General features: G+C 71.8%; 52 protein-coding genes (2 of these 52 running past the window's edge). 39 read left to right on the forward strand and 13 right to left on the reverse strand.

Translation table 11 applies throughout. From position 1 onward, the window contains the following. Both ACFYPR_RS07470 and cofD read right to left on the reverse strand, forming a co-directional pair. Positions 1-869 carry the 5' portion of a coenzyme F420-0:L-glutamate ligase gene (locus ACFYPR_RS07470; RefSeq protein WP_354854236.1) on the reverse strand. Its footprint begins 220 nt before the window's first position, so the window shows 869 of its 1,089 coding nt (coding positions 1-869); its start codon is at positions 867-869; the stop codon falls past the left edge of the window. Continuing rightward, complete coding sequence (gene cofD, locus ACFYPR_RS07475; RefSeq protein WP_354854238.1) at positions 866-1,813, reverse strand: 2-phospho-L-lactate transferase; 948 nt, start codon at positions 1,811-1,813, stop codon at positions 866-868. The genes ACFYPR_RS07470 and cofD overlap by 4 nt, the downstream gene beginning before the upstream one ends. A 98-nt stretch (positions 1,814-1,911) precedes the next feature. Between cofD and ACFYPR_RS07480 the strand changes: the two genes are divergently transcribed. The 6 genes from ACFYPR_RS07480 to ACFYPR_RS07505 all read left to right on the forward strand — a co-directional run bounded on the left by ACFYPR_RS07480 (position 1,912) and on the right by ACFYPR_RS07505 (position 8,631). Beyond that, the gene (locus ACFYPR_RS07480; protein WP_387258963.1) at positions 1,912-2,904 is read left to right on the forward strand and encodes a hypothetical protein; all 993 of its coding nucleotides are present in this window, start codon (positions 1,912-1,914) and stop codon (positions 2,902-2,904) included. A 234-nt stretch (positions 2,905-3,138) separates the two neighbouring features. Beyond that, complete coding sequence (locus tag ACFYPR_RS07485; protein WP_387258964.1) at positions 3,139-5,679, forward strand: bifunctional FO biosynthesis protein CofGH; 2,541 nt, start codon at positions 3,139-3,141, stop codon at positions 5,677-5,679. A 163-nt stretch (positions 5,680-5,842) separates the two neighbouring features. Then, complete coding sequence (locus ACFYPR_RS07490; RefSeq protein ID WP_354854243.1) at positions 5,843-6,121, forward strand: hypothetical protein; 279 nt, start codon at positions 5,843-5,845, stop codon at positions 6,119-6,121. 50 nt (positions 6,122-6,171) lie between these two features. Further along, on the forward strand, positions 6,172-7,566 hold the full coding sequence (locus ACFYPR_RS07495) for a DUF4331 domain-containing protein (RefSeq protein WP_363941106.1): 1,395 nt from the start codon (positions 6,172-6,174) through the stop codon (positions 7,564-7,566). A gap of 21 nt (positions 7,567-7,587) precedes the next feature. Next, complete coding sequence (locus ACFYPR_RS07500) at positions 7,588-7,917, forward strand: phospholipase (protein WP_354854247.1); 330 nt, start codon at positions 7,588-7,590, stop codon at positions 7,915-7,917. 456 nt (positions 7,918-8,373) lie between these two features. Next, positions 8,374-8,631, forward strand: a complete 258-nt coding sequence (locus tag ACFYPR_RS07505) for a WhiB family transcriptional regulator (RefSeq protein WP_007455784.1) — start codon at positions 8,374-8,376, stop codon at positions 8,629-8,631. 61 nt (positions 8,632-8,692) lie between these two features. Here the strand turns inward: ACFYPR_RS07505 and ACFYPR_RS07510 are convergent, their stop codons facing one another. Continuing rightward, positions 8,693-9,142, reverse strand: coding sequence for a metallopeptidase family protein (locus tag ACFYPR_RS07510; RefSeq protein WP_007455785.1), 450 nt, complete (start codon positions 9,140-9,142; stop codon positions 8,693-8,695). Between the two features lie 152 nt (positions 9,143-9,294). Between ACFYPR_RS07510 and ACFYPR_RS07515 the strand changes: the two genes are divergently transcribed. Continuing rightward, positions 9,295-9,663, forward strand: a complete 369-nt coding sequence (locus tag ACFYPR_RS07515; protein WP_387258967.1) for a DUF3499 domain-containing protein — start codon at positions 9,295-9,297, stop codon at positions 9,661-9,663. Between the two features lie 26 nt (positions 9,664-9,689). Here the strand turns inward: ACFYPR_RS07515 and ACFYPR_RS07520 are convergent, their stop codons facing one another. Together ACFYPR_RS07520 and ACFYPR_RS07525 are read right to left on the reverse strand one after the other, a co-directional pair. After that, positions 9,690-11,066, reverse strand: coding sequence for an NAD(P)/FAD-dependent oxidoreductase (locus ACFYPR_RS07520; protein WP_387259360.1), 1,377 nt, complete (start codon positions 11,064-11,066; stop codon positions 9,690-9,692). A 2-nt stretch (positions 11,067-11,068) separates the two neighbouring features. Next, positions 11,069-12,415: an aspartate aminotransferase family protein gene (locus ACFYPR_RS07525; RefSeq protein ID WP_355132891.1), complete on the reverse strand. Its 1,347-nt coding sequence runs from the start codon at positions 12,413-12,415 to the stop codon at positions 11,069-11,071. 644 nt (positions 12,416-13,059) lie between these two features. On the opposite strand from ACFYPR_RS07525, the gene ACFYPR_RS07530 reads away from it, so the two are divergent. Both ACFYPR_RS07530 and ACFYPR_RS07535 read left to right on the forward strand, forming a co-directional pair. Then, complete coding sequence (locus tag ACFYPR_RS07530) at positions 13,060-13,803, forward strand: Scr1 family TA system antitoxin-like transcriptional regulator (RefSeq protein ID WP_387259363.1); 744 nt, start codon at positions 13,060-13,062, stop codon at positions 13,801-13,803. Next, on the forward strand, positions 13,794-13,988 hold the full coding sequence (locus tag ACFYPR_RS07535) for a DUF397 domain-containing protein (RefSeq protein WP_355063030.1): 195 nt from the start codon (positions 13,794-13,796) through the stop codon (positions 13,986-13,988). The genes ACFYPR_RS07530 and ACFYPR_RS07535 overlap by 10 nt, the downstream gene beginning before the upstream one ends. Positions 13,989-14,096: 108 nt before the next feature. Here ACFYPR_RS07535 and ACFYPR_RS07540 read toward each other — a convergent pair whose 3' ends face one another. Continuing rightward, the gene (locus ACFYPR_RS07540) at positions 14,097-14,609 is read right to left on the reverse strand and encodes an Lrp/AsnC family transcriptional regulator (protein ID WP_354854255.1); all 513 of its coding nucleotides are present in this window, start codon (positions 14,607-14,609) and stop codon (positions 14,097-14,099) included. Positions 14,610-14,825: 216 nt separating this feature from the next. Here ACFYPR_RS07540 and ACFYPR_RS07545 point away from each other — a divergent pair, with 216 nt between their 5' ends. The 9 genes from ACFYPR_RS07545 to ACFYPR_RS07585 all read left to right on the forward strand — a co-directional run bounded on the left by ACFYPR_RS07545 (position 14,826) and on the right by ACFYPR_RS07585 (position 24,671). Further along, complete coding sequence (locus ACFYPR_RS07545; protein ID WP_354854257.1) at positions 14,826-16,010, forward strand: spermidine/putrescine ABC transporter substrate-binding protein; 1,185 nt, start codon at positions 14,826-14,828, stop codon at positions 16,008-16,010. 5 nt (positions 16,011-16,015) lie between these two features. Beyond that, entirely contained in the window at positions 16,016-17,167 is a 1,152-nt protein-coding gene (locus tag ACFYPR_RS07550; protein WP_387178581.1) for an ABC transporter ATP-binding protein, read from the forward strand. Beyond that, entirely contained in the window at positions 17,164-18,069 is a 906-nt protein-coding gene (locus ACFYPR_RS07555) for an ABC transporter permease (RefSeq protein ID WP_354854261.1), read from the forward strand. The genes ACFYPR_RS07550 and ACFYPR_RS07555 overlap by 4 nt, the downstream gene beginning before the upstream one ends. After that, positions 18,069-18,905, forward strand: a complete 837-nt coding sequence (locus tag ACFYPR_RS07560) for an ABC transporter permease (RefSeq protein WP_355063034.1) — start codon at positions 18,069-18,071, stop codon at positions 18,903-18,905. The genes ACFYPR_RS07555 and ACFYPR_RS07560 overlap by 1 nt, the downstream gene beginning before the upstream one ends. A gap of 37 nt (positions 18,906-18,942) precedes the next feature. Then, the gene (locus ACFYPR_RS07565) at positions 18,943-20,364 is read left to right on the forward strand and encodes an FAD-dependent oxidoreductase (protein WP_355063036.1); all 1,422 of its coding nucleotides are present in this window, start codon (positions 18,943-18,945) and stop codon (positions 20,362-20,364) included. Next, positions 20,364-21,566: a saccharopine dehydrogenase family protein gene (locus ACFYPR_RS07570; protein ID WP_387258969.1), complete on the forward strand. Its 1,203-nt coding sequence runs from the start codon at positions 20,364-20,366 to the stop codon at positions 21,564-21,566. Before ACFYPR_RS07565 ends, ACFYPR_RS07570 begins: the two co-directional genes overlap by 1 nt. Further along, the gene (speB, locus tag ACFYPR_RS07575) at positions 21,563-22,576 is read left to right on the forward strand and encodes an agmatinase (RefSeq protein ID WP_354854269.1); all 1,014 of its coding nucleotides are present in this window, start codon (positions 21,563-21,565) and stop codon (positions 22,574-22,576) included. Before ACFYPR_RS07570 ends, speB begins: the two co-directional genes overlap by 4 nt. Before the next feature lie 234 nt (positions 22,577-22,810). Further along, positions 22,811-23,575, forward strand: a complete 765-nt coding sequence (locus ACFYPR_RS07580; protein ID WP_387259365.1) for a G5 domain-containing protein — start codon at positions 22,811-22,813, stop codon at positions 23,573-23,575. Between the two features lie 244 nt (positions 23,576-23,819). Then, positions 23,820-24,671, forward strand: a complete 852-nt coding sequence (locus ACFYPR_RS07585; RefSeq protein WP_387178589.1) for a DUF559 domain-containing protein — start codon at positions 23,820-23,822, stop codon at positions 24,669-24,671. Between the two features lie 140 nt (positions 24,672-24,811). On the opposite strand, the gene ACFYPR_RS07590 is transcribed toward ACFYPR_RS07585, so the two are convergent. From ACFYPR_RS07590 to ACFYPR_RS07600, 3 genes are read right to left on the reverse strand one after another with little or no spacing between them, the layout of a single operon-like run. After that, the gene (locus tag ACFYPR_RS07590) at positions 24,812-25,156 is read right to left on the reverse strand and encodes a DUF779 domain-containing protein (protein WP_387258971.1); all 345 of its coding nucleotides are present in this window, start codon (positions 25,154-25,156) and stop codon (positions 24,812-24,814) included. Beyond that, a complete protein-coding gene (adh, locus tag ACFYPR_RS07595; RefSeq protein ID WP_354854273.1) occupies positions 25,156-26,661 on the reverse strand; it encodes an aldehyde dehydrogenase in 1,506 nt (501 codons plus the stop codon). The genes ACFYPR_RS07590 and adh overlap by 1 nt, the downstream gene beginning before the upstream one ends. Before the next feature lie 39 nt (positions 26,662-26,700). Beyond that, a complete protein-coding gene (locus ACFYPR_RS07600; protein ID WP_387258973.1) occupies positions 26,701-27,984 on the reverse strand; it encodes a GAF domain-containing protein in 1,284 nt (427 codons plus the stop codon). A 175-nt stretch (positions 27,985-28,159) separates the two neighbouring features. Between ACFYPR_RS07600 and ACFYPR_RS07605 the strand changes: the two genes are divergently transcribed. Next, the gene (locus ACFYPR_RS07605; RefSeq protein WP_354854277.1) at positions 28,160-28,837 is read left to right on the forward strand and encodes a hypothetical protein; all 678 of its coding nucleotides are present in this window, start codon (positions 28,160-28,162) and stop codon (positions 28,835-28,837) included. 48 nt (positions 28,838-28,885) lie between these two features. On the opposite strand, the gene gabT is transcribed toward ACFYPR_RS07605, so the two are convergent. Continuing rightward, entirely contained in the window at positions 28,886-30,157 is a 1,272-nt protein-coding gene (gene gabT, locus ACFYPR_RS07610; protein ID WP_387258974.1) for a 4-aminobutyrate--2-oxoglutarate transaminase, read from the reverse strand. 4 nt (positions 30,158-30,161) lie between these two features. Continuing rightward, positions 30,162-31,598, reverse strand: a complete 1,437-nt coding sequence (locus tag ACFYPR_RS07615; protein WP_387258976.1) for a gamma-aminobutyraldehyde dehydrogenase — start codon at positions 31,596-31,598, stop codon at positions 30,162-30,164. Between the two features lie 143 nt (positions 31,599-31,741). On the opposite strand from ACFYPR_RS07615, the gene ACFYPR_RS07620 reads away from it, so the two are divergent. Then, positions 31,742-33,181, forward strand: a complete 1,440-nt coding sequence (locus tag ACFYPR_RS07620; protein WP_387258977.1) for an aldehyde dehydrogenase family protein — start codon at positions 31,742-31,744, stop codon at positions 33,179-33,181. On the opposite strand, the gene ACFYPR_RS07625 is transcribed toward ACFYPR_RS07620, so the two are convergent. Next, entirely contained in the window at positions 33,178-34,425 is a 1,248-nt protein-coding gene (locus ACFYPR_RS07625) for an SUKH-3 domain-containing protein (RefSeq protein ID WP_387258978.1), read from the reverse strand. The two genes, ACFYPR_RS07620 and ACFYPR_RS07625, sit on opposite strands and share 4 nt — an antisense overlap. A 78-nt stretch (positions 34,426-34,503) precedes the next feature. On the opposite strand from ACFYPR_RS07625, the gene ACFYPR_RS07630 reads away from it, so the two are divergent. The 14 genes from ACFYPR_RS07630 (at position 34,504) to ahcY (ending at position 50,542) form a co-directional block, all read left to right on the forward strand. After that, the gene (locus tag ACFYPR_RS07630; RefSeq protein ID WP_387258979.1) at positions 34,504-34,926 is read left to right on the forward strand and encodes a YbaB/EbfC family nucleoid-associated protein; all 423 of its coding nucleotides are present in this window, start codon (positions 34,504-34,506) and stop codon (positions 34,924-34,926) included. After that, a complete protein-coding gene (locus ACFYPR_RS07635) occupies positions 34,923-35,255 on the forward strand; it encodes a hypothetical protein (RefSeq protein ID WP_387258981.1) in 333 nt (110 codons plus the stop codon). Before ACFYPR_RS07630 ends, ACFYPR_RS07635 begins: the two co-directional genes overlap by 4 nt. A 16-nt stretch (positions 35,256-35,271) precedes the next feature. Then, positions 35,272-39,663 (forward strand): toxin glutamine deamidase domain-containing protein, encoded by a 4,392-nt coding sequence (locus ACFYPR_RS07640; RefSeq protein ID WP_387258983.1) that lies wholly within the window; start codon positions 35,272-35,274, stop codon positions 39,661-39,663. Continuing rightward, on the forward strand, positions 39,660-40,106 hold the full coding sequence (locus ACFYPR_RS07645; protein WP_354854292.1) for a hypothetical protein: 447 nt from the start codon (positions 39,660-39,662) through the stop codon (positions 40,104-40,106). The genes ACFYPR_RS07640 and ACFYPR_RS07645 overlap by 4 nt, the downstream gene beginning before the upstream one ends. Before the next feature lie 99 nt (positions 40,107-40,205). Then, positions 40,206-40,799 carry a DinB family protein gene (locus ACFYPR_RS07650; RefSeq protein WP_387178618.1) on the forward strand — a complete coding sequence of 198 codons (594 nt, stop codon included), beginning with the start codon at positions 40,206-40,208 and terminating at the stop codon, positions 40,797-40,799. Then, entirely contained in the window at positions 40,799-41,455 is a 657-nt protein-coding gene (locus ACFYPR_RS07655; RefSeq protein WP_387178621.1) for a tetratricopeptide repeat protein, read from the forward strand. The genes ACFYPR_RS07650 and ACFYPR_RS07655 overlap by 1 nt, the downstream gene beginning before the upstream one ends. A 176-nt stretch (positions 41,456-41,631) precedes the next feature. Further along, positions 41,632-42,384 carry a deoxyribonuclease V gene (gene nfi, locus ACFYPR_RS07660; RefSeq protein WP_387258985.1) on the forward strand — a complete coding sequence of 251 codons (753 nt, stop codon included), beginning with the start codon at positions 41,632-41,634 and terminating at the stop codon, positions 42,382-42,384. A 206-nt stretch (positions 42,385-42,590) separates the two neighbouring features. After that, positions 42,591-43,649: a hypothetical protein gene (locus tag ACFYPR_RS07665; protein WP_355063059.1), complete on the forward strand. Its 1,059-nt coding sequence runs from the start codon at positions 42,591-42,593 to the stop codon at positions 43,647-43,649. Positions 43,650-43,718: 69 nt separating this feature from the next. Further along, complete coding sequence (locus ACFYPR_RS07670; RefSeq protein WP_355063061.1) at positions 43,719-45,104, forward strand: phosphomannomutase/phosphoglucomutase; 1,386 nt, start codon at positions 43,719-43,721, stop codon at positions 45,102-45,104. Between the two features lie 61 nt (positions 45,105-45,165). Then, complete coding sequence (locus tag ACFYPR_RS07675) at positions 45,166-45,351, forward strand: Trm112 family protein (RefSeq protein WP_354859020.1); 186 nt, start codon at positions 45,166-45,168, stop codon at positions 45,349-45,351. Next, on the forward strand, positions 45,348-46,544 hold the full coding sequence (locus ACFYPR_RS07680; RefSeq protein ID WP_234587712.1) for an SIS domain-containing protein: 1,197 nt from the start codon (positions 45,348-45,350) through the stop codon (positions 46,542-46,544). Before ACFYPR_RS07675 ends, ACFYPR_RS07680 begins: the two co-directional genes overlap by 4 nt. A 58-nt stretch (positions 46,545-46,602) precedes the next feature. Then, on the forward strand, positions 46,603-47,610 hold the full coding sequence (locus tag ACFYPR_RS07685) for a cation diffusion facilitator family transporter (protein WP_354859023.1): 1,008 nt from the start codon (positions 46,603-46,605) through the stop codon (positions 47,608-47,610). Between the two features lie 4 nt (positions 47,611-47,614). After that, positions 47,615-48,778: a mannose-6-phosphate isomerase, class I gene (gene manA, locus ACFYPR_RS07690; protein ID WP_387258986.1), complete on the forward strand. Its 1,164-nt coding sequence runs from the start codon at positions 47,615-47,617 to the stop codon at positions 48,776-48,778. 264 nt (positions 48,779-49,042) lie between these two features. Continuing rightward, on the forward strand, positions 49,043-50,542 hold the full coding sequence (gene ahcY, locus ACFYPR_RS07695) for an adenosylhomocysteinase (protein WP_387258988.1): 1,500 nt from the start codon (positions 49,043-49,045) through the stop codon (positions 50,540-50,542). A gap of 75 nt (positions 50,543-50,617) precedes the next feature. On the opposite strand, the gene ACFYPR_RS07700 is transcribed toward ahcY, so the two are convergent. Beyond that, positions 50,618-50,776 (reverse strand): hypothetical protein, encoded by a 159-nt coding sequence (locus tag ACFYPR_RS07700; protein WP_354859030.1) that lies wholly within the window; start codon positions 50,774-50,776, stop codon positions 50,618-50,620. Positions 50,777-50,944: 168 nt separating this feature from the next. On the opposite strand from ACFYPR_RS07700, the gene efeU reads away from it, so the two are divergent. The 5 genes from efeU to mtrB all read left to right on the forward strand — a co-directional run. Further along, complete coding sequence (efeU, locus tag ACFYPR_RS07705) at positions 50,945-51,952, forward strand: iron uptake transporter permease EfeU (protein ID WP_354859033.1); 1,008 nt, start codon at positions 50,945-50,947, stop codon at positions 51,950-51,952. Between the two features lie 23 nt (positions 51,953-51,975). Further along, positions 51,976-53,109 (forward strand): iron uptake system protein EfeO, encoded by a 1,134-nt coding sequence (efeO, locus tag ACFYPR_RS07710; protein ID WP_387258991.1) that lies wholly within the window; start codon positions 51,976-51,978, stop codon positions 53,107-53,109. 25 nt (positions 53,110-53,134) lie between these two features. Next, positions 53,135-54,412, forward strand: coding sequence for an iron uptake transporter deferrochelatase/peroxidase subunit (gene efeB, locus ACFYPR_RS07715; protein WP_387258992.1), 1,278 nt, complete (start codon positions 53,135-53,137; stop codon positions 54,410-54,412). A 334-nt stretch (positions 54,413-54,746) separates the two neighbouring features. Then, positions 54,747-55,436, forward strand: coding sequence for an MtrAB system response regulator MtrA (mtrA, locus tag ACFYPR_RS07720; protein WP_007455837.1), 690 nt, complete (start codon positions 54,747-54,749; stop codon positions 55,434-55,436). Between the two features lie 12 nt (positions 55,437-55,448). After that, positions 55,449-56,450, forward strand: partial view of an MtrAB system histidine kinase MtrB gene (mtrB, locus tag ACFYPR_RS07725; RefSeq protein ID WP_355063071.1) — the 5' portion only. It continues 756 nt past the right edge of the window; 1,002 of the gene's 1,758 nt are visible here — the first part of the coding sequence; it begins with the start codon at positions 55,449-55,451; its stop codon lies beyond the right edge, outside the window.

Consider the following 56,450-nt stretch of genomic DNA (forward strand, 5'->3'; position numbering starts at 1 on the left):
GCCTCGTCGACCAGGGTGAAGACCGTGCCGGGGGTGACCACCTCGGCGACCGCGTCGAGCGCCCGTCGCACCGCGGCCGGGTCGGCCGGCTCGGGGCCGATCGCCTCGGCGAGGGTCGCGGCCTCGGCCAGCCCGGACGCCCGAGCCTCGGCGGTGCCCAGCGAGAACAGGTCCTGCGCGGCATCACGGATGAGCGCCCGCGCGCCGTCGGAGTCGTCCGCGCGGGTGGCCGCGAGGTAGCCGCGCACCACGGCCACGGGGACCTGGTCACACTTGCCCTTGATCAACTCACCGGCGCCCGCCAGCTCGTCCACCACCGCCATCTGGGTCAGTTGCAGCTCGTTGCCGTACGGGTCCACCTCGCCCCGATGGTCGCGGATGGCCGGCATCCCGGCCACCCCGAGCGCCACGTCGGTCAGCCCGTTGCGCCAGGGTCGGCCCATGGTGTCGCTGATGATCACGGCGACATCCAGGTCGTACCGTTCCCGGAGCGCGGCGCGCAGCTCCCGGGCCGACGCGTCCGGATCCACCGGCAACAGCACCAGCCGGGTCTTGTCGACGTTCGACGCGTCGATCCCGGCGGAGGCCATCACGAAGCCGTGGTGGGTCTGCACGATCCGGGTCGGCCCCCGGCTGGCCACCACCCGGGCGGTCTCACCGGCCAGCACCTCCTCGCGCGCGGCGAGCCGCTCCGGCCCGTCCGCCGGGACGTCGACCAGCCGCCCCTCCGCCTTCGAGACGATCTTGCTGGTCACCACCAGCACGTCGCCGTCGCGCAGCCATGGCGCGGCGGTGGCGATCAGCGCCGCCAGGTCGTCACCCTCGGTCACATGGCCGATGCCCAGCACCGGCAGGATCTCCAGCCTCACGTCAACTCCACCGCGGCGCGGACCATCGCCGCCGTCGCCGCCTCGTCGGTCATCCGCAGCGGCATCGCGCGGACCGTCACCTCCGGCACCAGCGTGTCGGCGTCCTCCTCGTCCACCAGCCAGCCGTCCAGCAGCCCACCCGCCGCCCGAGGGCCGTAGAGCCGGCCCACCCCGGCCGCGCTGCACTCGACCCCGAGCACGGCGAGACAGCGGTCGGCCATTCCCCGGACCGGGGCGCCGCCGATGATCGGCGAGACACCCACCACCGGCGCCGGGCCGTCGGTCACCGCCTCGCGCATCCCCGGTACGGCCAGCACCGGCGCGATGCTCACCACCGGGTTGCTTGGCGCGATCAACACCAGGTCGGCCGCGCCGATCGCCTCCCGCACCCCGGGTGCCGGCGTCGCCGTCTCCGCGCCGACGAAGACGAAACGGTGGGTGGGGATGTCGGCCCGGTACCGCACCCACCACTCCTGGAAGTGGATCGCCCGCTGGCCCTCGTCACCGTCGACGACCGCGTGGGTCTCCAGCCGGTCGTCGGTCGCCGGCAGCAGGCGTACGCCGGGCTGCCACCGGGTCGACAACGCCTCGGTGACCGCGCTCAGCGGGTAGCCGCCGTTGAGCATGGTGCTGCGCACCAGGTGGGTGGCGATGTCCTTGTCGCCAAGGCCGAACCAGGTCGGCTCCGCCCCGTACGCGGCCAGCTCCTCCTTGACCGTCCAGCTCTCGCCGACCCGGCCCCAGCCCCGCTCGGGGTCGGCGCCGCCGCCGAGGGTGTACATGACGCTGTCCAGGTCGGGACAGATCTTCAACCCGTGCAGCCACAGGTCGTCGCCGACGTTGACCACGGCCGTCACCTCGGCGCCGACCTCGCGGGCGTACGCCCGGACGCCGAGCAGGAACCGGGCGCCGCCGATGCCGCCGGCCAGAACCACGATGCGCATGTCGACCATCCTCGCGTACGCGACGCCTCCGGTCCGCCGGTGGCCGGGGAGACTAGGCTCACGTGCGCCCTGTCCGTCCATGCCCCGAGGGGGAGTTCGTGACCAGCCCCGCCGAGCCCGCGTCCGCCGACGCGACGCAGGCCCGCCAGCTGACCAAGCCACTGCGCGAACTGGGTGCGCTCGCCCTGCTCGGCGCCAACGCCGTGTTCCTCTTCGTGGGGCTGCTCCGGCTGCTCACCCCGAACGACTACCGCGGTTTCACCGACCGAGCTGGCGATCAGTTCTTCTCGTTCATCGGGGTGGAGTCGGTGGCGCTGCCGCTGCTGGCCGTCCTGCTGGCCACCCACGTCGCGCCGGTGCTGCCGAAGGCGAAGCTGATCACGCAGGTGGCGCTGGGTGAGTACGCGGTCAGCGCGGTGCTCGGCACCCTCACCATGCTGATCTGGACGGTGGGCCGCCTCGCCGAGGCCGAGATCCTCGACGCGTTGCTCGGCCTCCTCACCCGGTTCGCCTGGCTGGTGATCTTCGCGGTGGCCGCCTGGGTGGTCTTCACGATCTGGCGGGCGTTCTACTACGTGCCCAAGCCGAAGCCGCAGCCGGGCGTCTACGGCCAGCCGCAGCCGGGTTGGCCGCAGCAGCAGGGCGGTTGGCCGGCTCCGGGTCAGCCCGGTGGCCAGCCGCAGGGCGGATGGCCCGCTCCCGGCCAGCCGGGCGGTTACCCGCAGGCCGGCCAGCCGGGCGGTTACCCGCCGGCGCAGTTCCCCGGCCAGTACGGCCAGCCGTCGCCGCCGTTCCAGGCCCCGCAGTCCGCGCCGCCGCACCCGCAGTCCGCCCCGCCGTTCCAGGCCGCCCCGCAGTCCGCGCCGCCGTTCCCGCAGTCCGCGCCCCCGGCCAACCCGGCCCCGCAGTCGGCGCCGCCCGCGCCGCCGTTCGGGCAGCCGCCGTCGGCCGACCCGACCCAGACGATCCCGCGCCAGTCCGCCGAGCCGGCCTCCGCCGACCCCACCCAGGCCATCCCGCGCCCGGCCGACCCCGACGCCGACCGCACCCAACACATCAACCCGGGCGAGCACCCCGACCAGACCCGCTGAGCCGCCAGCCCTCCGGGCTGGTGATGTTCGGGTCCTCCTTTGCTCTGCTTCAACCGAGGCAACGCCCGGCGTCCGAATATCGGACGCGCGGTGTTGCGTAGGTTGAAGCAGAGCAAAGGACCCGCGGGGGGTGCCCGCCCCTCCACCGACGCATCAAGTGATCATGGGGTGCGGTTTCCCACGCTGCGGGCCGGGTCTGGTGGCTCGGGCTCGTGCTGCGCATAGGCTGAGTGGATGGTTGATCGCACCCACTCCGGTCCGAGCGAGGCGAGCGTGCGGCGGGCCCTGGGCCGGGCCGCGACCGGGCGCGCGCTGGACGTCGACGAGGCGACCGCGCTGCTCGCCGCCCGTGGCGACGCGCTCGACGAGCTGCTCCGGACCGCCGGTGGGATCCGCGACGCCGGGCTGCGTGACGCCGGGCGGCCGGGCGTGGTCACGTACTCGAAGAAGGTCTTCATTCCGCTGACCCGGCTCTGCCGGGACCGTTGCCACTACTGCACGTTCGCCACCGTGCCGCACCGGCTGCCGGCGCCCTTCCTGGACCGCGACGAGGTGCTGGCCATCGCCCGGGCCGGTGCCGCCCAGGGCTGCAAGGAGGCCCTGTTCACCCTCGGTGACCGGCCGGAGGAGCGCTGGCCGGCGGCCCGGAGCTGGCTCGACGAGCGCGGCTACGACTCCACTCTGGACTATCTGCGCGCCTGCGCGGTGGCCGTGCTGGAGGAGACGGGCCTGCTGCCGCACCTCAACCCGGGCGTGCTGTCCTGGTCGGAGCTGCAACGGCTCAAGCCGGTCGCCCCGAGCATGGGCATGATGCTGGAGACCACCGCGACCCGCCTGTGGTCCGAGCCGGGCGGCCCGCACTACGGCTCGCCGGACAAGGAGCCGGCGGTCCGGCTGCGGGTGCTCGACGACGCGGGACGGGTCGGGGTGCCGTTCACCACCGGCATCCTCATCGGCATCGGGGAGACCCCGGCCGAGCGGGTGGACGCGCTGTTCGCGATTCGCCGCGCGCACCGGGAGTACGGCCACCTCCAGGAGGTGATCGTGCAGAACTTCCGCGCCAAGCCGGACACGGCGATGCGCGGCATGCCCGACGCGGAACTGCACGACCTGGCCGCCACGGTGGCGGTGGCCCGACTGCTGCTCGGCCCGAAGGCCCGCATCCAGGCCCCGCCGAACCTCATCGCCGGCGAGTACGCCCTGCTGCTGCGCGCCGGCATCGACGACTGGGGCGGCGTCTCCCCGCTCACCCCGGACCACGTCAACCCGGAACGCCCGTGGCCGCAGATCGAGGAGTTGGCCCGGCACACCGAGCTGGCCGGGTTCACGCTGCGGGAGCGGTTGACCATCTACCCGGAGTACGTGCGCGCCGGTGACCCGTGGCTCGACCCGCGGCTGCTGCCCCACGTGAACGCCCTCGCCGACCCGGCGACCGGCATGGCGGTCGAGTCGGCCCTCCCGCAGGGGCGCCCCTGGCAGGAGCCGGAGGAGACGTTCGGCGGGCGCACCGACCTGCACGCCACCATCGACACCACCGGCCGCACCGACGACCGGCGCGGCGACTTCGACAGCGTCTACGGCGACTGGTCCGAGGTCGCCGGCAAGGTCACCCCCGAGGCGGCGGCGCGGCGAGCGGGCGTACCCGCGCCGGCCGGCAGCGGTGCGGACCGTGACCTGGCGGCCGGGCTGCGGCTGGCGGCCGACGACCCGGCGGCCCTGCTCGATCCCCGGCACACCGACGCGGCGCTGGCGCTGTTCGGCGCGGACGGGCCGGCGCTCGACGAGCTGTGCCGGCTCGCCGACGACGTACGCCGCGACGCGGTCGGCGACGACGTCACCTACGTGGTCAACCGCAACATCAACTTCAGCAACGTCTGCTACGTGGGCTGCCGGTTCTGCGCGTTCGCCCAGCGTGAGCGGGACGCCGACGCGTACCGGCTCTCCGTCGACCAGGTCGCCGACCGGGCCGAGCAGGCGTGGGCGGCCGGTGCCAGCGAGGTGTGCCTCCAGGGCGGCATCGACCCGAAGATGCCGGTCACCGGGTACGCCGACATCGTGCGCGCGATCAAGGCCCGCGTGCCGGAGATGCACGTGCACGCGTTCTCCCCGATGGAGATCGTCACCGCCGCCGCGAAGGCCGGTGTGCCGGTGCGCGAATGGCTGACCCAGCTGCGCGAGGCGGGGCTGGACACCATCCCGGGCACCGCCGCCGAGATCCTCGACGACGACGTGCGCTGGGTGCTCACCAAAGGCAAACTGCCGGCCGCCGCCTGGGTCGATGTCGTCAGCACGGCCCACGAGCTGGGCATCCGGTCCAGCTCCACCATGATGTACGGCCACGTCGACCACCCCGGGCAGTGGCTGGCGCACTTCCGGGTGCTGGCCGGCGTGCAGGACCGTACCCGCGGGTTCACCGAGTTCGTGGCGCTGCCGTTCGTGCACACCAACGCGCCGATCTACCTGGCCGGCATCGCCCGCCCGGGGCCGACCTGGCGGGAGAACCGCGTGGTGCACGCCATGTCGCGGCTGCTGCTGCACGGCCGCATCGACAACATCCAGTGTTCCTGGGTGAAGCTCGGCGACGAGGGCACCGTGGCGATGCTCCAGGGTGGCTGCAACGACCTGGGCGGCACGCTGATGGAGGAGACCATCTCCCGGATGGCCGGCTCCGGCAACGGGTCGGCGCGTACCGAGGAGCAGCTGCGGGCCATCGCGAAGGCCGCCGGTCGTCCGGCGCGCAAGCGATCGACTGCGTACGGTCACGCTCCGCGCTGAAGTCGAACCTTTTCCCGCCGTCGGCCGTACCAAGCGGTGCCGGCGGCGGTCGCGGCGAGGACCGCCGCCGGTGTTCCCTCAGGGGCCCGGCGGCGTCACCTCGACGGCACCGGACCCGTCCGTCACCGCGGGCGCGTACGCGCCGCCGCCGGAAAGGTTGCCCATGACCAGTGATCAGCGGAAGCGGCCCTGGCCGCGACTGACCCGCCGGCAGACGTTGACCGCCGCGGCCAGCGCCACCCTCGGCGCCGCCGCACTCACCGTGCCGGGTCTGTCGGCCGCGCAGAACGCGCCGGGCGCGGCAGGTCGGGACGACGAACCGATCGTCGTGCACCTGCGCGACGCCGCGTCCGGAACGATGGACGTCTTCGTCGGTGAATCCCGGATCGAGGTACGCGACCGCGGCCTGGCGGACCGACTGCGGCGCGCAGCCCGGCGCTGACCCGCACGCTCCGCCCGCCATCAGTCCCCGCCCAGTGAGGTTGGTCCGCCATGTCTTCCCACCGCGAGGCTCCGGAGATTGCCAAGGATCCGGTCGCCGACAGCTCCGACCTTTACGCGTTCGTCAGCCCCGACAAGCCCGACACGGTCACGTTGATCGCCAACTACGTGCCCTTGCAGCTCCCGTCCGGGGGGCCGAACTTCTTCGAGTTCGGCGACGACGTGCGCTACGAGATCCACATCGACAACGACGGTGACGGTCAGCCCGACGTCACCTACCGGTTCGAGTTCACCACCGAGATCACCAACCCGAACAGCTTCCTCTACAACACCGGGCCGATCGACTCGCTGGACAGCAAGAACTGGAACCGCCGGCAGTTCTACAGCCTGACCCGGGTGACCGACGGCCGGGAGCACCGGCTCGCGCACAAGCTGCCCTGCCCGCCGTGCAACGTCGGCCCGCTGTCCACCCCGAAGTACGCCGACCTCGTCCGGCAGGCCACCTACACGCTGTCGACCGGGGAGCGGGTCTTCGCCGGCCAGCGCGCGGACGGCTTCTTCGTCGACCTGGGGGCGATCTTCGACCTCGGCACGCTGCGGCCGTTCCAGCAGCTGCACGTCGCCGGGAAGAAGATCTTCAAGGCCGAGGGGGAGCCGGTCAACGCCACCGACCGGATGAACGTGCACAGCCTCGCCGTGCAGGTGCCGCTGAAGCAGGTGCGCCGCCGCGCCAGCCGGTACGGCGCGGCCGACCCGGCGTCGGTGCTCGGTGTGTGGACGTCGGCGTCGCGCCGGCAGGTCCGGGTGCTCGGTGACCGGGTCGCGCAGGACACCTCCACCGGCCCGTTCACCCAGGTCTCCCGGCTGGGCAATCCGCTGTTCAACGAGGTCATCGTGCCGATGTCCAAGAAGGACCTGTGGAACTCGCTGCCACCGTCGGAGGACAAGCGGTTCGCGCAGTTCGTCGAGCGGCCCGAGTTGGCCGCGCTGCTGCCGGCCCTCTACCCGGACGTCTTTCCCAACCTGGACAAGCTCAACAAGTCGAAGAAGGCCCGGGCCGACCTGGTGGCGATCCTGCTCACCGGCGTACCGGCCGGGCTGATCGACGGCTTCACCAACGCGACCGGCGACGTGCAGGCCGACATGCTGCGGCTGAACACGGCGATCCCGCCGACCCGTCGGCCGGACCGGTTCGGGGTGCTCGGCGGCGACCTGGCCGGCTTCCCCAACGGGCGGCGGGTCGGCGACGACGTGGTCAGCATCGCGCTGCGGGCGATCGCCGGGGTGACCGTCCCGCTGGTCGACAAGACGTTCCGCCCGGACGCGGCGGCCGCCGCGGTCACCCCCGGGTTGAGCGCCGCCGACGTGACGGCCCCGTTCCTCGCGAACTTCCCCTACCTCGGTACGCCGTACGACGGGTTCAACAACCCGCCGGCGTCGTCCTGACCTTCGGCGGGGGAGCAGCGGATGCACGAGCACACGTACGGGCCGTCGGAGACGGGGAGTGTCGTCCTCGAACTGGGTGGTGACACCGGTGCCCTGATCGTCTACACCGGTCGGGAGTTGCACGGCCGGGAGATCGAGATCAGCCGCGGCGATGATCGGCGGGTCCACTCGGCGGTACGGGAGCGTCGGGTGCGGGACGGGTCGTTCCACAGTGCGGTCTATCCCGATCTGCCCGCCGGTCTGTATACCGTCTGGTGGGACGAGGACACGTCCGCCGGCATCGTTTCTGTCCATGGTGGAGGGATAGCCGAGTTCGTGTGGCCCAGCAGCGGTTTTGGGGCCGCCGGCTGACCTCAAAGCGCCACTTTTCACTCGCACCCCGTCCACAATGTGGGCGGGGTGCGAGTGCTGTCCACGGCTCGACGGGCGGTCTGCGCCGCGCCGCGTTAACCTGTCCCCCACCAAGATCAGCTTTGCGAGAGGGGGCTGGTGCTCTCCCGGCGGTGGCCCGTCGGGGGGAGCGCCACGGCAGAAAAGTCGGGCAACTCGCCGGAGAGGGCGTTACTCGGCCGGGGTCTGAATCGATAGGGCAGGTTGCGAGGCTGGGACGGTCCTGGTGGCCGACCAGGGGTGTCGGGAGGGCGACTCCATTATCAAGTTTGGCTTGACGGCGCACGCATTACACGCGTGTAATTTGAATGGGGTTGTTCGCACGGAACGCAACAAAAGGGACCGGACGAACAAACACGCCTTTCGCGTGGGGGGTTGCAGCGGCGATGACGCCGGTGCGCGACAAGGAGGCATTTGATGGACGGCCAGCTTGAGGTGGCCGACCTGCTCGGAAACGCGCCGGAGTGGCAGGAGCGGGCCCTGTGCTCGCAGACCGACCCCGAGGCGTTCTTTCCCGAGAAGGGCGGCTCGACCCGCGAGGCGAAGCGAATCTGCTCGCGCTGCGAGGTCAAGACCGAATGCCTCGAATACGCTCTCGGCCACGACGAGCGGTTCGGCATCTGGGGTGGGCTCTCCGAGCGGGAGCGGCGCAAGTTGAAGCGGCGGGCCGCCTGAGCGGTGCAGGGTCGGGGCGGTGGGGGCCGCCCGGCTCAGCCGTCGTACGGGCGCGTACGGCTCAGGCCAGCTCGTCCGGGTCGACCCCGAGCAGGTTCGCCACCTGTTCGATGATCACGTCGTGGACGAGGTCGGCGAGATCCTCGCGGTCCATGGCGCGGAACTCCAGCGGTCGCCGGTACAACACGATGCGCGGCGGCACCTCCTGGCGGCCGGGGCGGCCGGGCAGCAGCCGGGCCAGCGGCACCTCGCCGTCCTCCAGCACGTCGGAGTCGTAGACGTTCAGATCCGGTGGGACGTCCTCGACGGCGAACTCGACACCGGCCAGCTCCTTGGCGAACCGCCGCTCCAACGTCTCGACGGTGTCCAGCACCAGATCGTCGAAGACCTCGGCCTTGGTCCGCGCCAACGGCACGGTCGCCGGCACCAGACGCCCGCGCAGGCCACGCCCGTGCCGGTCGCGGTGCGCCCGCCGGCCGGGGCCGGGGCGGCGGTGTTCCGGGCTCGTCATGACGCAAAGGGTAGTCCCCGTGCCGGGCCGGCCAGCGGCAGCGGCACTCCTCTGGCGCGGCGCGACCCGAACCGGGAATTGTGATCACCGCGACGGGCGTGTCGCAACGCGAAGCGATGCGCCGGACCCGGTAATGGAGATACCCTGCCGCCGTGAGGTCACCACGGCGCTGCTCCCGTAACGGCTGTCCCCGGCAAGCGGTCGCCACATTGACCTATGTCTACAACGAGTCGACCGCCGTGGTGGGCCCGTTGGCGGCGTTCGCCGAGCCGCACACGTACGACCTGTGTGAGCAGCACGCCCGCAGCCTCACCGCGCCGCGCGGCTGGGACGTGGTGCGGCACGAGGGTGAGTTCGAGCCGCCCCCGCCCACCACGGACGACCTGGTGGCGCTGGCCGAGGCGGTTCGCGAGGCCGCCCGCCCGGCCCCCCGCCCCCCGGAGCACGACCAGACCCACCCGGAAGGCCCCCACCAGACGGGCCGCCGAGGCCACCTCCGAGTAATCCCCCCAAACCACTAACCCCCCACCCGGCCCGCCCAGCGCGGTCAGTGCCCCAGGAGGCGGGAGAGGGTTTTGGCGCGGTGGGAGGGGCGGTTGGTTCGGATCTCCTTTGCGTCGGCGCTGGTCATGACGCGCAGCGCCGTGTTCATCGCCAGCCAGCGCAGGGGTTCCGGCTCCCACTTCGGCGAGCGGTGGTTGACCCAGGGCAGGCTGGTCAGCTCGCTGCGCTCGCCGCGGATCAGGTCGGCCAGGGTGCGGCCGGCGAGGTTGCTGGAACCCACCCCGTCCCCGACGTAGCCGCCCGCCCAGGCCAACCCACTGGCCCGGTCGAACCCGACCGAGGCTGCCCAGTCCCGGGCCACCCCGAGCGGGCCACCCCAGGTGTGGGTCACCGGAACGTCCGGCCCGAGCACCGGGAACAGTTCACCCAGCGTCCGCCGCAGCGCCGCGAAGACCCGTGGCTCCCGGTCCTGGCCGGGAGAGACCCGGGACCCGAAATGGTACGGAGCACCGCGCCCGCCGAAGGCCAGCCGACCGTCAGCCGTCCGCTGGCCGTAGATGATCACGTGTCGGTGGTCGGAGAACGTCTCCCGATCCGCCAGGCCGATCCGCTCCCAGGTCTGCGCCGGCAGCGGTTCGGTGGCCACCATCAGTGAGTACACCGGCGCCACCGTGCGTCGCAGGCCGGGCAGCATTGGCGTGTACCCCTCGGTGGCCCGCACCACCACCGACGCCCGCACCGTCCCCGACGCGGTGACCGCCGCGCCGGACCGGATCGCGGTCACCGTGGTCTGCTCGTGGATCCGCACCCCGAGTCGCTCCACCGCCCGCGCCAGACCACGCACCAGCTTCGCCGGGTGCACGACCGCGCAGTGCGGGGTGTACGTCCCCCCGCGTACCCCCTCGGCGCCGCACCGGGCCGCGGCCTCGTCGGCGTCGAGGAGCGCCAGGTGGTCCGCGCCGAAGCCGAACGCGCGAGCCTCGTCCACGGCGGCCCGGGCCCGGGCGAGCTGCGGGCCGGTGCGGGCGAGCGTGACGGTGCCGCCGTCGGCCCAGTCGCAGTCGATGCCCTCGGCCGCGACCACCCTGCCCACCGCACGGACGGTGTCGTGCATTGCCCGCTGCATGGCGACAGCCGCGTCGCGGCCGTGCCGGCGGGCCAGCCCGGTCAGTGACGTGGGAAAGAGCGCCGAGCACCAGCCGCCGTTGCGCCCCGACGCCCCGTACCCCGCGATCTCCCGCTCCAGGACGACGACCCGCAGCGTCGGATCGGCCTGGGCCAGGTGGTACGCCGTCCACAGTCCGGTGTAGCCGGCGCCCACGATCACCACGTCGGCGTCCGTGTCGCCGGGCAGCGCCGGCCGCGGCGTGAGCGGCTCGTCCAGGCTGGACAGCCAGTACGACAGATTCTCGTAGCCCATGGTCAGAGCCGCGACCACGCCTCGGTCAGCACCGTGCGGAGGATCTGCTCGATCTCGTCGAAGTGCTGCTGCTCGGCGATCAGCGGCGGGGCGAGCTGGATGACGGGGTCGCCCCGGTCGTCGGCCCGGCAGTAGAGACCGGCCTGGAACAGCGCGGTCGACAGGAAGCCGCGCAGCAGCCGCTCCGACTCGGCCTCGTCGAACGTCTCCCGGGTCGTCTTGTCCTTGACCAGCTCGATGCCGTAGAAGTAGCCGTCGCCCCGCACGTCGCCGACGATCGGCAGGTCGTGCAGCTTCTCCAGGGTGGCGCGGAACGCGTCCTCGTTGGCCCGTACGTGCCCGACGAGATCCTCGCGGGCGAAGACCTCCAGGTTGGCCAGGGCCACCGCGCAGGACACGGGGTGTCCGCCGAACGTCACCCCGTGGGCGAACATCCCGGTCTCGGTGAGGAACGGTTCCATCAGCCGGTCGCTGGCGATCATCGCGCCGAGCGGGGCGTACCCCGAGGTGATGCCCTTGGCGGTGGTGATGATGTCCGGCTGGTAGCCGTAGCGCACGGCGCCGAAGTACTCGCCGAGCCGACCCCAGGAACAGATCACCTCGTCGGAGACGAGCAGCACGTCGTACGCGTCGCAGATCTCCCGGACCCGCTCGAAGTAGCCGGGCGGGGGTGGGAAGCAGCCGCCGGAGTTCTGCACGGGCTCCAGGAAGACCGCGGCGACGGTGTCCGGCCCCTCGCGCTCGATGGCCCGGCCGATCTCGTCGGCGGCCCAGCGGCCGAACGCCTCGGCGTCGTCGCCGTGCTCGGGCGCCCGGTAGAAGTTGGTGTTCGGCACCTTGATCCCACCGGGCACCAGCGGCTCGAAGTCGCTCTTGATGCCGGGCAGGCCGGTGATCGACAACGCGCCCATCGAGGTGCCGTGGTAGGCGATGTAGCGGCTGACCACCTTGTGCTTGTTGGGCTGACCGGTGCGCTTGAAGTAGGCCCGGGCCAGCTTCCACGCCGCCTCGACGGCCTCCGAGCCGCCGGTGGTGAAGAAGACCCGGTTGAGGTCGCCCGGGGTGAGCGAGGCGATCTTTTCGGCCAGCTCGACGGCCTTCGGGTGCGCGTACGACCAGAGCGGGAAGTACGCCAGCTCACCGGCCTGCTTGGCGGCGGCCTCGGCCAGCTCGGTGCGGCCGTGACCGGCGTTGACGACGAACAGCCCGGCCAGCCCGTCGAGGTAGCGGCGGCCCTGCGCGTCCCACACGTACGCGCCCTCGCCGCGCACGATGGTCGGCACCTCGCCGGCGGAGTAGCTCGCCATCCGGGTGAAGTGCATCCAGAGGTGGTCGGTGGCGTTGGCCATGTCAGCCCCATCGGTCGTCGGGCCGGTCAAAGGGGTGAAGCCGGCCGCTCTGCCAACGGTTATCGCACAGCACGACCCGGGAAAGCAAGTGTGATCGGTAGTGCCTAAGCCTAAGGACGACGGATTCGGCGAGAAATTGCCCTAGCCGCGACGGAATCCGCACGGGCGTCGGCCCTGCTCGTCGTGCCCGGCGGGCGCGCCAGGCTGCCCGCTGACCCCTGGTCGGCCTCCTTTGCTCTGCTTCAACGGACGCAACAGTGCACGTCCGGTATCCGGACGCGGGGTGTTGCGCCGGTTGAAGCAGAGCAAAGGACGCGAGCGATGGCCTGCCGGCCCGGCCCGCCGGCCACGATCCACTCCGTATCGCCGATGTCGCGGTGTCGGGGCGGAGTTGATGCCGCGATATCGGGGATGTCGAGTGGATCAAGCGAGTCGATCACGGGAGTGGAGCAACGGGTCGAGCAGCCGGGACGGGGGTGGGGCGCCTTGGGGGCAGTTGCGGAGCGTTCTGAATGCGCGTCAACACGTTCACCGCAACACGCCGGTAGGCGGCGGACACCGACACGCAGCGTGGCTATCGTGCGCCGCAGTGTGCACCCGGCGGGCGGGAGGATCCGGTGGCGAACGAGGCGTTGCGGGTGGCGATGGCCGAGGCGGGGGAGACGGTCGAGTCGCTGGCCGAGAAGGTCCGCGTCGACCCCAAGACGGCGGCGAGGTGGCTTGCCGCGGGGCGCATACCGCACCCGCGTACCCGGATCGCGGTGGCCGAGGTCCTGCGCCGCGACGCCGCCGACCTCTGGCCGGAGCCGTTCCGCCGCCGCGATCTGCCCTGGTTCCGACCGTGGGCCGAGCTGGAACAGGACGCCACCTCGATCCGCTCCTACCAGCCGCTGCTCGTGCCGGGCCTGCTCCAGACCGAGGGGTACGCCCGCGCGATCCTGAACACCGGCGGACTGGTCCCGCCCTCCGAAGTGGACCAGATCGTGGCCAGCCGCATCGACCGCCAGGCGGTGCTTCGCCGCGACGCCCCACCCCAGCTCGTCGCGGTGCTCGACGAGGTGGTGCTCCGCCGGCCGGTCGGCGACGGCTCGGTGATGGCCGGGCAGCTCCGGCACCTCGCCTCGGCGGGGGAGTGGGAGCACGTGCAGGTCCGGGTCATTCCCGCCGAGAACCCATGGCACACCGGGTTGGCCGGCCCCTTCGTGCTGGGCAGGCTGCCCGACGGGACCGAATTGGCGTATCTCGACAACCAGCTCCGCGGTCAGATCGTGACCGATCCTCTCGACGTCGCTAACCTGGGACGCAGGTGGGAGAGCGTCACCGGTGAGGCGTTGCCCCAACGTCACTCGATCGAGCTGATCAGGGAAGTGGCTGCGACATGGACATGACCGACGCGCGCTGGCGCACCGCGACCCGTAGCAGCAACAACGGTGGCGACTGCGTCGAGGTGGCCGACAACTTGCCCGGTCGGGTGCTGGTGCGCGACAGCAAGGACCGCGACGGTGGCACCCTGACCTTCGCGCCGACCGCCTGGACGTCGTTCGTCGACGCAGTCCGGGCAACGGCACGCTGATCCACTCGGGTTCACGGAAACCGGGGTATCGGAGCGGCAGGGACACCCCGACTTCCTGAAAGCCGAGTCGATCAAGCCCCTAGTCGATCAAGCGCCATCAAAAGCGCGTCAGGCCGTACCCCAGGTGTAGGTCTGCTTGCGGAGTTTGAGGTACACGAACGCCTCGGTGGCGAGCACGCCGGGCACCGCGCGCAGCCGTTGCAGGATCTCCAGCAGGTGGTCGTCGTTGCGGCAGACCACCTCGGTGAGCAGGTCGAACGACCCGGCGGTGATGACCACGTAGTCGACCTCGTCCAGCTCGGCCAGCCGGTCGGCCACCGCCTCCAGGTCGCCGTCGGTACGCAGCCCGATCATCGCCTGGCGGGGGAAGCCGAGCTGGAGCGGATCGGTCACTGCGACGATCTGCATGACGCCCGAGTCGAGGAGCCGCTGGACCCGCTGGCGGACCGCCGCCTCGGAGAGGCCGACCGCCTTGCCGATCGTCGCGTACGGCCGTCGGCCATCCTCCTGGAGCTGTTCGATGATCTGCTTGGCCACGTCGTCCAGCAGAGCGTGACTGGCACCTTCACGTACGGCGACGCGTCGACCGCCGTTGCCGTTTTCGTGCTGCCGGTTCGTCATCGTGCGCTCCCCATGTCCCGAATCGTGATGTCGTGCGTGTGTCACCGCGCAGTCTGGCGTATTTCGTCGTGCATCGCTAACCCCGCAACGGAATCCCTTGTGAGAGAGGGTCTCTCATGTCAGGATCAGTCGTCCCTGGTACTTGAGCCTCCCGACATTCCCGCCGGCGCGCGCCTCCCCCGTCCCGCCCGCCGACGATGACCCCTAGGAGTCGTCATGCGTACTCCCCTCCGGCCCCTCTCCCGGCGTGGACTGCTCACCGGCACTCTCGGATCGGCCGCCCTGCTCGCTGCGGGCGGCAGCCTCGCCGGCTGCGGCACCAAGGGCGCCCAGCAGACCGAGGCCGGCTGCGTCAGCGAAGACCTGTCCGGCACCGAGAAGAAGCTTGCCTTCTCCAACTGGCCGCAGTACATGGACGTCGACGAGAAGGACGAGTCCAAGCGGCCGAGCCTGGACGAGTTCATCACAAAGACCGGCATCCAGGTCACCTACACCGAGGACATCAACGACAACAACGAGTTCTTCGGCAAGGTGCAGAACCAGCTGGCCGCCTGCCAGAGCACCGACCGGGACATCATCGTGCTGACCGACTGGATGGCCGCGCGAATGATCCGGCTCGGCTGGATCCAGAAGCTCGACGTGGCGAAGATCCCGAACGTCCAGGCGAACCTGTTGCCGTCGCTGCTCAACCGCTCGTTCGACACCGAGAACCGCATCTCGATCCCGTGGCAGTCCGGCCTGGCCGGGTTGGCGTACAACGGCAGCGTCACCAAGGAGCTGCGGACCGTCGACGAGCTGCTGACCCGCCCCGACCTCAAGGGCAAGGTGACGGCGCTCAGCGAGATGCGCGACACCATGGGCCTGCTGCTCGGCTCGAACGGGCACGACCCGTCGAACTTCACCGCCGCCCAGTTCGACGACGCGCTCAACAAGCTCAAGAAGGCCGTCGACTCCGGGCAGATCCGCAAGTTCACCGGCAACGACTACGCACCCGACCTGGCCAAGGGCGACATCGCCGCGTGCATCGGCTGGTCCGGGGACGTCATCCAGCTCTCCAGTGAGAACGAGAAGGTGCAGTTCGTCGCCCCGGACTCCGGCGTGATGCTGTTCAGCGACAACATGATGGTCCCGAACAAGGCCACCCACAAGGGCAACGCCGAAGCGCTGATCAACTACTACTACGAGCCGGCGGCCGCGGCGAAGCTCGCCGCGTACGTCAACTACATCTGTCCGGTCAAGGGCGCCCAGGCCGAGATGGAGAAGATCGACCCGGAGCTGGCCGCCAACCCGCTGATCTTCCCCGACGAAACGCTGCTGGCGAAGTCCAAGGTGTTCATGGCCCTGGACGAAAAGCAGGAGAAGGAGTACGAGGGCAAGTTCCAGCAGGTCATCGGGGCGTGACGGGGATGACACGCGAGACACCCGCTGGCGATCTGCGCCTGGCCGACCTCACCAAGCGGTTCGGCATCTTCACCGCCGTCGACGACCTCAGCCTGACGATCCCGCAGGGCTCGTTCTTCGCGCTGCTCGGCGCGTCCGGCTGCGGCAAGACCACCACCCTGCGGATGATCGCCGGGCTGGAGGAGCCGACCAGCGGCCAGGTGCTGCTCGGCGACACCGACATCGCCCGGCTGCGGCCGTACAAGCGGCCGGTCAACACGGTCTTCCAGAGCTACGCGCTGTTTCCGCACCTCACCATCTTCGAGAACGTGGCCTTCGGGCTGCGGCGGCGCGGCATCCGCTCGGTCGACGACCAGGTCCGGCGGATGCTGTCGCTGGTGCAGCTCGACGGCTTCGGCCCGCGCCGCCCGGCGCAGCTCTCCGGTGGCCAGCAGCAGCGGGTCGCGCTGGCCCGCGCTCTGATCAACCAGCCGCAGGTGCTGCTGCTCGACGAGCCGCTGGGCGCGCTCGACCTCAAGCTGCGCCGGCAGATGCAGATCGAGCTGAAGCGCATCCAGACCGAGGTCGGTATCACCTTCGTGCACGTCACACACGACCAGGAGGAGGCCATGACCATGGCCGACACCGTCGCGGTGATGAACGCCGGCCGGATCGAGCAGCAGGGCGCCCCGGCCGACCTCTACGAGTTCCCGGCCACCGCGTTCGTGGCGAACTTCCTCGGCCAGTCCAACCTGCTCGCCGGCGAGGCCGCCGGCACGAGCGGCGGCGAGGTGGCGGTGACGGCGCACGGCGCGCGCTTCTCGGTGCCCGCCGGCCGGTCGCGCGCCGACCGGGGTCCGGTCCACCTGGGGGTACGCCCGGAGAAGCTGCATCTGGTCGGCTCCGCCGACCAGGTCCCCCAAGGACACCAACACCTCACCGGGGTGGTCACCGACGCCTCCTACGTGGGGGTCAGCACGCAGTACCTGCTGCGCACCGGTTGGGGCACCGAGCTGTCGGTCTTCGTGGCGAACAACGGCGCGGAGGCGCGGGTGCCGGTGGGCAGCGAGGCCGTGGCGTACTGGGATCCGCGCCACGCGTTCCTGCTGGCCCGCGACGCCGCCGACACCGACCGGACCACGCCGGTGCTCGACGAGCCGGTGGGCGCGTCGTCATGACCCTCCTGGCCCCCACCAAACCGGGGCAGCTGCCGCCGCCACCGGCCGCCCGGTCCGGGCGGTTCCGGCTCCTGCCGTACCTGTTGCTGCTGCCCGGCGCGGTCTGGCTGCTGGTGTTCTTCGGCGTGCCGCTGCTGCAACTCGCCGCGGCGAGCCTCTACGACCCCAGCGGCTCGCTCTCCACCGGGTACGCGATGACGTGGGCGTTCGGCAACTATCCGGACGTCGTGCAGGCGTACTGGCCGCAGCTGCTGCGCTCGTTCGGCTACGCCGGGCTGGCCCTGGTGCTGGCGCTGCTGCTCGGCTACCCGTTGGCGTACGCCATCGCGCAGAAGGCCGGCCGGTGGAAGAACCTGCTGCTGGTGTGCGTGGTCGCGCCGATGTTCACCAGCTTCCTGGTCCGCACGCTGGCCTGGAAGACGATCCTGTCGGACAACGGCGCGCTGGTCGGCCTGCTGCGTGACGTGCACCTGCTCGCGCCGGACGGCCGGCTGCTGGCCACGCCGTTCGCGGTGGTGCTCGGCCTGACGTACAACTTCCTGCCGTTTCTGGTGCTGCCGCTGTACGCGAGCCTGGAGCGGCTGGACCCCCGGCTGTTGGAGGCGGCGAGCGACCTGTACGCGAGCGGCGTCCAGGCGTTCCGCCGGGTGACCCTGCCGTTGTCCATGCCCGGCCTGGTCGCCGGCACGCTGCTGTTCTTCATCCCGGCCAGCGGCGACTACATCAACGCCGAACTGCTCGGCACCCCGAACGAATACATGATCGGCAACGTCATCGACTCGGCGTTCCTGGTCCGGCTGGACTACCCGCAGGGCGCCGCGCTGTCGTTCCTGCTGATGGCGGCGATCCTCGCGGTGGTCTTCGGCTACCTGCGCAGGGCCGGCACGGAGGAGGTGCTCTGATGCGGGTCTCCCGTTGGCTGGCCGACCGCTGGGTGATGATCGTGGCGCTGCTGGTGCTCGGCTACCTGGCGCTGCCGATCCTGGTGGTGGCCGGGCTGTCGTTCAACCGCCCGTCGAGCCGCCTGTCGTACGACTTCAACGAGTTCACGCTGGACAACTGGCGGCAGCCCTGCGCCACCTCCGACATGTGCGACGCGGTCGTGCGCAGTGTGCAGATCGGCTTCATCGCCACGGTGGTCGCCACCGTGCTCGGCACCCTGATGGCGTTCGCGCTGGTCCGGCACCGCTTCCGCGGCCGGTCCGGCATCAACGTGCTGATCTTCCTGCCGATGGCCACCCCGGAGCTGGTGATGGGCACGTCGCTGCTGGCCCTGTTCGTCTCGGCCGGGGTGCCGCAGGGCTTCTGGACCATCGTCATCGCGCACGTGATGTTCTGCGTGTCGTTCGTGGTGGTGACGGTCAAGGCGCGGCTCGCCGGAATGGACCGGCGGCTGGAGGAGGCCGCCATGGACCTCTACGCCAACGAGTGGCAGACCTTCCGGCGGATCACCCTGCCGCTGGTGCTGCCCGGCATCGTGTCCGCCGCGCTGCTGGCGTTCTCGTTGAGCTTCGACGACTTCATCATCACGAACTTCAACGCCGGCACGACAGTCACGTTCCCGATGTACGTCTGGGGCGCCGCCCAGCGGGGCATCCCGCCGCAGGTCAACGTCATCGGCACCGCGATGTTCGCCATCGCGCTGCTGCTGGTCGGGCTCAGCTCGCTGCGCGGGCGGCGTGCTCGCCGCGCCGCGCTGCTGGCCGGCCCGGTACCGCAGGCGCGTCGCTCGTCATGACCGCCCTGGATGCGGGCCGTCCGACCGGGCCGCCGTCATGACCCTCCCGCATACCGGCCGGGCGCTTGCCGACGCGGCGCCCGTGCCGTACTGGCTGGACCGCCCGGAGCGCCCCGACCCGCTGCCGCCGCTCACCGGCGCGCAGACCGCCGACCTGCTGGTGATCGGCGGCGGGTACGGCGGGCTCTGGGCCGCCCTGGAGGCCAAGCGGGCCGAGCCGGACCGTGACGTGTTGCTCGTCGACGCCGGGACCTGCGGGTGGGCCGCCTCCGGGCGCAACGGCGGGTTCTGCGCCGCCTCGCTCACCCACGGCCTGGCCAACGGCGTCGACCGGTTCCCCGGCGAGATCGGCGAGCTGGAACGCCTCGGCCGCGCCAACCTGGACGCGATCGCCGCCACCGTCGCGGAGTTCGACATCGACTGCGACTTCGAGCGCACCGGCGAACTGGCCGTCGCCGTCGAGCCGTACCAGCTCGACGGGTTGGCCGCCGACGCCGAGCTGGCCCGCCGGTACGGCCACCGGGTGCGGCTGCTCGACACCGACGAGGTGCGTGCCGAGGTGAACTCGCCGACGTACCTGGGTGGCATGGTCGACGCCGACCGGGTCGCCATGGTGGACCCGGCGAAGCTGGCGTGGGGTCTGCGCCGCGCCTGCGTCGACCTCGGCGTACGCGTGCACGAGCACACCCGGGTCACCGGGCTGCGCGCCGACGGCCCGGCCCTGCGCGCGGCGACCGCCGGCGGGCTGGACAACGCGCCCGGCTCGGTACGCGCCCGCCGGGTCGTGCTGGCCACCAACGCGTTTCCGCCGCTGCTGCGCCGGCTGCGCGCGTACGTGGTGCCCGTCTACGACCACGTGCTGATGACCGAGCCGCTCAGCCCGGCGCAGCGCGACGCGATCGGCTGGCGCAACCGCCAGGGCCTGGCCGACACCGGCAACCAGTTCCACTACTACCGGATCACCCGCGACGGGCGGATCCTCTTCGGCGGCTACGACGCCGTCTACCACTACGGCAACCGGGTCGCCCCGAAGCTGGAGCAGCGCCCGGCCACCTTCACCGCTCTCGCCAATCACTTCTTCACCACGTTCCCGCAGCTCGCCGACGTGCGCTTCAGCCACCGCTGGGGCGGCGTCATCGACACCTGCACCCGGTTCTGCCCGTTCTACGGGACCGCGTTCGGCGGTCGACTGGCGTACGCGGCCGGCTACACCGGCCTCGGCGTCGGCGCCACCCGCTTCTCGGCCCGGGTGCTGCTCGACCTGCTGGCCGGCGGGGACACCCCGCTGACCCGGCTCGATCTGGTCCGCCGCAAGCCCCTGCCGTTCCCGCCGGAACCCGTCCGCGCGGTCGGCATCAATCTCACCCGCCGGTCGATGGCCCGCGCCGATGCGCGTGAGGGCCGTCGCGACCTGTGGCTCCGTACTCTCGATCGTCTTGGTTTGGGGTTTGATTCCTGATGCGTGTCCTGCTCGTCGGCGCCGGTGGCGTCGGCTCCGCCGCCGTAGCCATCGCCGCCCGACGCTCCTTCTTCGAGACGATGGTGGTCGCCGACCATGACCCGGACCGCGCCGCCCGCGCGGTGGCCGGGCACGGCGACCGTTTCGTCGCCGCCCAGGTGGACGCCTCCTCGGCCGACGCGGTCACCGCGCTGTGCCGGGAGCACCGGATCACCCACGTGCTCAACGCCGTCGACCCGCGCTTCGTCATGCCGATCTTCGACGGTGCGTTCGCGGCCGGCGCGGACTACCTCGACATGGCGATGTCGCTGTCCCACCCGCACCCGTCCCACCCCTACGCCGAGACCGGGGTGAAGCTCGGCGACGACCAGTTCGCCGTCGCCGACCGATGGGCGGCGGCCGGCCGGCTCGCGCTCGGCGGCATCGGCATCGAGCCCGGCCTGTCCGACATCTTCGCCCGGTACGCCGCCGACGAGCTGTTCAGTGAGATCGACGAGATCGGCGTCCGGGACGGGGCGAACCTGACCGTCGACGGCTACGACTTCGCACCCTCGTTCTCCATCTGGACCACGATCGAGGAGTGTCTCAACCCGCCCGTGGTCTGGGAGGCCGACCGGGGCTGGTACACCACCGAGCCGTTCAGCGAGCCGGAGGTCTTCGACTTCCCGGAGGGAATCGGCCCGGTCGAGTGCGTCAACGTGGAGCACGAGGAGGTGCTGCTGATCCCGCGCTGGGTGAAGGCGAAGCGGGTCACCTTCAAGTACGGCCTCGGCGACGAGTTCATCGACGTGCTGAAGACGCTGCACAAGCTCGGCCTGGACTCGACGACGCCGGTCAGCGTGCGCGGCGTGCAGGTGTCCCCGCGCGACGTGGTCGCGGCCTGCCTGCCCGACCCGGCCACCCTCGGCGACCGGATGCGCGGCAAGACCTGCGCCGGCACCTGGGTGCGTGGCCTGGGCCCGGACGGGCAGCCCCGGGAGGTGTACCTCTACCACGTGGTCGACAACGAGTGGTCGATGCGCGAGTACGGCCACCAGGCGGTCGTCTGGCAGACCGCGGTCAACCCGGTCGTCGCGCTGGAACTGCTCGCCACCGGCGCGTGGTCCGGCGTCGGTGTGCTCGGCCCGGAGGCCCTGCCCCCGGTGCCCTTCCTCGACCTGCTGACCAGCTACGGCTCGCGCTGGGGGATGGAGGAGCGATGAGCCGCTACGGTGCCATGTACGGGCCGGACATCACCTTCCTCGGCGTGGACCGGTGCGCACTCGACGATCCATCGTCGTACGCGGACGCCGACATCGTCATCGTCGGCGCACCCTTTGACGGCGGCACCTCGCACCGGCCCGGCACCCGGTTCGGGCCGTCGGCGATTCGCCAGGCGTGCTACCTGGCCCACGACGGCTCCCGCCCGTCCCTCGCGCTGCGCGTCGACGCGCTGCGCGACCTCCGGGTGTACGACGCCGGCGACGTCGAGATGTTCTCCGGCGACATCGAACGGTCACTGGCCGCTCTGGAGGCGGCCGTCTACGCCGTGTCGTCCTCCGGCGCCATCCCGATCGTGCTCGGCGGGGACCACTCCATCGCGCTGCCGGACGCGACCGGGGTGGCCCGCCAGCACGGGCACGGTCGGGTGTCGCTCGTGCACTTCGACGCCCACGCGGACACCGGCGAGATCGAGTTCGGCTCGCTGCACGGGCACGGCCAGCCGATGCGTCGCCTCATCGAGTCCGGCGCGGTACGCGGCGACCGGTTCCTCCAGATCGGGCTGCGCGGCTACTGGCCCGGCCCGGACATCCTGTCCTGGATGGCCGAGCAGCGGATGCGGTCGTACGAGATGACCGAGCTGGTCGCCCGCGGGCTGGACACGTGCCTCACCGAGGCGTTCACGATCGCGGTCGACGAGTGCGAGGGGGTCTTCCTCTCCGTCGACGTGGACGTCGTCGATCCCGGGATGGCCCCCGGCACCGGCACCCCCGAACCGGGCGGCCTGACCTCCCGGCAACTGCTCGACGCGGTCCGCCGGGTCTGCTACGAGCTGCCGGTGGTCGGGGTGGACGTGGTCGAGGTCGCGCCGCCGTACGACCACGCCGACATCACCGCCTACCTGGGCAACCGCGTGGTCCTGGAGGCACTGTCGGCGATCGCCCGACGCCGGCGCGACGCCGCGGGCGGGTCACCGTGGAACCCCCACCAACCCCTCCTGGACGCCCGCTGACCAGCGCATTGACGGCAACTCGACACGTCGACGCCGGACCCGGACCTCCTCTGTGGAGCGGTCGTTATCGTGGCCAATAATTGGTGATTCGCGGATTTGCTGCCTGAATGCGCGGCACGATCAGCCGTGCCCGGTCCGGCCAAGTGGTTGCCTGACCTGTCGTCCCGTCGCCGGTCACGAGCGCGATGGTGGATATTGCACGCAGTGTTTGCGACGACACTCATCGACGTGACGATGCAACCACCGCCGAATCCTGGCCCGCCGCACGTGCCGCCGTTCGGCCCTGGGCCCCGCCTGCCCGCCGCCCAGAGCTGGTTCCGCCGGGCCAGTCCCGCCAGCCGCGTCGCCGTCATCCTCGGCTCGGTGGCCCTGTCGTTCCTGCTGCTCTGCTGCGCCGGCACCGCGATTGTCAGCGCCCTGGCCGGCGAACCGGAGCCCACCCGCACCGGCACCGCGGCCGAGCAACCGCAGCAGCCCATCGTGGCGGCACCCGCCGAGCCGACCGAGGAGGCCCCCGCGCAGGAGGTGTCGCCGGTCGCCGCACCCTCCACCGCGTCGGTCTCGCCGAGCCCGTCCAGCGCCGCGCCGGTGGTGCAGGTGACGACCGTGACGGAGCGGGCCACGATCCGGTACGCCGAGCGGACCGTGAAGGACTCCTCCCTGGCCGAGGGCAAGCGGGTCGTCCGAACCAAGGGCGTCAACGGTACGAGAACACTGACGTACGAGGTGACCACCACGGACGGGGTGCGGACGGCCCGGAAGCTGGTGAAATCCGTTGTGACGAAGCAGCCGGTGACCCAGGTCGTCGCCGTCGGCACCAAGAAGGCCGCGCAGGCGAAGTGCGACCCGAACTACAGCCCCTGCGTCCCGATCGCCAGCGACGTCGACTGCCTGCCAGGCAGCGGCAACGGCCCCGCCTACGTTCGCGGCCCGGTCAAGGTCATCGGCACCGACATCTACGACCTCGACCGCGACAACGACGGCTACGGCTGCGACTAACCGCGCCGCGTCGGCCCTGCCCCGCGTGCCCTGAACCGAGTCGATCATGGAGTTGTGGTGCCCGGTAGACGATGGTTCAGGAGTTCTGTCCGGCACCACAACTCCTTGATCGACGCTGTGGTGGAGGTCGATGCGCATAGCACGGGTGGGCTTTGTTTGGGGGTTGTGCACAGGGCGCTCGGGTATCCACAGATTCCTGGGTCGGGGCGGAATGCCTGGGGCGGGGCGCGGCAGTCTCTGCCGCATGGCACAGGATCAGTATCGATACGCGGAGTTACTCGCCGCCGGCCTCAGTCGGGAGCAGGTGCGCAGGCTAGTTGGGCTGTCCCGCCTGCACCGGTTGACGCGGAGCGTCTACACGCCCTCGGCCGACCCAGCCGCGCGACTGCCGGCGATCTTTCGGCGGTTGCCTGAGACTGCCGTCGTCGGCTTCCATACCGGTGCACAGTTGCACGGCTTCGGCGACGTCCGCAGTTTCGACGTGCACATCATTGTGCCGGCCGGCGAGAACGTCCCGCAGATGCGGGGAGTCGTCGCCCACGAGGCGGTGCTGCCGGTACGCGATACGGTGCTGCTGGGCGGAGTGCCCTGTGCCCCGGCCGCCCGTTGCGCGGTCGACCTAGCCCGGTCACTGCGCCGAATGGACGCGATGCCGCTGCTGGACCTGTGCCTTCGCGTGGGTGCCTGCCGATCCGAGGAACTCAGGGCGGAGGTCGCTCGGCACAAACGCCTCCGTGGCGTCTGCCAGGCGCGTGAACTCGTGCCACGCGCCGACCCGCGGGCGGAGTGCCGGCAGGAGAGTCAGCTTCGCCTGGTGTTGATAGATGGCGGCCTGCCACCGCCGGAGCCACAGGTCTGGGTCCCGGACGGTCATGGAGTGCCGCTCTACCGCCTCGACCTCGGTTACCGGCGCCGCAAGGTCGGCGTCGAGTATGACGGATCGTCCCATTTGGACCGCGACCGTCTCCGGCATGATCGTTCTCGATCGAACTGGCTAGCCGCAAACGGCTGGAAAATCCGCCACTTCACGGACCTGGACCTCTACCGCCGCCCCAACCACATCATCAAAACCCTGATCCCCCTCCTCCACCCCTAACCCCCTCCCCGCCCCACGCTCCCCAGGGCCGATCATGGAGTTGTGGTGGCTGACGAAAGGTGTAAAGCATCCCTTGCTGCCCACCACAACTCCATGATCGACGGGGCGGGGGCGGCTCACACGCACCGGTCGCGAGTGACCTAGGCGGCGAGGCGGGAGCGGATGAGGAAGCGGAGACCGTCGGGGGCCTCCAGGGAGAAGCCGCTGCCTCGGCCCGGGACCACGTCGACGGTGAGCCTCGTGTGTTTCCACAACTCCCACTGGGCCGACGACATCCAGAACTCGACCGGCTCCGGCACACCGTCCACGGCGAGCGAGGCGAGCAGGACATCGGACGATCCGGTGCGGAACTCGCCTGCCGGGTAGCACATCGGGGCACTGCCGTCGCAGCAGCCGCCGGACTGGTGGAACATCAGCGGCCCGTGCCGCTCCCGCAGCGACCGGATCAGATCGGCCGCCGCGGGGGTCACGGAGACGACGGACATCAGAAGAAGCCGAGCTTCTGGGTCGAGTAGCTGACCAGCAGGTTCTTGGTCTGCTGGTAGTGCTCCAGCATCATCTTGTGGTTCTCCCGGCCGATGCCGGACTGCTTGTACCCGCCGAACGCGGCGTGCGCCGGGTACGCGTGGTAGCAGTTGGTCCACACCCGCCCGGCCTGGATCGCCCGCCCCGCCCGGTACGCGGTGTTCATGTCCCGGGTCCAGACGCCCGCGCCCAGCCCGTACAGGGTGTCGTTCGCGGTCTTCACGGCGTCGTCGAGGTCGGCGAAGGAGGTCACCGAGACCACCGGTCCGAAGATCTCCTCCTGAAAGACCCGCATCGAGTTGTCGCCCTCGAAGATCGTTGGCTGGACGTAGTACCCGCCCGACAACTCGCCGCCCAACTCCGCCCGGGATCCACCGGTGAGCACCTTCGCACCTTCCTGGCGGCCGATGTCCAGGTAGGACAGGATCTTTTCCAGCTGGTCGTTGGAGGCCTGCGCGCCGACCATCGTGTCGGTGTCCAGCGGGTGGCCCTGCACGATCCGGCCGGTCCGCTCCACCGCCGCGGCGAGGAAGTCCGAGTAGTGGCCCTGCTGGATCAGCGCCCGCGACGGGCAGGTGCAGACCTCGCCCTGGTTGAGGGCGAACATGGTGAAGCCCTCGAGCGCCTTGTCGAAGAAGTCATCACGGGACGCGCTGACGTCGTCGAAGAAGATGTTCGGGCTCTTGCCGCCCAGCTCCAGGGTGACCGGCTTGATGTTCTCACTGGCGTACTGCATGATCAGCCGCCCGGTGGTGGTCTCACCGGTGAACGCCACCTTGGCGACCCGTGGCGAGGACGCCAGCGGCTTGCCGGCCTCCACGCCGAAGCCGTTGACGATGTTGAGCACGCCCGGCGGCAGCAGGTCCGCCACCAGCGACAGCCAGTAGTGGATCGAGGCCGGGGTCTGCTCGGCCGGCTTGAGCACCACGGCGTTGCCGGCGGCCAGCGCGGGCGCCAGCTTCCAGGTGGCCATCAGGATCGGGAAGTTCCACGGGATGATCTGCCCGACCACGCCGAGCGGCTCGTGGAAGTGGTACGCGACGGTGTCGTCGTCGATCTCGCCGAGCGAGCCCTCCTGTGCCCGGATCGCCCCGGCGAAGTAGCGGAAGTGGTCGATCGCCAGCGGAATGTCGGCAGCCAGCGTTTCGCGGATCGGCTTGCCGTTCTCCCAGGTCTCGGCGATGGCCAGCGACTCCAGGTTGTCCTGCATCCGGTCCGCGATGCGATTGAGGATCAGTGCCCGCTCGGCCACCGAGGTGCGCCCCCAGGCGTCGGCGGCGCCGTGCGCGGCGTCCAGGGCCTTCTCCACGTCCGCGGCGGTGCCCCGGGCCACCTCGGTGAAGGTCTGCCCGGTGACCGGGGTCGGGTTCTCGAAGTAGCCACCGCCGTGCGGCTTGACGTACTCGCCGCCGATGAAGTGGTCGTAACGGGACTGCCAGTGGGTGGGCGCGTCGTAGCGCGTCATGGTTACCTCCGCCGTCGTGGTGCGGTGTCGGCGGCGAGGCTAGTTTCGGGGACGTTGCAGCAACGTTGCGCGTGGTAGGTCGTACTCCGTGGCGAGCTGGTGGATGCGGGCGAGCGCGAGCGGCCGGCGGGCCGCGCCCACCGGCAACGCCCGCGCCAGGGCCTGCCACGCGGTCAGGTCGTCGGCGCCGGCGGGCGTCGCGGTCCACGCCGCGAGCAGCGCCGGGTCCGCGGCGGCCAGCACGGCCGCGCGGAGCTGGCCGTCGATGAGCCGGCGCAGTCGCGTGACTCCCGGCGCGTCCGAGCCGGGCAGCAACGGCCCGGAGTACGCGTCGAGCGCGCCCGCCGGATCGCCCTGGTCCAACCGGTCGGCGACCGTGGTGAAGTCGGCGCGGACGGTGCCGTGCAGCCGGTACGGGCGGGAGTCGAGCAGCTCGGGGCCGAGCACCCGGCGCAACCGGGACAGCTCCGCGCGCAGGGTGACCGGCTGGAGCCGGTCGTCTCCGTACACGTCGAGGCCGAGCTGTTCGCCGGTGCGCCCCTCGGGATGGTGCAGCAGCAGCACCAGCAGCTCGCTGTGCCGGCGGCCCAGCCGGATGCGCCGCCCGTCGACCCGCAGTTCCGCCTCGTCGCGGCCGAGCGCGGTCACGGTGACGACGCCGGGCTCCACCGGTCGGTCGGTGGCGAGCTGCGCCTCGGCGGCCCGGGCGGTGGCGCGGACCAGCGCCAGGCTGTGCGGGTTGGCCAGGTGGTCGCCGCCGGTGATGTCGACCGCGCCGAGCAGTCGCCCGGTGGCCGGGTCGTGGATCGGCGCCGCCGCGCAGGTCCAGCGCTGCACCGGCCGGATGAAGTGCTCGGTGGCGAAGATCTGCACGCTGTGGTCGACGGCCAGTGCGGTGCCGGGGGCGTTGGTGCCGGCGTGCCTCTCGTCCCACAGGGCGCCGGGCACGAAGTTCATCCGCTCGGCGTGCCGGCGCACCCCCGGGTGGCCCTCCACCCAGAGCAGCCGCCCGTACGCGTCGCAGACCGCCATCAGGTGCGCGCCGTCCTGGGCGATGCCGCCGAGCAGGTCCCGGAAGAGCGGCAGCACCCGGGCCAGCGGGTGCGCGGCCCGGTAGCTCGCCAGCGCGTCGTCGGTCAGGTCGACCGGCGGAGTTGCCTCCGGGTCGAGTCGGGCGGACCGTTCCCACGACCGGCGTACCACCTCCCGCACCCGGCGCGGCGCGGCGCCGGCGGCGAGGAACGCCTCGTGGGCCGCGCCGACCTGCGCGATCCGCTCGGCCGGATCGACGCCGAATTTCAGGGCGAGCCACGGGTCAGCCATGGGGCGACCTCCTCGGTCCCCATCGTGACGCAGCTCACCCTCGATCGCCAACCACACCAGGTGCGGACCCGTCGAACTGGCCGCCACGGCGATCGGTGCCCGTGTCGGCTGAACGGTAGGTCCCTCCCGTCCGTACCACGCGGTGAAGAACACACCGAGGACGGGAGTGACGGCGATGAGGGTGCAGCGCAAGCACGTGCTGGCGGCGACCGTGGCGGTGCTCGCCGCGGCGGGAGTGGCGGTGGGGACCGGGTTCGGGTTCGCCGACACCGCACCCGCGCAGCAGTCCGTCTGCTCGGGCTCGGTCACCTTCTCGGCCGAGGGCGGGGCCCCGGCGGCGACCAGTGACCGGTTCCCGGTGGGCACGCGGCTGCGGGTGACCAATCTGGACAACAACCGGGCGGCCACGGTGACGGTGACCGGCCCGTCGGGCAGTTGTGTGCTGCTCAACGCCGCCGCGATGGAGCTGGTGCGGGAGCCGGGCAAGAACGTGATCCGCCGCAACGTGGTGCAACGGCTCGACGGCGAGGCCGTTCCGCCCGCCGCGCCGCCGGCCGCCGGCACGGTCCGACCCGGCGCAGCGTCTCCCGGAGCGCCCGGCCCGGCGCCCCGCTCGGCCTGCTCGGGGGCGATCACCTTCTTCGCCGAGAATGCCGCGCCGGCGGCGACCAGCGGGCAGTTTCCGGTGGGCACCCGGCTGCGGGTGACCAACCTGGACAACAACAAGGCCACCACGGTCACGGTGACCGGCCCGTCGGGCAGCTGCGTGCTGCTCAACACCGCCGCGATGGACCAGATCCGCGAGCCGGGCAAGAACCTGGTCCGCCGCAACACCGTCGAGGTGCTTCGCTGACCCTGCCGTGCGGAAGGGCCCCTTCTCGGGAAGGGGCCCTTCCCTCGGTCAGCCGAACGCGGCGTCGAGGATGTCGGCGCCTCTGGTCAGGTGCTCGTCGGAGATCACCAGCGGGGGCAGGAAGCGCAGCACGTTGCCGTACGTGCCGCAGGTCAGGGTGAGCAGGCCGGCGGCGTGGCACGCGGCCGAGATGGCCGCCGTGGCGGTCGGGTCGGGGACGAGGGTGCCGGGCTGCACCAGCTCCACGGCGAGCATCGCGCCGCGCCCGCGTACCTCGGCGATGCGGGGGTCCCGCTCGGCGATGGCGCGGAGCCGGGGGGCCAGCACGGACTCGATCCGACGGGCCGCGCCCGCCAGGTCCAGCTCGTGCATGGTCTCGATGGTGGCCAGCGCGGCGGCGCAGGCGATCGGGTTGCCGCCGTACGTGCCGCCGAGCCCGCCGACGTGCACCGCGTCCATCAGCTCGGCCCGACCGGTCACCGCCGCGAGGGGCAGGCCACCCGCGATGCTCTTGGCCAGGGCGACCAGGTCCGGTTCGACGCCCTCGTGCTGGCAGGCGAACCAGTCGCCGGTACGGCAGAAGCCGGTCTGGATCTCGTCGGCGACGAACACCACGCCAGCCGCTGTCGCCCAGGCTCGCAGCGCCGGCAGGAAACCGGGCGCGGGCACCACGAAGCCGCCCTCGCCCTGGATCGGCTCGATGAGCAGCGCGGCGACGTTCTCGGCGCCGACCTGCTTCTCGACCATCTCGATGGCCCGCGCGGCCGCCTCGGCGCCGGAGAGGCCGCCGTCGCGCAGCGGGTACGACATCGGCACCCGGTAGATCTCTCCGGCGAACGGCCCGAACCGGTGCTTGTACGGCATGTTCTTCGCGGTCAACGCCATGGTCAGGTTGGTCCGGCCGTGGTACGCGTGGTCGAACACCACCACCGCCGGTCGCCCGGTGGCGTGCCGGGCGATCTTGACGGCGTTCTCCACCGCCTCGGCCCCGGAGTTGAACAGGGCCGAGCGCTTCTCGAACCCGCCCGGTGTCAGCGCGTTGAGCTGCTCGCACACCGCCACGTACGACTCGTACGGCGCGACCATGAAGCAGGTGTGGGTGAACCGTTCCACCTGCGCGCGGACCGCCTCGACCACCTTCGGCGCGGAGTTGCCGACGCTGGTGACGGCGATGCCGGCGGCGAAGTCGATCCACTCCCGCCCGTCGACGTCGGTGAGCGTGCCGCCCGACGCGGAGTCCACGTAGGACGAAATGACACTGCCCACGCCCCGGGCGACGGCACCACCGCGCCGCTTGTGCAGTTCTTCGGAGGATGTCATCGCCTCAGCCCTCGATGTTGTGCATGACGTGCTTGATCCGGGTGTAGTCCTCCAGGCTGTAGACCGAGAGGTCCTTGCCGTGCCCGGAGTGCTTGAAGCCGCCGTGCGGCATCTCGGAGACGAACGGGATGTGCGTGTTCACCCAGACGCAGCCGAAGTCCAGCCGCCGGGTCATCCGCATCGCCCGGCCGTGGTCCCGCGTCCAGACCGACGCCGACAGGCCGTAGTCGACGCCGTTGGCCCAGCGCACCGCCTCGTCCTCGTCGGAGAAGCGCTGCACGGTGATGACCGGCCCGAACACCTCGTCCTGGATGATCTCGTCGGCCTGGCGCAGCCCGGACACCACCGTCGGCGCGTAGAAGTAGCCGCGCTCACCCTGCCGGGAGCCGCCGGTCTGGATCGCCGCGTGGTCGGGCAGCCGGTCCACGAAGCCGCTGACCCGGGCGAGCTGGTTGGCGTTGTTCAGCGGGCCGTAGAGCACGTCCGCGTCGTCCGGTGCGCCGGTCTTCGTGTTGCGGGCCTGCTCGGCCAGGGCCGCCACGAAGTCGTCGTAGATGCCGGGCCCGGCCAGCACGCGGGTCGCCGCCGTGCAGTCCTGACCGGCGTTGAAGTAGCCGCCCAGCGCGATGGCCTCGGCCGCCGCCGCCACGTCCGCGTCGTCGAAGATCACCACCGGGGCCTTGCCGCCCAGCTCCAGGTGGGTCCGCTTCAGGTCGGGGGCCGCCGCGGCGGCCACCTCCATGCCCGCGCGCGTCGAGCCGGTGATCGACACGAGCTGGGGGGTCGGGTGCGACACGAGGGTACGACCGGTGTTCCGGTCACCGCAGACCACGTTGAACACCCCCGGCGGGAAGAACTCGGCGGCGATCTCGGCGAGCAGCAGCGTCGACACCGGCGTGGTGTCCGACGGCTTCAGCACCACCGTGTTGCCGGCGGCGAGGGCCGGGGCGATCTTCCACACCGCCATCATCAGCGGGTAGTTCCACGGGGTCACCTGGGCGCAGACACCGATCGGCTCGCGCCGCACGTACGAGGTGTGCCCGGCCAGGTACTCGCCGGCGGACCGCCCCTCCAGCAGGCGGGCGGCCCCGGCGAAGAACCGGAACTGGTCCACCGCCGGCGGCAGCTCCTCCTCGGCGGTGAGCTGGCGCGGCTTGCCGGTGTTGCGGACCTCGGCGTCCACCAGTTCGGCCGCGCGGGCCTCCACGGCGTCGGCGAGCCTGAGCATCGCCCTCTGCCGCTCGGCCGGGGTGACCTCCCGCCAGCTCTCGAACGCGGTGGCGGCGGCGGTCATCGCCGCGTCGACGTCGGCGGCCCCGGAGACCGGCGCCTGGGCGAACACCTCGCCGGTGCAGGGGTCGACCAGATCGGCGTACCCGCCGTCGGCCGGTTCGACGTAGGAGCCGTTGACGAAGTTGCGCAGCTGCTGCTGGTCACTCATGACGGGATCACTCCGAGGGGGGCCGGGGATGCGGTGTGCGGAGGTTATCGCAATCTTCCTGCCATCTTCGCTACTGAATTCGCGGCAGACAAGGGATACGGCGACTGTTTCCGTCGGCGATTGTCTCGTCTACGCTGCACGGCGTGGAGCCCGCAGACTTCTTCGTCGCCTCCCGTCCCGCCTCCGGCGAGGGCGAGCTGACCGTTCACCATCCGTACGACGGCCGCACGGTGGGGCGTACCACCTTTGCCACCCGCGACCAGGTCGACGCCGCCGTCGCGGCGGCGGCCGGTGTGGCCGCGCAGGCCGCGGCCCTGCCCGCGCACGCCCGGGCGGCGGCCCTGGACCACGTGTCGCGGCGGCTCGCGGAGCGCGCCGACGAGGTCGCGGCGCTGATCACCGCCGAGAACGGCAAGCCGGTGAAGTGGGCGCGCGCCGAGGTCGGGCGGGCGGTGTCCACCTTCCGGTGGGCCGCCGAGGAGGCCCGGCGCTTCTCCGGTGAGCTGCAACGCCTCGACACCGACCCGGCCGCCAGCGGGCGGATCGCCCTGGTCCGGCGGGTGCCGAGAGGGCCGGTGCTCGGCATCGCGCCGTTCAACTTCCCGCTCAACCTGGTCGCGCACAAGGTCGCGCCGGCCATCGCGGTCGGTGCGCCGATCATCGTCAAGCCGGCCCCGGCCACGCCGCTGTCCGCGCTGCTGCTCGGCGAGCTGCTGGCCGAGACCGACCTGCCCGCCGGCATGTTCTCGGTGCTGCCGCTGCCCAACGACCGCGCCGCCGAACTGGTCGCCGACCCTCGGCTGCCGGTCGTGTCGTTCACCGGGTCGGGGCCGGTCGGCGCGGCCATCCGCCGGCAGGTCCCGGAGAAGCACGTGACGCTGGAGCTGGGCGGCAACGCGGCAGCGGTGATCTGCGCGGACTGGACGTCCGACGAGGACCTGGACTTCGCCGCGCAGCGCATCGCCACCTTCGCCAACTACCAGGCTGGCCAGTCGTGCATCGCCGTGCAACGCGTGTACGTGCACCACGCGCTGCATGCCGACTTCCTGCCCCGGCTGGTCGCGGCGGTCCGCGCCCTGCGCACCGGAGATCCCGCCTCGGAGCTGACCGACGTCGGGCCGATGGTGTCCGAGGAGGCGGCCCGCCGGGTCGAGACGTGGGTGGCCGAGGCTGTCGGGGCCGGCGCCACCGTCGAGGTGGGCGGCGTGCGGGACGGCGCTACGTACCCCCCGACCGTGCTTACCGGTGTGCCCGCCGATGCCAAGGTCGTCGCCGAGGAGGTGTTCGGGCCGGTGCTGGTGGTCACCCCGGTCGCCGACGACCAGGCCGCGTTCGCCGCGGTCAACGACTCGGCGTACGGGTTGCAGGCCGGCGTGTTCACCCGGCGCCTGGACGTGGCCTTCTCCGCCGCGCGGGTCCTGGAGGTGGGCGGCGTGATCGTCGGCGACGTGCCGTCGTACCGGGCCGACCAGATGCCGTACGGCGGGGTGAAGGGCAGCGGCGTCGGTCGGGAGGGGCTACGCAGCGCGATGGACGACTACACCGAGGTGCGGGTCATGGTGCTGACCGGGCTGGCGCTCTAGCTCGGGTCCGCCGGCCAGGTGCCGTCGTCGCCGACCCGGGCGGGGGCGCGGCCGAGCAGCAACGTGGTGAGCGCGGCGTCGATGGTGTCGCCGAGGAACCACTCGCCGGCCTGGTCGAGGGCGAATACCCGGCCGCGCTCGTCGACGGCGAGGATGCTGTCCTGCTGCTCGGTGCCGATCGGAAAGAGCCGCACGCCGAGCACCGCGCCGAAGTCCGCGAGGGTGTCGGCGGTGTGCGCGATGGTGTGCGGGCGGATGTCGAAGCGCGAGATCCACACCTGCGCGCCCGGGCCCCGCCGCGCGCCGACCAGGCTGGGGAACGCGGTCAGCGCCTCCACGGCGGCGGGAAAGACCTCGTGCTGGTGGACGGCCCCCGGCACGGCGGTGACGTCCCGCACGCCGGCCGCGGCCATGATCTGGTCACCGATGTGCGGTCGCCAGCCCGCCGCCACCAGCGCGTTGGCCACCTCGGGCGGAAAGCGGCCCGGGTCCGGGTCCGGCTCCGCCGGTGCGAGCCACGTCTCGGTGTAGGCCCGCGCCGACTCTGGCAGAACGTTGGCGCTCACCAGGAAAGAGATGCACGAGTCGCAGGGTCGCTCCGCGGCGCCACCGGCCGGGTCACCCGGCTCGCGGATCCGGAAGATCTCGAAGCGTGCCGCCTCCAGCAGGGCTGCCGCCTCGGCCCGCCCCATCGGCTCGATGCCCTCGGCGGCCCGGCGGTGGTCGTACTCGTGCAGCACGTCGGAGACCACGATCAGCTCGGCGTGACACTCGGCGCCGCGGACCAGCTCGCCCGGAGGCCGCTCGTCCAGGTAGCTTCGGACGAGCGGGTGGTGGTTCAGCGCGATGGCGCCCTTCGTGCCCTGGGCCGTCCAGATGCGACCGTCGAGGGTCAGGTGTGCCACCGTGTTCGGCGTCGGCGCGCGACGGATCTCCCGGATCAGCAGGCTCGACGCGTCGACGGTGCGGGGGGCCGTCGGCCCGCTGGGCTGACTGCGCCGGTACAGGTCCGCCACCACCTCGGTGGGCACGCGGGGCCAGGTGGTGACCTTTCCGGTCCGCCTGTCGATGACGGTCGTCGGCAGATCGCCGGGGATCGCCCGCACCTCGCTCGACACGATCGAGGTGACGACGAAGCCGAGGTCGAACTCGTCGACCACCGGGGTGCACTCGTGGCCGAGGCGCTGCGAATCCCGGCGCGCCCACGCGGACGCGAGCTGCTCGGCCTGCTGACGGTCGATCACACATCGAAACTACCGGACTACACGAATCGATGGCGGCCGGTATGGTCTTCCCTACCGACGGTGACGGGAGGAGCGGCGGTGAGCGAACGCGTGGACCGGGACGCCAATCGCGAGCTACGGGCCCGATTCGACGACGTGTACGGCCAGTATCAGCAGCTCAGGTCCGGTTTGGACACTCTGCAGGCGCGGCTCGCCCAACTGCGGGTGACCCGGCGCTCGCCGGACGGCCACGTCACGGCGACCGTCGGCGCGCAGGGTCAGCTGGTCGAGGTCGTCCTGGCCCCGGCGATCTACCGGGATCGCGACGCGGAGGCGCTGAGCCGGAAAGTCACCGAAACGGTCCACGCCGCCGTGGCCGCCGCCACCCAGGCCACCCAGGACCTGGTCGCCGAGACCATGCCGGCCGGCGCCGGCTCGACGGAGTTCCTGCGTACCGGCGATTTCGGCGCGTTGCTCGGCCGCGCGGACGCCGTGCTCGGCCGCGGCGAGGGGCCAGCATGACCGACGGTCAGCTCTGGCTCGACGCGTCCCGCGCCCGGCGCGGTGGCGCCGACCTGGCCCTGTCCGGCGAGGCGGTGACGGCCAGCCGGGCAGCGGAGGGCGGCGAGATCGAGGCCGCCAGCGGCGCCCGCCCGTGGGGGCGCGACGACACCGGCGCCGCGTTCGAGCGCAGCTACCGCGGCATCGAGCAGACCGTGCTGCGCGCCTGGGCGGGCGTCGGGCAGCGGCTCACCGAGCTGGGCGCCGACGTGGTCAGCGCCGTCGACGCGAGCGTGCAGACCGACCAGAGCAGCGCCGCCCGGCTCGACCGGGCCGCCGACCAGCGCTGACGGCGGGTCGATCCGGATGAGCGTGCTGCCCAGCCCGATCCCGCACCCGCTCGACTACGCGCCCTGGGACGTTCCCGGCTGGATCTACGAGGCCCTCGACTGGGCGGTCGGCGTGCAGTGGCCCGAGGGGAACGAACGGGCCGTCTGGGACGTCGCCGACCGGTGGTACGCGGTTGCCGGCGTCCTCGCCGGTCCACACGCCGACGCCGCAGCGGCCGCCACCGAGGTACGCAGCGGATACGGCGGTGTCGGAGCCGTCGACGCCGCGTTCGAGGCGGCCTGGCGTGGGATCGCCGAGGGTGCTGACGCGCCCCTGCCGGTGCTCCTCGCGGTCACCGCCGATCTGGGTCGCCTGGTCGAGGAGTGCGGCTGCGACATCGAGGGCGCCAAGCTCGAAGTCTGGATCGAGCTGGGCATCCTCGTCATCGAGCTGCTCTCGGTGGCGGTGGCGGCGCTGCTCACCGCGGGTGCCGCATCCCCGGCCGCCGGCGCGGCCATCACCGCCACCCGGCTGCTGATCCAGCAGATCTTCAAGCGTCTGATGGGCCAACTGGCGAGCAAGGCGCTGCGGCGGGGGCTCAAGGAGGCCGGCGAGCGCGCCGCCAAGGAGGTCGCCAAGGGTGGCGTGCGCGGCCTCGCCAAGCGAGCCACCCGGGAGGGGCTGGAGGAGGCGGCCGAGGAGTCCGGGATCAGCCTGGCCACCCAGGCGTACCAGAACTCCACGGGCCGGGCGCACGGCGTGGACCTGACCGACCTGGGCGCGTCGGCGGTCGGCGGGCTCGCCGGGGGAGCGGTCGCGCCACTGGCGGGCCTGGGCCGTCACGCGACCGGCCGCGCGGCGCGCATCGGCGAGCACCTGGGTCGGGAGATGACCGGCGAGATGTTCGCCGAGAGCGCCGCCAGCATCGCCACCGGGCAGGGCCTGACCTCGGTGGAGGACGCGGTACGCGCCGCCGCGTCCGGGGCCACCGGATCGGCGACCGGGCAGACCGACCACGCCCTGCAGGCCCGGCTGCACGCGCAGGCCAACGCCCTCGCCGGAGCGTCCTTCACCGGCCCGTCCCTTCCGATCCCCACCGCGCCTCCGCTGGATGCCTCGCCCCCGGAACTCGCGGCGTCCTCGCCTGCGTCTGCGTCGTCTTCAGCCCTGGGGCCGCTGTCTGGGGCTGCGTCCTCCCCGGGGTCTCCCGTGGCGGATGTCGCCCAGCAGGCGGGGGCGGACGTTGTCGGCTCGCCGGTGCCGGCGGCACCCGACGCGACGTCGTCGGGCGTTGGGCACGGCACGAGTCCGGCGCTCTCCGCTGTCGCGGCGGATCCCACGCTCTCTGCCGTCGCGGCCCCGGGGCTTCCTGCTGTCGCGGCGGATCCCCTGCTCTCGGCCGTCGCGGCCCCCGTGGCCGGCGCCGTTGACCCGAACGGCGGGCCGGTGGCGGGTGCTGGGCCGGTGGCGGGGGCTGGGCCGGCGGTCGGCGCGTCGCCGGGGATCGCCTCGGGTGCGGTCGCCCCGGGCACCAACGGCACGGTTGCCGTGCCCCCGTCGACCGGCCCGTCGCCGGCTTCCGTGCCCCCGTCGACCCTGCCGTCGGCCTCCGTGCCTCCGTCGATCCCGCCGTCGTCGGCTTCGGTGCCGCTGTCGACCGGCCCGTTAGCGGGGGGCCTTTCCCCGTCGGCGGCGGCGAGCACCGTGGGGCTGGCGACGCCGGTCGCGTCCGCCGGTCCCGCGTCGACCGTCGCCCCCGGAACGGCGTTTCCGTTCACGTCCACCGGCCCGGTGGCCGGTACGACGCCCGATGCCGCCGGCAGGCCCGGCGGTGGCGCGGTCACCGGTGCGGCGGTGGGCCGGCACGCCGTACCCACGCGGTTCTCGACGCGGGAGGCGCCCGCGCCGGCCCGCGTACCCCGGCAACGGGCTCGCGGCCGGGCCTCGGTTCCCGTCGACGTGCTCGCGTTCGGCGACCCGTCGGTGTCCGTGACCGAGAGCGACGGGTACGCCGCCCGGTGGGTGGCCGAGGCGGAGGCCGCCGAGCGGCGGCGCTACCAGGGCCACTACGAGTCGCAGCGGACCGGGTTCGAGAACAATCGCCGGCAGGCGGAGGCCGCCCGCCTGCGGACCCGCGCCGCGGAGCACGACCGCAGGGCTGTCGAGTACGCGAACTACGCCCGACAGTTGCACCAGGCGGGGCACCGGCAGTGGGCCGACGGCTGGCAGCGGGCGGCGAACGACGAGACACGCGCGTACGCCCAATGGCGTGACCTGGCCGACGACGTGCTGGCGGGCATCAGGGCGCCGGCGGTCGTGGACCTCGCCGACGGCGCTTTCGCGCACGCCAACAGCGACGTGGGCGCGCTCGCGCTCGGCGCGGTGGAGACCGCCGGCCCGTCCCGGCTCACCGGCGACGACGTACCCCCGTCGATCGACGACTCCCGGCCGTACGGGCAGCCGGGCGGGCTCCGGCCGCCGCTCGCCCTGCACCAGGTCGACGTCGAACGGCAGATGCCCCGTGACCTCGACGGCGCTGTCCTGCGTACCGCCGACCCCCGCCGGGGCGGCTGGTTCGGCCTCCTGAACGACGGCGGCCCCCAGGCCGACGCCACCCGGGGCATCAACTGCCTGGACTGCACCCTGTCGCTGTTCGAGACCTGGGTGCACGGGCGGCCGCGGGTGTCCGCGCCGCGCACCTTCGACGGCTACCTGGACGGCGACACCCGACGCCCGATCCGCGGTGAGGCGGGTGGCCCGGGCCGGGTGGAAGACGTGACCGGCGGCCGTTTCCAGCGCGTCCTCGCACCGCCATCCGACCAACGGGCTCACCCGGCGCAGGCGCGGCAGGCCGCCGACCGGGGGTACGCCAACCTGCACGACCAACTGCTGCTGGGCGGCCACGGCAGCTACGCGTTCCTGATCACCGAGTGGGCGGGCGGCGGCTCGCACGCCTGGGTGGCGCTCAACCAGAACGGCACGGTCCTCTACGTCGACCCGCAGACCGGCCTCGTGCGGGACCGGCCGCTCTACCCCGACGTGGTCGGCATCGACGCACTCGTGCTGGGCGGGGACGGCCGGCCGATGCCACTCGGCGGGCTGCCCCGAGGCCGGTTCAGTGAACGTCCCGACCTGCCGACCCACCCACCGGCGTACGACGACGGCGGCCATGGCGACCCGTACATCAACCGGATGTACCTGCTGCTCGACGGGCCGGGCTCGGTGGCGGGTGCCCCGAGTGGGTCGCCCGGTCCGGCTGCGGACAGGCCGACGGCGGGCCGCGACCCGGCTGAGGTGCTCGCGCTGGCCGACAGTCTGGACGAGGTCTTCTCGGCCGGGGTGAGCCCGGGTGAGTTCGCGAGGGCCCTGGATCCACCGACCCTGCGGCGGCTGGTGCCCAGCCTCGACGACGCGGCCGCGCAGGACGGGTCGCGGCTGCTCACGGATGCCCGGGTCCGCGACATGCTGGATACCGCCCTGCGAGAGCCACCCGCCAGCGAGCCGAAGCTGGCCGAGACGTTGGCCCGGCAACTGGCGCAGGCGCCGGACCTGGCGCGGATCATCCTGGCCAGCCCCGAATTGGCGACGTCACTGACGGCGCGGCCGTTGACGCTGCATCACCTGGCGAGCCACCAACAGGCCATCGATGCCCTCGCCGACGTGCTCGACGACATCGCCCAGCAGGAGACGGCAGGGCCGGAGGCAGCATTCGCCGAGGTGTTGCCTGAGCCAGAACCGACACCTCTCACTGCGGATCAGCTAAGGATCAGCGCTAGCCTTCGCGCACGTCCTGGACCGGTTGCGCAGGCTGGATTCGACAGACTTCGCCGCGCTGACGATGCCTACCGCAAGCGTTACCTCGATGATCTCTACGCAGCGGCCGCCGTGGCGCAGGCCGACCTGAACCAGCTTGCGGAGTCTCTGGCCTTTGTCGATGGTCGTCGAGTCGGCGAGCCAGGCTGGCGTTCTCGGCCCAAGGATCGACGCAGAGCAGAAGACAAGGTGAACAAACGGCAGGGTGATGCGTCGACGTTGCTCGACCTCGCGGCCGCGAAGATCGAATTTGGCTCTCTCGACGCGCTCTACGCGGCGCTTGGCCGAATAAAGGACAACCCGGACGTTGTCGTCGTGAGCTGTGAAGACCGCTTCCTGTCGCCAATGAGTAGCGGCTATCGGGACGTGCAGCTCGTACTGCGGATGCGTAACGGCCATCTCGCTGAGTTCCGTCTGCACCTGGCTGCTATCGACGCTGTGGCAGTTTGGGAGCATGTGCTGTATGAGGTGCGTCGTGACATCGAGGCGTTAGCTCTCGCCGAGGACAGGGCCTTGACGGCACGCGAGCGAGCCCTTACCGAGGGTGTGCGCCTCCGTGAGCAGCGGCTGTTCTGGCAGGCGCTGCTATCGACCTACGAGGAGAAGTCCGGATGACCGAGGCGCCCGGCTTGGCCCTACCCGCCTACTACCTTTACCACCAAGCACCCGTGAAGATCGTGGAAACCCCGGAGGGTGGCGCTCGCGTCTGGAGACTCTCCATCGATTCAGGTGGGTGGCACGAGAAGAACGACATTTTCGCGGAGATCATGCTGGCGGTCGGCGGCGATATCTTCCGCCGTGCCGAAGCGGAGTTTGTCCAAGAAGTAGAGGCGTTCCGGGCGCATTATCTGGAAGGTGACGGCCCTATTTTCGCGCTCTACGAGACGGTCCGGTCTATCCAGGGCGTGGCAGATGCCGAGGGGCGTCATCTGACCCCGAAGGAGCAGGCTCTGATCCGGGGGATTCGCCAGCGGACCTTCGTGATGTTCGAGGAGCAGTTACGGGAAGCCGGCGATCCAGGTGCGGATCCCGAGTTGGCGTCGGGTCCCGCGACGTGACGCAGGCTCGCCGTCGTCGTGTTCGACCCTTGTCCAGGGTGCAGGCTGACGGGCGCGCGGCGGTTGCCGAGGTGGACGGTTATCGACAAGAGTCGTCGTATGGCTGACTCACGCGCCGAGGCGACGACCTCCGACGGCGAACCCACGCGGACCTTCGGTTGGTCGTACCTGTTCGTTCATCCGGACGACGACCCGCGCTCGGATGGCAACTTCGCCGACGAGCGGACGGTGCTCGTCGAGTACCTGCGTGACCAGCGCCTGACGTTCGAACTCAAGTGTGACGGCCTGAACGCCGAGCAGTTGGCCCGGCGGGCGGTGCCGCCGTCGACGATGTCGCTGCTCGGGCTGATCCGACATCTGGCCGAAGTGGAGCGTGGTTGGTTCCGCAGGACCATGGCCGGCCAGGTCGCGCCCAAGCTGTACTGCTCGGACGACGATCCCGACGGCGACTTCGACGGCGCGGTGGCCGATCCGGCCGTGGTCGACGAGGCGTACCTCACCTGGCGTACGGAGGTCGAGTTCTCCGAGCGCTTCGTCGCCGAGGCAGCGGATCTGGGAGTGCAGGGACGGCAGCGGGACGGCAACGTCATCGTGCTTCGTCGGCTGCTGGTGCACATGATCGAGGAGTATGCGCGGCACAATGGCCACGCCGATCTCCTGCGCGAGCGCATCGACGGAAGGGTGGGTCAGTGATGGCCGAAGGGTCCGACATCCGGTTGACGCGGGCGCAGGAGCGCTATGAGCAGGCGGTCTTCGGCGGCGACGCGAAGTCGTTGGACGAGGCGGAGCGGGATCTCGTGGCGTTGGAGGCGGACACGGCTCTGGCCCGGGGCCGGCTCCTGCATGCCCGCTTCCTGGAGACCGGTGCGGAGGACGCGGCCGAGCTGCGGCTCTTCGAGCGGGCGGCGCAGCTCTACCGCGAGCTGGGTGACGCTCATGGCGAGGGGGAGTCGCTGTTCTGGGTGGGCACGGTCCACCAGGTGATCCGCCAGGACCAGGCGACCGCCGACCCGGCCTTCGCGCGGGCGCGTGAGCTGGCGACCGAGGCGGGCGACGAGCTGACCCTGTCGTACGTGCTGCGGCACCTCTGCTTCGGTGAGCAGGCCGCCGGTCGGGTCGACGCGGCGCGGGAGTTGCTGGCGGAGTCGACCCGGCTGCGCCGGGAGCTGTCCTTCACGCCGGGGGTCGCGGCGAACCTGATCGGTCTGGCGGACCTGGCGGCGACCGACGGTGACCGGGATGCCGCCCGCGAGCTGCTCGACGAGGCGGCCGAGCTCGCGGCCGGCAGCGGTGCGCACGGTGTTGCCCGGTGGGTGCAGGAGGCCCGCGACGAGCTGAAACTCGCCTGATCACGAGTAGGACAAGTAGCCGACGAGGTGACCGACGCCCTCGCCGACGGGCTTCGCCGAGCGTGATCGACTCGACATCGCCGATATGGGGGTGTCCGAGGACGTGGGATACCGCGATATCGCCGAAACCGAGTGGATCAAGGCCGGGGGCCGGTGTGGATCAAGGGTGGGCGCTGATGTCTGGTGGATCAACGCCGGACCTGGGGTACGTGCCGCGCAGCGAGGCGGAGGCGGTGGCCGTACAGGAGGAGTTGCGGCCGCTCGTCGACCTGGTCGGGCCGGGTCCGGCCGCGCCCGCGACGGTGGCCGGCCTGGACGTCGCGTACGCCGAGAGCGGCGACCTCCTCGCGGCGGCCGTGACCGTGCTGGACGCCCGGACGTTGGCGGTGGTGGATTCGGCGGTCAGTGTGGGCCGGCCTTCGTTCGGTTACGTGCCGGGGCTGTTCGCCTTCCGCGAGCTGCCGGCTCTGCTCGCCGCGCTGGACACGCTGACGACCAGCCCGGACCTGCTGGTCTGTGACGGGCACGGCGTGGCCCATCCGCGCCGGTTCGGGCTCGCCTGTCACCTCGGGGTGGTCACCGGCCTGCCCGCGATCGGCGTGGGCAAGACGCCGCTGGTCGGCGAGTGGGATCCACCGGCCGCCGAGCGGGGTGCCTGGTCGGCGCTGCGCGACGGAGGTGAGGTCGTGGGCCGGGTGCTACGGACCCGGGACGGGGTGAAGCCGGTCTTCGTGAGCGTCGGGCACCGGATGAGCCTGGACAACGCGACCGCGCAGGTGCTCGCGTTGACTCCGCGCTACCGCCTCCCCGAGACGACCCGTACCGCCGACCGGCTCTGCCGCGACGCCCTCGCCGGGATCACACGCTCCAACCTGGACGAATCGGGCGGTGGAGCCCTCGGCCCTGCCGACGGAGATCGCCGAGCGTGATCGACTCGACATCGCCGATATCGGGGTGTCCGAGGCCGTGGGACACCCCGACATCGCCGATACCGAGTGGATCAAGGCTCGGTGGCCGCCGGGCCGGTCGTAAACCGTAACGCCGGACACATGCGGGCCGCTCTATGACCGGTGGCGGGGGTAGGCCGGTAGTAGCCTGGCCGCGGACCCCACCCGGGGAGAACGGTGAGGTGATCATGACGGTGCGTCGACGCGCGGCACGGCTCGCGACGGTCTGCGGTCTGCTGGTCGGCCTGGTGATGCTCGGTGCGTCACCCGCGCTGGCCGACGAGGACTCGGTCCGTGTGGGGTCGGCCAGCAGCTTCGCCGCCGGGGGTTCGGCCCAGGGGGTGAACGTCGCGGTGCGCAAGCGCTCCGGCGGCTGCGTCCTGCTGCGTACCGCCCTGGGTCTGCGCCTTGAGGGTCTCCAGCCGAGCCAGGTGGCGGTCCAGGTGAACGCGGGCGGGCACTGGGTTCCGGTGGCCGTCGGCGGCGGTGACGGCAACGTGGAGACCGGGCAGACCGCACCGGCGAAGCCGACCCTGTGCAAGGGCAAGGGCATCACCGTGCGGTACCGGGTGGCGTTCGCCGCCGACGCGCCGGGCGGCCAGCTCTACGTGACCGGTGTGGCTCTGACCGCTGCCGGCCAGCAGTTGGGGCAGGGCGCCGACACGGCGAAGGTCACCGGGCGGCTCTCCCCGTCGCTCACCCCGACGCCGTCGAAGAAGCCGACCCCGACCCCCAGTCCCACCGAGGTCGCGGCGGCCGGCGAGGTGGTGAACCCGGCCGCGCTGGGCCCGACGTCCGCCGCGCCCAGCGTGACCGCGGTGGCCGCCGAGTCCGGCGGTGGTTCGCCGATCATGTTCTTCGGCATCGCGATGGTGGCGGTCGGCCTGCTGCTCATCGTGCTGCTGGTGCGCCGCTCCCGGCAGGACCGCACGCCGTCCGACGAGCCCGGCCCGCTGCCGGGCAACCCCGGTGGCACCACCTACCGCTCCGGCGGTGGGTCGCCCGCCGTGCCCGGTCAACCCGGCCCGGTGTACGGCCAGCAGCCGTCGACCGCCGGCCAGGTGCCTCCGCCCCGCCCCGCCGGCGGAGGGGTCTACGGGGCGCGACCCGTGCCGCCGACTCCGGACGCCACGCAACCGATGCCGGGTGCTCCGGCTGGTCCGGGTGCCCGGCCGCTGCCCGGTGACCCGCCCACGCCGCCCGACGGTGGCGATCACACCGTGTTCATGCCTCGGCTCCCCGGCTGACCGGGGCCGGGCCCGGACGCTCCGATACGCTCAGGTTCGTTGGAAACCTGCGGCCAAGGAGCGGAACTAGTGTCTGATCTGTCCCAGATCGTGAAGGCGTACGACGTCCGAGGGACGGTGCCGGACCAGTGGGACGAACGGGTCGCCGAGGCGCTCGGGGCCGCCTTCACCCAGCTGCTCAACGCCAGTGACGAGCCTGGCGACGCGGTTGTCGTCGGGTACGACATGCGGGCCAGTTCGCCCGGCCTGGCCGCCGCGTTCGCCGCCGGGGTGCGGGCCGAGGGCCGCTCGGTGATCGAGATCGGGCTCGCCTCCACCGACCTGCTCTACTTCGCCTCCGGCTCGCTCGACCTGCCCGGCGCGATGTTCACCGCCAGTCACAACCCGGCGCAGTACAACGGCATCAAGATGTGCCGCTCCGGCGCCCGGCCGATCGGCCAGGACAGCGGGCTGGCGGAGATCCGGGAGCGGGCGCAGGCCCTGCTGGACTCCGGGGCGTCGCGCCCGGCGGGTGAGCCGACCCGCCCGGCCGAGCGGCGGGACCTGCTTCCCGACTACGCCGCGTACCTGCGCAAGCTGGTCGACCTCTCCGGCATCCGGCCGCTGAAGGTGGTGGTCGACGCCGGCAACGGGATGGGTGGCTTCACCGTCCCCACCGTGCTCGGCGACGCCGCCCTGTCGGCCCTGCCGTTGGAGATCGTGCCGCTCTACTTCGAGCTGGACGGCAGCTTCCCCAACCACGAGGCGAACCCGCTGGACCCGGCGAACCTGGTCGACCTCCAGCGTGCCGTGGTCGAGCACGGGGCCGACATCGGCCTGGCCTTCGACGGGGACGCCGACCGGTGCTTCGTGGTGGACGAGCGTGGCGAGCCGGTGTCGCCGTCGGCGATCACCGCGCTGGTCGCGGCGCGTGAGCTGGCCAAGCACCCGGGCTCCACGGTGATCCACGGTCTGATCACCTCCAGTGCGGTCGCGGAGATCATCCGCGAGCACGGTGGGGAGCCGGTGGTTGCCCGGGTCGGGCACTCCTTCATCAAGGCGGAGATGGCCCGCACCAACGCGGTCTTCGGCGGCGAGCACTCCGCGCACTACTACTTCCGGGACTTCTGGTTCGCCGACACCGGAATGCTCGCCGCGATGCACACCCTGGCCGCCCTGGGCGAGCAGTCGCAGCCGCTGTCCGTGCTGGCCGGCGAGTACGAGCGCTACATCGCCTCCGGCGAGATCAACTCGACGGTCGCCGACCAGGCCGCGGCGGTGGCCGAGGTGCGTGCCGCGTACCCGGACGCGACGGCCGACGAGATGGACGGGCTGACGCTGCGTTTCCCCGACGGTGCCTGGTTCAATCTGCGTGCCTCCAACACGGAGCCGCTGCTGCGGCTCAACGTCGAGGCGCCCACCCGCGAGCGGATGGTCTCGCTGCGGGACGAGGTGCTCGGCCGCGTTCGCCGATAAGATCGCCTGCGCCGGTCGGCACCGCCGCCGGTGACCCCGCACTCGTGGAAGGAGCCGCGCCATGGCCCTGGATCCGCAGTTGCTCGAGATCCTTGCCTGCCCGGACACGCACCACGCCCCGCTCACCTACGACGCGGAGGCGCAGACGTTGACCTGCACGGAGTGCGGCCGGATCTTCGAGGTCCGCGACGACGTGCCGGTGCTGCTGCTCGACGAGGCGCGTGGCGGCCCCGGACTGCAGTCATGATCGACGGTACGGCCGGGGTCAGCGGGCGTCGTGACGCCGACGAGGCCCTGCTCGACAACCCGGACGCGCTGGCCGAGCACGACCCGGGCGGCATGCTGCGGCACACCGCGTCGGCCGGCGCCCAGGTGCGCGAGAGCGCGGCGTTGGCCGCCGAGGCGAACCTGGCGGTGCTCGCCGACGACGGGCGTCCCCGGGCCGTGGTGATCGCCGGCATCGGCACCGCCGGGCGTACCGGTGACGTGCTGGCCACGGTCGCCGGGCCGCGCTGCCCGGTCCCGATCATCGGGCACCGCAGCGCGGGCGTACCCGGTTGGGTGGGCGCCGCCGACGTGGTGATCGCGGTGAGCGCGTCCGGTCGGAGCCCGGAGGCGTTGGGCGCCGCCGAGGCCGCGCACCGTCGCGGTGCCCGGCTGGTCGCGGTGGGCGCCCCGGACTCGCAGTTGCAGTCGGTGGCCGAGCGGGCCCGCGCGCCGTTCATCCCGGTGCCGCGCCGCGCGCCGGCCCGGGCCAGTCTCTGGGCGCTCACCGTGCCGGTGCTGCTCGCCGCGCGTTCGCTCGGGTTGGTGAAGGTCAACGAGGCGGACCTGGCGGAGACGGCGGCCCGGCTGGACGCGGACGCCGACCGCTGCCGCTCCGCCGCCGAGTCGTTCGTCAACCCGGCCAAGTCGCTGGCGCTGGGCCTGGCCGGCTCGATCCCGATCGTGTGGGGCTCGTCCCCGCTGGCCACCGTGGCGGCCCGCCGCTTCGGTGACACCCTGTCCGCCAACGCCCGCTACCCGGTGGTCACCGGGGCGCTGGGCGAGGCCGGGCGGGGCCGGGTCGGGCTGCTGGACGGGGTCTTCGGCGGCCTGGCCGAGGGGGAGCGGGACATCTTCGCCGACCCGGCGGAGGACGACGGTGAGGGCACCCGGCTGCGGCTGGTCCTGCTGCGCGACGGCGGCCTCAACGCCGAGGACGACACGGACGAGCCGCTCGCGGTCGAGGAGCGCCGCGCGGACGCGGTGCAGACCCTCGCGGAGCGCCGTGGTGTGCGCTGCGACGTGGTGACCGCCGAGGGTGGGTCGGCTCTGGAGCGGCTTGCCTCCCTGATCGCCGTACCGGACTTCGCCTCGATCTACCTTGCTCTGGCACACGGATTGGACCCGATGGCCGTCCCGGCCATCACCGAGATGAAGGAGCTGTCGAACCAGTGAACGTACGCAGGGGGCGGCGCGTCACGTACGTCACCACGACGCGAAGCGGAGTGGCGGCGTGAGCGCGAACGGCGGGACGAAGGCGATCGTCGCCGCCCTGCTGGCCAACGTCGGCATCGCCGTCACCAAGTTCATCGCGTTCCTGCTCTCCGGGTCCTCGTCGATGCTGGCCGAGGCGGTCCACTCGGTCGCCGACTCCGGTAACCAGGGTCTGCTGCTGCTCGGCGGGAAGCGGGCGAAGCGCGCGGCCACCCCGGAACACCCGTTCGGGTACGGCCGGGAGCGCTACATCTACGCGTTCATCGTGTCGATCGTGCTGTTCAGCATCGGCGGCCTGTTCGCCCTCTACGAGGCGTACCACAAGTGGTCGCACGCGGAGGGCATCACCGAGTGGCAGTGGCTTCCGGTGGCGGTGCTGCTGGCGGCGATCGCCATGGAGTCGTTCTCCTTCCGGACGGCGATCAAGGAGTCCAACCACATCCGGGGCAACCAGTCCTGGGTGCGTTTCATCCGGCGGGCCAAGGCGCCGGAACTGCCGGTGGTGCTCCTGGAGGACTTCGGCGCGCTTGTCGGTCTGGTCTTCGCGCTCTTCGGCGTCGGCATGACGCTGATCACCGGCAACGGCCGGTGGGACGCGGCCGGCACCGCGATGATCGGCATCCTGCTGGTGGTCATCGCCATCGTGCTGGCCATCGAGACCAAGAGCCTGCTGCTCGGTGAGGGTGCCGAGCAGCAGGACCTGGCCGCCATCGAGCGGGCCATCACCGAGGGCCCCGAGGTGGAGCGGATCATCCACATGAAGACGCTCTACCTGGGCCCGGAAGAGCTGATGGTGGCCGCGAAGATCGGCGTGCCGGCCTGCGAGAGCGCCCACGACGTGGCCCGTGGCATCAACGCCGTGGAGGCGCGAATCCGCACCGCGGTGCCGATCGCCCGGGTGATCTACCTGGAGCCGGACATCTACAGCGCCGCCGCCGCGGCGGCCGGCACCGGCACCGCCGCCGACACCGCCGTACCGCAGCCCGAGGACGCGTCGGGCGAGGCGGTCGGGCGGCCCGGGGGCTGAGACGGTGGAACCGCTGTACGGACCGATCCGGGATTACGCCTGGGGGTCCCGCTCAGCCATCGCGATGTTGCAGGGTCGACCGGTGCCCAGCACCGGCCCGGAGGCGGAGCTGTGGCTGGGCGCCCACGCCGGCGCCCCGGCCAGGGTGGAGCGCGCCGGCCTGCGGGTGAGCCTCTGTGACCTGGTGCGCGACGAGCCGGGGCAGTGGCTGGGCCAGCGGGTGACCGACCGGTTCGGCACCCGGCTGCCGTTCCTGCTCAAGGTCCTCGCCGCCGACGCGCCGCTGAGCCTGCAGGCCCACCCGGACGCCGAGCAGGCCCGGGTGGGTTTCGCGGCGGAGGCGGGCCGGCCGGCGGGGGAGCGCAACTACTCCGACCCGCACCACAAGCCGGAGTTGCTGGTCGCGCTCACCCCGTTCGAGGCGCTGTGCGGCTTCCGGGATCCGGCCGAGTCGGCCGAGGCGCTCGCCGCGTTCGGCGTACCGGCGTTGGGGCCGGTGGTCGACGCGCTGCGGGCCGGGCCGGCGGGGCTGCGCACGGCCGTGCGGACACTGCTCGGCTGGCCGGTCGCCGAGCGCGACGGGCTGCTGCGTGCCGCCCTGGCGTCGGCGGCCGACGGCCCGGACGCGGAGCTGGCCCGCCGGTTGGCGACCGCCTATCCGGGCGACCCGGGCGTGCTGGTGGCGCTGCTGCTGCACCACCTGCGGCTGGTGCCGGGAGAGGCGATCTGGATGCCGGCGGGCAACCTGCACGCGTACCTGAGCGGCTGCGGCGTGGAGATCATGGCGGCGAGCGACAACGTGCTGCGCGGGGGTCTGACCCCGAAGCGGGTGGACGTCGACGAGTTGCTGCGGGTGCTGCGTTTCGAGGTGCTCGACGATCCGGTACGTGCCGCGCAGCCGATCGCCCCGGGCGTGGACTGCTGGCCGGTGCCGGTGGACGACTTCGCGCTGCACCGGGTGCGGGTCGGCGCGGCCGTGCCGGAGGTCACCGTGGCGCTGCCCGGCCCCCGGGTGGTGCTCTGCGCCGCGGGCTCGGTCACGGTCGACGACGGGGCGGGCGCGCTGACGCTGGCGTCCGGCCAGGCGGCGATCGGCACGGCGTCCGGTGAGCCGCTGCGGGTCGGCGGCGACGGTGAGGCGTACGTGGCGACGTCGGGGCTGCGCTGAGCCCGACACAAGTCCGACTTTCCCGGAATAGCTTGACGCGCCCCTGGCTGAATGTGACTCTATGAGTACGCAGCGTTATCGCGACGACGGTCCGACAACGTGCGGGGAACCAAACCGGGGGGATGCACGGGGCGGGCGGAAGTGGGCAGCGGGTCTGTCCACCACCGACCGCCCCGTGCGCTGTCCGCAGCCCGTCCCCCGGCGCCCGTCGCCAGCGCGCGTAAGGTGGAGGATCGGCGCAGACATCGTTCGACAGGAGCTTTCATGACCAGCACCCTCCCGGCGGCCGCCAGCGGTACGCCGTCCGAGGCCCGGCCGAGCACGCTCGCCGAGGGCGACTTCAAGGTGGCGGATCTGTCGCTCGCCGAGTTCGGGCGCAAGGAGATCCAGCTCGCCGAGCACGAGATGCCCGGCCTGATGGCGATCCGGCGGGAGTTCGCCGAGGCGCAGCCGCTCGCCGGCGCCCGGATCACCGGTTCGCTGCACATGACCATCCAGACCGCAGTCCTGATCGAGACGCTGGTCGCCCTCGGCGCGCAGGTTCGCTGGGCGTCCTGCAACATCTTCTCCACCCAGGACCACGCCGCCGCCGCGATCGTCGTCGGCCCGAACGGCACCCCCGACGCCCCCGCCGGCGTCCCGGTGTACGCCTGGAAGGGCGAGACCCTTCCGGAGTACTGGTGGTGCACCGAGCAGGTGCTCGTCTGGCCGGACGGGCAGGGCCCGAACATGATCCTCGACGACGGCGGCGACGCCACCCTGCTGGTCCACAAGGGCGCCGAGTTCGAGAAGGCCGGCGTCGTGCCGCCGGTCGAGTCCGCCGACTCCGAGGAGTACGGGGTCATCCTCGAACTGCTGCACCGCTCGCTCGCCGAGGACGGCCAGCGCTGGACCCGGATCTCCGCCGGCATCAAGGGCGTCACCGAGGAGACCACCACCGGCGTGCACCGCCTCTACGAGATGCACCGCGCGGGCACGCTGCTCTTCCCGGCCATCAACGTCAACGACTCGGTGACCAAGAGCAAGTTCGACAACAAATACGGCTGCCGCCACTCCCTGATCGACGGCCTCAACCGGGCCACCGACGTGCTGATCGGCGGCAAGATGGCCGTCGTGATGGGCTACGGCGACGTGGGCAAGGGCTGCGCCGAGTCGCTGCGCGGCCAGGGCGCCCGGGTCGTGGTGACCGAGGTCGACCCGATCTGCGCCCTGCAGGCCGCGATGGACGGTTACCAGGTCGCGACCCTGGACGACGTGGTCGAGCAGGCGGACATCTTCATCACCGCCACCGGCTGCTTCGACGTCATCACCAACGAGCACATGGCCCGGATGAAGCACCAGGCCATCGTCGGCAACATCGGCCACTTCGACAACGAGATCGACATGGCCGGCCTGGCCAAGCGCTCGGACGTCGAGCGGATCAACATCAAGCCGCAGGTCGACCTGTGGCGCTTCGCCGACGGGCACGCCATCATCGTGCTGTCCGAGGGGCGTCTGCTGAACCTGGGCAACGCGACCGGGCACCCGAGCTTCGTGATGTCGAACTCGTTCGCCAACCAGACGATCGCCCAGATCGAGCTGTTCACCAAGACCGAGGAGTACCCGGTCGGCGTCTACGTGCTGCCCAAGCACCTGGACGAGAAGGTGGCCCGCCTGCACCTGGGCGCGCTCGGCGCCAAGCTGAGCAAGCTCACCAAGGAGCAGGCCGCGTACCTGGGCGTCTCGCAGGAGGGGCCGTTCAAGCCGGACCACTACCGCTACTGATCGACATCTCTTCGAACCGGGTCGGCTGTTCGCAGCCGGCCCGGTTCGTCGTTCCCGCCAGGGCGGGACGGGACGTCAGCCGGAGCGGGAGTCGCGGCGGCTGGGGCGGAACCACGTCCACGCGCACCAGGCCAGCCAGCCCAGGGACACGACGGTGGCCAGTGCCCGCAGGCGCAGCGCGCTGAGCAGCAGCACCACGGCGAGCACCGCCAGCCACGGCAGGAAAGCCTTCACGGCAGGGATCCTCCCACGCTCGGACGGTGACCGGTTCGTGGCGGCCGCCGAAGACCAGGTCACAGCGAGAGTGAGCTTGTCATGAACGACTTGACGAGGTCCCGGAACTGGAGGAAGGTATGGCTGCCCTAAGTTAGCTGAGGCGTGCCTAATGAACACGGAGCCAGAATGTTCGCCACCTACCTGATCGGCCTGCGGGAGGGCCTGGAAGCGACCCTGGTGGTCAGCATCCTGGTCGCCTTCCTGGTGAAGTCGCAGCGCCGGGACCGGTTGCCGCAGGTGTGGGCGGGCGTCGGCCTTGCCGTGGCGCTCTCGGTGCTCTTCGGCTGGCTCATCGAGTACACCTCGACCTCGCTGCTGTCCCGCTCCGAGGACCGCGAGCTGTTCGAGGCCATCACCTCCGTCGCGGCCGTGGTGTTCGTCACCTGGATGATTTTCTGGATGCGCAAGGCGGCCCGCACCATCGCGGGCGAGCTGCGCGGCAAGCTCACCGAGGCACTGGCCGTCGGGTCGCTCGCCGTCGCCGGGATGGCCTTCCTCGCGGTGATCCGGGAGGGCCTCGAAACCGCCCTGATCTTCTACTCCGCCGCCCAGGGCGCGGCCGGCGACAGCGGGCCGCTGCTCGCGCTGATCGGCGGCATCCTCACCGCCGTGGTGCTCGGCGTGCTGCTGTACGCGAGCGCCCTGCGGATCAACCTCAGCAAGTTCTTCACCTGGACCGGTGCCCTGCTGATCCTGGTCGCCGCCGGCATCCTCAAGTACGGCGTGCACGACTTCCAGGAGTCCGGTGTCCTGCCCGGCCTCAACGACCTGGCCTTCGACATCACCAGCACGCTCGACCCGACCACCTGGTACGCGGCGCTGCTGGCCGGGATGTTCAACGTGACCCCCGCGCCCACCGTGCTCGAGACGATCGCCTGGATCGCGTACGCCGTGCCGGTCCTGGCGCTCTTCCTGCGCCCGACCCGGCGTACCCCCGCACCGGCCGCGGCCACCGCGGTGCCGGCCGCGCCCTCCGCGGCGGCACCCCCCGCGGCCTCGGCGCCCGCCGTCGCCGCGTCGGCGGCCGAGTCGACGTCTCCGGACGCCACGAGCACCACCACCGTCACCGAGCGCGGGGCCGACACCGGCACCGAGGCCGAGGCCGACGCGGCATCAACGCCGCAGCGTGCCTGACCCCACGAGGAGAGACAGCCCAGATGCGTACCACCCGATTCTTCGCGCTGGCCGCTGCCGGCGTGCTGGCGACGGCCGGCGTCGCCGCGTGCTCCGACTCCAAGAAGGATGAGGCGGGCGCGGCCGGCGGCGCGATCGTGGTCAAGGCCACCGACACCGCCTGCGAGGTCGGCACGACCGACCTCGGCGCCGGAACCGCCACCTTCAAGATCACCAACGCGGGCGCGAAGGTCACCGAGTTCTACGTGTACGCCTCCGGCGACCGGGTGATGGGCGAGGTGGAGAACATCGCCCCCGGGCTGAGCCGCGAGCTGCACGTCGAGCTGCCGGCGGGCACGTACGAGACGGCCTGCAAGCCGGGGATGAGCGGCAAGGGCATCCGGGGCGCGCTCAAGGTCAGCGGTTCGGCGCAGCCGCTGACCGCCGACGCCGCGCTGGCCGGGGCCACCGACAACTACCAGCGCTACGTCAAGAGCCAGACCGGCGCGCTGCTGGAGAAGACCGAGGAGTTCGTCGCCGCCGTGAAGGCCGGCGACGTGGCCAAGGCCAAGGCGCTCTACCCGGTCGCGCGCACCTACTGGGAGCGGATCGAGCCGGTGGCCGAGATCTTCGGCGACCTGGACCCCAAGATCGACGGCCGCGAGGAGGTCATCGAGGAGGGCATGGAGTTCACCGGCTTCCACCGGATCGAGAAGGACCTCTGGCAGTCCGGCGACATCAGCAAGGACGGCCCGATCGCGGACCGGCTGCTGGTCGACGTCAAGGAGGTCGTGGCGAAGGCCAACGCCGAGAAGCTCTCCCCGCTCCAGCTCGCCAACGGCGCGAAGGAGCTGCTCGACGAGGTCGCCAGCGGCAAGATCACCGGCGAGGAGGAGCGCTACTCGCACACCGACCTGTGGGACTTCGCCGCCAACCTGGACGGTTCCAAGGCGGCGCTGTCCGCCCTCCGGCCCGCGTTGGAGCAGCGCTCGCCGGAGCTGGTCAAGCAGCTCGACACCGAGTTCGCGAACGTCGAGGCGCAGCTCGGCAAGCACCGCGACGGCGACGGGTGGAAGCTGCACACCGCGTTGAGCAAGGCTGAGCTCAAGGAGCTCTCCGACGGCATCAACGCGCTCGCCGAGCCGATCAGCAAGGTCGCCGCAGTCGTCGCCCGGTGACCGGGACGCAGGGGGAGTCGAGTCGATGAGCGCAAGCAGGTTGACGCGCCGGAGGGCCATCACGCTCGCCGGCGCGGGGGTGGCCGGAGTCGCCGGGGTGGCCGCCGGCGCGGGCGTGCTGCTGGGCGACTCCCGTGGCCCGGCGGCGGCCAGCGACCACGCGGCGGACGCGGTTCCGTTCCACGGGGAGCACCAGGCCGGCATCGTCACCCCGGCGCAGGACCGGCTGCACTTCGTCGCCTTCGACGTGATCACCAAGGACCGGGCCCGCCTGGTCGAGATGCTCCAGGAGTGGACGGCCGCCGCCGCGCGCATGACGGCCGGCCGCGACGCCGGGGTGCTCGGCGCGGTCGGTGGCATGCCGGAGGCCCCGCCGGACGACACCGGTGAGGCGCTCGGCCTCCCGCCGTCGCAGCTCACCCTGACCATCGGCTTCGGCCCGACGCTGTTCCGCGACGCCGACGGCCGGGACCGCTTCGGCATCGCCGACCGCCGCCCGGCCGCCCTGGCCGAGCTGCCCAGGTTCCCCGGTGACGCGTTGCAGGCCCCGATCTCCGGTGGCGACCTGTGCGTGCAGGCGTGCGCCAACGACCCGCAGGTGGCGGTGCACGCGATCCGCAACCTGGCGCGGATCGGCATGGGGGTGGTCAGCGTCCGCTGGTCGCAGCTCGGCTTCGGCCGTACGTCGTCGACGTCCCGGGACCAGGCGACCGCCCGCAACCTGTTCGGCTTCAAGGACGGCACGGCCAACCTCAAGGCCGAGGAGACCGACCTGCTCCGCGACCAGCTGTGGGTGCAGCCGGGCGACGGGCCGGACTGGATGACCGGCGGGTCGTACCTGGTCACCCGCAAGATCCGGATGCTCGTGGAGACCTGGGACCGGACCTCCCTGGCCGAGCAGGAGGAGATCGTCGGTCGGACCAAGGGCAGCGGCGCCCCGCTCGGGCGCAGCAAGGAATTCGACGAGCCGGACTTCGCGGCACGCGGGGACGACGGCAAGCCGCTGATCGCCGAGCACGCCCACGTCGCCCTGGCCCACCCGAGCCGGAACAACGGCGCGCACCTGCTGCGGCGGGGCTACAACTTCGTCGACGGCTCGGACGGTCTCGGCCGGCTCGACGCCGGCCTCTTCTTCATCGCCTACCAGCGGGACCCGCGCCGGCAGTTCGTGCCGATCCAGACCCAGTTGGCCCGCCATGACGTGATGAACGAATATCTGCGGCACGTCTCCAGCGGCCTGTTCGCCTGCCCGCCCGGAGTGCGCGACGGTGGGGACCACTGGGGCCGCGCGCTCTTCGGCTGAGCGCTAGGGCCTGTTTCATAAGAACTGGCCGGCCTGCGGCGGCCGCCCGGACTCCGCCTCGGCTCGACCGCCCTTATGAAACAGGCCCTAACCGGATCGCGGCGGCGACCCGTCGTCCGGATGGCGACAGCGCGGCCGGCCGGGGGCTACGGTGGCGCCGGACGGCGCCGAGGGGGGATCATGGTGGGAGCCGGCCCGGGAACCGATCCCTGCGCTGGACCTCGCACCACGTGGCGCCGCCGCCGCGGGTCGCGGTGACTGGTTTGCCGGCGGCACTATCCGTGCCGGCTGACGCCGGTCCCACCGAACTGAACGGGGATGCAATATTAATCCCATGAGAGCCCGGGTACTGGTGGTCGACGACGACCCCGCACTCGCCGAGATGCTCGGCATCGTGCTGCGCAGTGAGGGTTTCCTGCCCTCGTTCGTGGCCGATGGCGAGCGGGCGTTGGCCGCCTTTCGTGACAGTCGGCCAGATATCGTCCTGCTCGACCTCATGTTGCCCGGAATGAGTGGTATCGACGTGGCGCGGTCGATCCGTGCCGAATCCGGCGTGCCGATCGTCATGCTGACCGCCAAGAGCGACACCGTGGACGTCGTCCTCGGCCTGGAGTCCGGTGCCGACGACTACGTGGTCAAGCCGTTCAAGCCCAAGGAGCTGGTGGCCCGGATGCGGGCCCGGTTGCGCCGTGGCGAGGACGTGGCGCCGGAGATGCTGACCATCGGCCCGCCCGGCAACCAGATCACCATCGACGTGCCGGCCCACACCGTGAGCCGCAACGACGAGGAGGTGAAGCTGACGCCGTTGGAGTTCGACCTGCTGGTCGCGCTCGCCCGCAAGCCGCGTCAGGTCTTCACCCGCGAGGTGCTGCTGGAGCAGGTCTGGGGTTATCGGCACGCGGCCGACACCCGACTGGTCAACGTGCACGTGCAGCGGCTGCGCGCCAAGATCGAGCCAGATCCGGAGCGGCCGGAAATCATCCTCACCGTGCGGGGCGTGGGCTACAAGGCGGGCACCGGATAGCCTGGTCACACTGTGTCGACCTCGCCGCCCCCGCACCCCCAGACCACGGCAGCCCGCCGGCTCAACGCCGGCCGGGACCTGTGGCGCGCGCTGAGTGGCCGGGGCGCGCGGCTGGTGGCCCGGGCGCACCAGACCTGGCGCCGCTCGCTCCAGGTCCGGGTGGTGACCATCACGCTGGTCGCCTCCAGCCTGCTGGTGGGCGGTTTCGCGTACCTGATCGCTGACAAGATCACGACGATCCTGCTCGACAACGCCCGCACCGACGTCCAGTTGCGGGTCAAGGGCGGCGCGGGCTACGCGGCCAAGCAGGTCTCCCTCTACGGTCAGCCGCAGGAGGCGCAGCTTCAGGAGACCATCGAGGGCACGGTCAACTACCTGGCCGGCGGCGACCCACAGCAGACCAGTGGCGTGGTGGTGGCCATCACCGCCGCCGACTACCCGACCGTGATCCAGACCCGCACAGCGCCGGCGGTCAACGTCCAGCCCCTGCTCAGCAAGGAGCTGCGAGCCGCGGTCGCCAGCGGCAAGGTGGCCAGCCAGATCCAGACCGGTCGGCTCACCGGCGAGCCGACGAAGTACCTGGTCTACGGCTCGCCGGTGCCGACCCGCTTCGGGCAGATCGAGCTCTACTACCTGGTGCCGCTGACCCGCCAGGACGCTACCGCCGCGGACGCCCGAGCCACCGTCGTCGCCACCGGCATCGCCCTGGTGGTCCTGCTGGGTCTGCTCGCCGCCCTGGTCACCCGGCTGGTGGTCAACCCGGTCCGGGTCGCCGCGCGTACCGCCCAGCGGCTCTCCGCCGGCCTTCTCGACCAGCGGATGGTGGTCAACGGCGAGGACGACCTCGCGCTGCTGGCCGCCTCGTTCAACCAGATGGCGACCAACCTGCAACGGCAGATCCTGCGACTGGAGGAGATGTCCCGGTTGCAGCGCCGGTTCACCTCCGACGTCTCGCACGAGCTGCGGACCCCGTTGACCACGGTCCGGATGGCCGCCGACCTGATCTTCGCCGAG

Origin of the sequence: Micromonospora sp. NPDC005254 (assembly GCF_042872525.1) — a bacterium.
Lineage (GTDB): Bacteria > Actinomycetota > Actinomycetes > Mycobacteriales > Micromonosporaceae > Micromonospora.

Coding starts and splice junctions, on each gene's coding strand:
- cofD (WP_354854238.1), bottom strand. CDS start 1,813: ATGCGCATCGTGGTTCTGGCCGGCGGCATCGGCGGCGCCCGGTTCCTG.
- ACFYPR_RS07485 (WP_387258964.1), top strand. CDS start 3,139: ATGGTTGATCGCACCCACTCCGGTCCGAGCGAGGCGAGCGTGCGGCGG.
- ACFYPR_RS07490 (WP_354854243.1), top strand. CDS start 5,843: ATGACCAGTGATCAGCGGAAGCGGCCCTGGCCGCGACTGACCCGCCGG.
- ACFYPR_RS07495 (WP_363941106.1), top strand. CDS start 6,172: ATGTCTTCCCACCGCGAGGCTCCGGAGATTGCCAAGGATCCGGTCGCC.
- ACFYPR_RS07500 (WP_354854247.1), top strand. CDS start 7,588: ATGCACGAGCACACGTACGGGCCGTCGGAGACGGGGAGTGTCGTCCTC.
- ACFYPR_RS07505 (WP_007455784.1), top strand. CDS start 8,374: ATGGACGGCCAGCTTGAGGTGGCCGACCTGCTCGGAAACGCGCCGGAG.
- ACFYPR_RS07510 (WP_007455785.1), bottom strand. CDS start 9,142: ATGACGAGCCCGGAACACCGCCGCCCCGGCCCCGGCCGGCGGGCGCAC.
- ACFYPR_RS07520 (WP_387259360.1), bottom strand. CDS start 11,066: ATGGGCTACGAGAATCTGTCGTACTGGCTGTCCAGCCTGGACGAGCCG.
- ACFYPR_RS07525 (WP_355132891.1), bottom strand. CDS start 12,415: ATGGCCAACGCCACCGACCACCTCTGGATGCACTTCACCCGGATGGCG.
- ACFYPR_RS07530 (WP_387259363.1), top strand. CDS start 13,060: ATGGCCGAGGCGGGGGAGACGGTCGAGTCGCTGGCCGAGAAGGTCCGC.
- ACFYPR_RS07535 (WP_355063030.1), top strand. CDS start 13,794: ATGGACATGACCGACGCGCGCTGGCGCACCGCGACCCGTAGCAGCAAC.
- ACFYPR_RS07540 (WP_354854255.1), bottom strand. CDS start 14,609: ATGACGAACCGGCAGCACGAAAACGGCAACGGCGGTCGACGCGTCGCC.
- ACFYPR_RS07545 (WP_354854257.1), top strand. CDS start 14,826: ATGCGTACTCCCCTCCGGCCCCTCTCCCGGCGTGGACTGCTCACCGGC.
- ACFYPR_RS07550 (WP_387178581.1), top strand. CDS start 16,016: ATGACACGCGAGACACCCGCTGGCGATCTGCGCCTGGCCGACCTCACC.
- ACFYPR_RS07555 (WP_354854261.1), top strand. CDS start 17,164: ATGACCCTCCTGGCCCCCACCAAACCGGGGCAGCTGCCGCCGCCACCG.
- ACFYPR_RS07560 (WP_355063034.1), top strand. CDS start 18,069: ATGCGGGTCTCCCGTTGGCTGGCCGACCGCTGGGTGATGATCGTGGCG.
- ACFYPR_RS07565 (WP_355063036.1), top strand. CDS start 18,943: ATGACCCTCCCGCATACCGGCCGGGCGCTTGCCGACGCGGCGCCCGTG.
- ACFYPR_RS07570 (WP_387258969.1), top strand. CDS start 20,364: ATGCGTGTCCTGCTCGTCGGCGCCGGTGGCGTCGGCTCCGCCGCCGTA.
- speB (WP_354854269.1), top strand. CDS start 21,563: ATGAGCCGCTACGGTGCCATGTACGGGCCGGACATCACCTTCCTCGGC.
- ACFYPR_RS07580 (WP_387259365.1), top strand. CDS start 22,811: ATGCAACCACCGCCGAATCCTGGCCCGCCGCACGTGCCGCCGTTCGGC.
- ACFYPR_RS07585 (WP_387178589.1), top strand. CDS start 23,820: ATGGCACAGGATCAGTATCGATACGCGGAGTTACTCGCCGCCGGCCTC.
- ACFYPR_RS07590 (WP_387258971.1), bottom strand. CDS start 25,156: ATGTCCGTCGTCTCCGTGACCCCCGCGGCGGCCGATCTGATCCGGTCG.
- adh (WP_354854273.1), bottom strand. CDS start 26,661: ATGACGCGCTACGACGCGCCCACCCACTGGCAGTCCCGTTACGACCAC.
- ACFYPR_RS07600 (WP_387258973.1), bottom strand. CDS start 27,984: ATGGCTGACCCGTGGCTCGCCCTGAAATTCGGCGTCGATCCGGCCGAG.
- ACFYPR_RS07605 (WP_354854277.1), top strand. CDS start 28,160: ATGAGGGTGCAGCGCAAGCACGTGCTGGCGGCGACCGTGGCGGTGCTC.
- gabT (WP_387258974.1), bottom strand. CDS start 30,157: ATGACATCCTCCGAAGAACTGCACAAGCGGCGCGGTGGTGCCGTCGCC.
- ACFYPR_RS07615 (WP_387258976.1), bottom strand. CDS start 31,598: ATGAGTGACCAGCAGCAGCTGCGCAACTTCGTCAACGGCTCCTACGTC.
- ACFYPR_RS07635 (WP_387258981.1), top strand. CDS start 34,923: ATGACCGACGGTCAGCTCTGGCTCGACGCGTCCCGCGCCCGGCGCGGT.
- ACFYPR_RS07640 (WP_387258983.1), top strand. CDS start 35,272: ATGAGCGTGCTGCCCAGCCCGATCCCGCACCCGCTCGACTACGCGCCC.
- ACFYPR_RS07645 (WP_354854292.1), top strand. CDS start 39,660: ATGACCGAGGCGCCCGGCTTGGCCCTACCCGCCTACTACCTTTACCAC.
- ACFYPR_RS07650 (WP_387178618.1), top strand. CDS start 40,206: ATGGCTGACTCACGCGCCGAGGCGACGACCTCCGACGGCGAACCCACG.
- ACFYPR_RS07655 (WP_387178621.1), top strand. CDS start 40,799: ATGGCCGAAGGGTCCGACATCCGGTTGACGCGGGCGCAGGAGCGCTAT.
- nfi (WP_387258985.1), top strand. CDS start 41,632: ATGTCTGGTGGATCAACGCCGGACCTGGGGTACGTGCCGCGCAGCGAG.
- ACFYPR_RS07665 (WP_355063059.1), top strand. CDS start 42,591: ATGACGGTGCGTCGACGCGCGGCACGGCTCGCGACGGTCTGCGGTCTG.
- ACFYPR_RS07675 (WP_354859020.1), top strand. CDS start 45,166: ATGGCCCTGGATCCGCAGTTGCTCGAGATCCTTGCCTGCCCGGACACG.
- ACFYPR_RS07680 (WP_234587712.1), top strand. CDS start 45,348: ATGATCGACGGTACGGCCGGGGTCAGCGGGCGTCGTGACGCCGACGAG.
- ahcY (WP_387258988.1), top strand. CDS start 49,043: ATGACCAGCACCCTCCCGGCGGCCGCCAGCGGTACGCCGTCCGAGGCC.
- efeU (WP_354859033.1), top strand. CDS start 50,945: ATGTTCGCCACCTACCTGATCGGCCTGCGGGAGGGCCTGGAAGCGACC.
- efeO (WP_387258991.1), top strand. CDS start 51,976: ATGCGTACCACCCGATTCTTCGCGCTGGCCGCTGCCGGCGTGCTGGCG.
- efeB (WP_387258992.1), top strand. CDS start 53,135: ATGAGCGCAAGCAGGTTGACGCGCCGGAGGGCCATCACGCTCGCCGGC.
- mtrA (WP_007455837.1), top strand. CDS start 54,747: ATGAGAGCCCGGGTACTGGTGGTCGACGACGACCCCGCACTCGCCGAG.